This is a genomic window from Nocardiopsis coralli (genome assembly GCF_014892575.1).
Classification (GTDB): domain Bacteria; phylum Actinomycetota; class Actinomycetes; order Streptosporangiales; family Streptosporangiaceae; genus Nocardiopsis; species Nocardiopsis coralli.
In genome coordinates this window covers 57,224-109,927 of the sequence record NZ_JADBGI010000022.1, presented here as the reverse complement: position 1 = coordinate 109,927, position 52,704 = coordinate 57,224, and the positions used below count along the sequence as shown (strand labels likewise).

Annotated in this window: 45 protein-coding genes, 1 tRNA gene and 2 pseudogenes (1 of these 48 running past the window's edge); 27 read left to right on the top strand and 21 right to left on the bottom strand. The window is 70.0% G+C overall.

The features are described from left to right. Both IDM40_RS21780 and IDM40_RS21775 read right to left on the bottom strand, forming a co-directional pair. Positions 1-421 (bottom strand): annotated as a pseudogene (locus IDM40_RS21780) (DUF222 domain-containing protein); the annotation flags it as partial. Between the two features lie 984 nt (positions 422-1,405). Further along, positions 1,406-2,446, bottom strand: coding sequence for a glutathione S-transferase family protein (locus tag IDM40_RS21775; protein WP_193123887.1), 1,041 nt, complete (start codon positions 2,444-2,446; stop codon positions 1,406-1,408). Positions 2,447-2,860: 414 nt separating this feature from the next. Here IDM40_RS21775 and IDM40_RS21770 point away from each other — a divergent pair, with 414 nt between their 5' ends. Beyond that, positions 2,861-4,240: an FAD-dependent oxidoreductase gene (locus tag IDM40_RS21770; protein WP_193123886.1), complete on the top strand. Its 1,380-nt coding sequence runs from the start codon at positions 2,861-2,863 to the stop codon at positions 4,238-4,240. A 93-nt stretch (positions 4,241-4,333) separates the two neighbouring features. On the opposite strand, the gene IDM40_RS21765 is transcribed toward IDM40_RS21770, so the two are convergent. Further along, a complete protein-coding gene (locus IDM40_RS21765) occupies positions 4,334-4,522 on the bottom strand; it encodes a hypothetical protein (protein WP_193123885.1) in 189 nt (62 codons plus the stop codon). A 1,840-nt stretch (positions 4,523-6,362) separates the two neighbouring features. Between IDM40_RS21765 and IDM40_RS21755 the strand changes: the two genes are divergently transcribed. The 4 genes and pseudogenes from IDM40_RS21755 to IDM40_RS21740 all read left to right on the top strand — a co-directional run bounded on the left by IDM40_RS21755 (position 6,363) and on the right by IDM40_RS21740 (position 8,067). Beyond that, complete coding sequence (locus IDM40_RS21755) at positions 6,363-7,196, top strand: helix-turn-helix domain-containing protein (RefSeq protein ID WP_193123884.1); 834 nt, start codon at positions 6,363-6,365, stop codon at positions 7,194-7,196. Positions 7,197-7,205: 9 nt separating this feature from the next. Next, positions 7,206-7,397: a DUF397 domain-containing protein gene (locus tag IDM40_RS21750; RefSeq protein ID WP_193123883.1), complete on the top strand. Its 192-nt coding sequence runs from the start codon at positions 7,206-7,208 to the stop codon at positions 7,395-7,397. A gap of 106 nt (positions 7,398-7,503) precedes the next feature. Further along, positions 7,504-7,614, top strand: a pseudogene (locus IDM40_RS28880) (hypothetical protein); the annotation flags it as partial. A gap of 252 nt (positions 7,615-7,866) precedes the next feature. Next, complete coding sequence (locus tag IDM40_RS21740; RefSeq protein WP_193123882.1) at positions 7,867-8,067, top strand: DUF397 domain-containing protein; 201 nt, start codon at positions 7,867-7,869, stop codon at positions 8,065-8,067. A 66-nt stretch (positions 8,068-8,133) separates the two neighbouring features. Here the strand turns inward: IDM40_RS21740 and IDM40_RS28875 are convergent, their stop codons facing one another. After that, entirely contained in the window at positions 8,134-9,522 is a 1,389-nt protein-coding gene (locus IDM40_RS28875; RefSeq protein ID WP_216631131.1) for an HNH endonuclease, read from the bottom strand. A gap of 335 nt (positions 9,523-9,857) precedes the next feature. Between IDM40_RS28875 and IDM40_RS21730 the strand changes: the two genes are divergently transcribed. Further along, on the top strand, positions 9,858-11,381 hold the full coding sequence (locus IDM40_RS21730) for a serine/threonine-protein kinase (protein ID WP_193123881.1): 1,524 nt from the start codon (positions 9,858-9,860) through the stop codon (positions 11,379-11,381). A 54-nt stretch (positions 11,382-11,435) separates the two neighbouring features. Here IDM40_RS21730 and IDM40_RS21725 read toward each other — a convergent pair whose 3' ends face one another. Beyond that, positions 11,436-12,044: a CueP family metal-binding protein gene (locus tag IDM40_RS21725; RefSeq protein WP_193123880.1), complete on the bottom strand. Its 609-nt coding sequence runs from the start codon at positions 12,042-12,044 to the stop codon at positions 11,436-11,438. Positions 12,045-12,247: 203 nt separating this feature from the next. Here IDM40_RS21725 and IDM40_RS21720 point away from each other — a divergent pair, with 203 nt between their 5' ends. Further along, positions 12,248-13,336: an Rv2578c family radical SAM protein gene (locus IDM40_RS21720; RefSeq protein WP_193123879.1), complete on the top strand. Its 1,089-nt coding sequence runs from the start codon at positions 12,248-12,250 to the stop codon at positions 13,334-13,336. A gap of 55 nt (positions 13,337-13,391) precedes the next feature. On the opposite strand, the gene IDM40_RS21715 is transcribed toward IDM40_RS21720, so the two are convergent. Continuing rightward, a complete protein-coding gene (locus tag IDM40_RS21715; RefSeq protein WP_193123878.1) occupies positions 13,392-14,189 on the bottom strand; it encodes a class I SAM-dependent methyltransferase in 798 nt (265 codons plus the stop codon). A gap of 522 nt (positions 14,190-14,711) precedes the next feature. On the opposite strand from IDM40_RS21715, the gene IDM40_RS21710 reads away from it, so the two are divergent. From IDM40_RS21710 to IDM40_RS21700, 3 genes are read left to right on the top strand one after another with little or no spacing between them, the layout of a single operon-like run. Beyond that, positions 14,712-15,554, top strand: coding sequence for a nitrilase-related carbon-nitrogen hydrolase (locus tag IDM40_RS21710; RefSeq protein ID WP_193123877.1), 843 nt, complete (start codon positions 14,712-14,714; stop codon positions 15,552-15,554). 9 nt (positions 15,555-15,563) lie between these two features. Further along, entirely contained in the window at positions 15,564-16,970 is a 1,407-nt protein-coding gene (gene hydA / locus IDM40_RS21705) for a dihydropyrimidinase (protein WP_193123876.1), read from the top strand. Positions 16,971-16,982: 12 nt separating this feature from the next. Beyond that, positions 16,983-18,008, top strand: coding sequence for a TIGR03842 family LLM class F420-dependent oxidoreductase (locus IDM40_RS21700; RefSeq protein WP_193123875.1), 1,026 nt, complete (start codon positions 16,983-16,985; stop codon positions 18,006-18,008). Between the two features lie 112 nt (positions 18,009-18,120). On the opposite strand, the gene IDM40_RS21695 is transcribed toward IDM40_RS21700, so the two are convergent. Beyond that, positions 18,121-18,723, bottom strand: a complete 603-nt coding sequence (locus tag IDM40_RS21695; RefSeq protein ID WP_193123874.1) for a response regulator transcription factor — start codon at positions 18,721-18,723, stop codon at positions 18,121-18,123. Then, positions 18,720-19,853, bottom strand: coding sequence for a sensor histidine kinase (locus tag IDM40_RS21690; RefSeq protein ID WP_193123873.1), 1,134 nt, complete (start codon positions 19,851-19,853; stop codon positions 18,720-18,722). Before IDM40_RS21690 ends, IDM40_RS21695 begins: the two co-directional genes overlap by 4 nt. Positions 19,854-20,011: 158 nt before the next feature. On the opposite strand from IDM40_RS21690, the gene IDM40_RS21685 reads away from it, so the two are divergent. Continuing rightward, a complete protein-coding gene (locus IDM40_RS21685; protein ID WP_235997812.1) occupies positions 20,012-21,280 on the top strand; it encodes a DUF418 domain-containing protein in 1,269 nt (422 codons plus the stop codon). 42 nt (positions 21,281-21,322) lie between these two features. Here the strand turns inward: IDM40_RS21685 and IDM40_RS21680 are convergent, their stop codons facing one another. Further along, positions 21,323-22,477 (bottom strand): sensor histidine kinase, encoded by a 1,155-nt coding sequence (locus tag IDM40_RS21680; RefSeq protein ID WP_193123871.1) that lies wholly within the window; start codon positions 22,475-22,477, stop codon positions 21,323-21,325. A gap of 275 nt (positions 22,478-22,752) precedes the next feature. On the opposite strand from IDM40_RS21680, the gene IDM40_RS21675 reads away from it, so the two are divergent. The 4 genes from IDM40_RS21675 to rpsN are packed head-to-tail and all read left to right on the top strand — an operon-like array spanning position 22,753 to position 24,686. Continuing rightward, positions 22,753-23,856 (top strand): GTP-binding protein, encoded by a 1,104-nt coding sequence (locus IDM40_RS21675; RefSeq protein WP_193123870.1) that lies wholly within the window; start codon positions 22,753-22,755, stop codon positions 23,854-23,856. A gap of 2 nt (positions 23,857-23,858) precedes the next feature. After that, the gene (gene rpsR, locus IDM40_RS21670; protein WP_193123869.1) at positions 23,859-24,107 is read left to right on the top strand and encodes a 30S ribosomal protein S18; all 249 of its coding nucleotides are present in this window, start codon (positions 23,859-23,861) and stop codon (positions 24,105-24,107) included. 37 nt (positions 24,108-24,144) lie between these two features. Then, the gene (gene rpmB / locus IDM40_RS21665; RefSeq protein WP_193123868.1) at positions 24,145-24,381 is read left to right on the top strand and encodes a 50S ribosomal protein L28; all 237 of its coding nucleotides are present in this window, start codon (positions 24,145-24,147) and stop codon (positions 24,379-24,381) included. Then, complete coding sequence (gene rpsN, locus IDM40_RS21660) at positions 24,381-24,686, top strand: 30S ribosomal protein S14 (RefSeq protein ID WP_193123867.1); 306 nt, start codon at positions 24,381-24,383, stop codon at positions 24,684-24,686. The genes rpmB and rpsN overlap by 1 nt, the downstream gene beginning before the upstream one ends. Positions 24,687-24,792: 106 nt before the next feature. Here rpsN and IDM40_RS21655 read toward each other — a convergent pair whose 3' ends face one another. The 5 genes from IDM40_RS21655 to IDM40_RS21635 all read right to left on the bottom strand — a co-directional run bounded on the left by IDM40_RS21655 (position 24,793) and on the right by IDM40_RS21635 (position 33,059). Continuing rightward, positions 24,793-27,690, bottom strand: a complete 2,898-nt coding sequence (locus IDM40_RS21655) for a glycoside hydrolase family 2 TIM barrel-domain containing protein (protein ID WP_193123866.1) — start codon at positions 27,688-27,690, stop codon at positions 24,793-24,795. After that, entirely contained in the window at positions 27,687-29,840 is a 2,154-nt protein-coding gene (locus IDM40_RS21650; protein WP_193123865.1) for an alpha-galactosidase, read from the bottom strand. The genes IDM40_RS21655 and IDM40_RS21650 overlap by 4 nt, the downstream gene beginning before the upstream one ends. Next, positions 29,837-30,685 (bottom strand): carbohydrate ABC transporter permease, encoded by an 849-nt coding sequence (locus IDM40_RS21645; protein WP_193123901.1) that lies wholly within the window; start codon positions 30,683-30,685, stop codon positions 29,837-29,839. Before IDM40_RS21645 ends, IDM40_RS21650 begins: the two co-directional genes overlap by 4 nt. A 74-nt stretch (positions 30,686-30,759) precedes the next feature. Then, positions 30,760-31,644: a carbohydrate ABC transporter permease gene (locus tag IDM40_RS21640; RefSeq protein WP_193123900.1), complete on the bottom strand. Its 885-nt coding sequence runs from the start codon at positions 31,642-31,644 to the stop codon at positions 30,760-30,762. A 122-nt stretch (positions 31,645-31,766) separates the two neighbouring features. Continuing rightward, positions 31,767-33,059, bottom strand: a complete 1,293-nt coding sequence (locus tag IDM40_RS21635) for an ABC transporter substrate-binding protein (RefSeq protein WP_193123864.1) — start codon at positions 33,057-33,059, stop codon at positions 31,767-31,769. A 192-nt stretch (positions 33,060-33,251) separates the two neighbouring features. Between IDM40_RS21635 and IDM40_RS21630 the strand changes: the two genes are divergently transcribed. From IDM40_RS21630 to galK, 4 genes are read left to right on the top strand one after another with little or no spacing between them, the layout of a single operon-like run. Further along, positions 33,252-34,040, top strand: coding sequence for a DeoR/GlpR family DNA-binding transcription regulator (locus IDM40_RS21630; protein WP_193123863.1), 789 nt, complete (start codon positions 33,252-33,254; stop codon positions 34,038-34,040). Then, positions 34,037-35,071: a galactose-1-phosphate uridylyltransferase gene (galT, locus tag IDM40_RS21625; protein WP_193123862.1), complete on the top strand. Its 1,035-nt coding sequence runs from the start codon at positions 34,037-34,039 to the stop codon at positions 35,069-35,071. The genes IDM40_RS21630 and galT overlap by 4 nt, the downstream gene beginning before the upstream one ends. Next, positions 35,068-36,039 (top strand): UDP-glucose 4-epimerase GalE, encoded by a 972-nt coding sequence (gene galE / locus IDM40_RS21620; RefSeq protein WP_193123861.1) that lies wholly within the window; start codon positions 35,068-35,070, stop codon positions 36,037-36,039. The genes galT and galE overlap by 4 nt, the downstream gene beginning before the upstream one ends. Then, positions 36,036-37,178 carry a galactokinase gene (gene galK, locus IDM40_RS21615; RefSeq protein WP_193123860.1) on the top strand — a complete coding sequence of 381 codons (1,143 nt, stop codon included), beginning with the start codon at positions 36,036-36,038 and terminating at the stop codon, positions 37,176-37,178. Before galE ends, galK begins: the two co-directional genes overlap by 4 nt. 45 nt (positions 37,179-37,223) lie before the next feature. Here galK and IDM40_RS28870 read toward each other — a convergent pair whose 3' ends face one another. After that, positions 37,224-37,721, bottom strand: coding sequence for a CGNR zinc finger domain-containing protein (locus IDM40_RS28870; RefSeq protein WP_216631130.1), 498 nt, complete (start codon positions 37,719-37,721; stop codon positions 37,224-37,226). Positions 37,722-37,868: 147 nt separating this feature from the next. Between IDM40_RS28870 and IDM40_RS21605 the strand changes: the two genes are divergently transcribed. Together IDM40_RS21605 and IDM40_RS21600 are read left to right on the top strand one after the other, a co-directional pair. Next, a complete protein-coding gene (locus IDM40_RS21605; RefSeq protein ID WP_193123859.1) occupies positions 37,869-38,279 on the top strand; it encodes a DUF4260 family protein in 411 nt (136 codons plus the stop codon). Positions 38,280-38,375: 96 nt separating this feature from the next. After that, complete coding sequence (locus IDM40_RS21600) at positions 38,376-39,209, top strand: urea carboxylase-associated family protein (RefSeq protein WP_193123858.1); 834 nt, start codon at positions 38,376-38,378, stop codon at positions 39,207-39,209. 55 nt (positions 39,210-39,264) lie between these two features. Here the strand turns inward: IDM40_RS21600 and IDM40_RS21595 are convergent, their stop codons facing one another. From IDM40_RS21595 to IDM40_RS21580, 4 genes are all read right to left on the bottom strand, one after another. Then, positions 39,265-40,149, bottom strand: coding sequence for an SLATT domain-containing protein (locus IDM40_RS21595; protein ID WP_216631129.1), 885 nt, complete (start codon positions 40,147-40,149; stop codon positions 39,265-39,267). A gap of 13 nt (positions 40,150-40,162) precedes the next feature. Continuing rightward, positions 40,163-40,513 (bottom strand): cell division protein SepF, encoded by a 351-nt coding sequence (locus IDM40_RS28700; protein ID WP_193123857.1) that lies wholly within the window; start codon positions 40,511-40,513, stop codon positions 40,163-40,165. Positions 40,514-41,406: 893 nt separating this feature from the next. Further along, the gene (locus IDM40_RS21585; RefSeq protein ID WP_216631128.1) at positions 41,407-42,666 is read right to left on the bottom strand and encodes an MFS transporter; all 1,260 of its coding nucleotides are present in this window, start codon (positions 42,664-42,666) and stop codon (positions 41,407-41,409) included. Further along, the gene (locus IDM40_RS21580) at positions 42,666-43,124 is read right to left on the bottom strand and encodes a MarR family winged helix-turn-helix transcriptional regulator (RefSeq protein ID WP_193123856.1); all 459 of its coding nucleotides are present in this window, start codon (positions 43,122-43,124) and stop codon (positions 42,666-42,668) included. The genes IDM40_RS21585 and IDM40_RS21580 overlap by 1 nt, the downstream gene beginning before the upstream one ends. Before the next feature lie 248 nt (positions 43,125-43,372). On the opposite strand from IDM40_RS21580, the gene IDM40_RS21575 reads away from it, so the two are divergent. The 5 genes from IDM40_RS21575 to IDM40_RS21555 all read left to right on the top strand — a co-directional run bounded on the left by IDM40_RS21575 (position 43,373) and on the right by IDM40_RS21555 (position 49,894). Beyond that, positions 43,373-44,257 (top strand): carbohydrate ABC transporter permease, encoded by an 885-nt coding sequence (locus IDM40_RS21575; RefSeq protein ID WP_193123855.1) that lies wholly within the window; start codon positions 43,373-43,375, stop codon positions 44,255-44,257. Positions 44,258-44,260: 3 nt separating this feature from the next. Further along, the gene (locus IDM40_RS21570; RefSeq protein WP_193123854.1) at positions 44,261-45,088 is read left to right on the top strand and encodes a carbohydrate ABC transporter permease; all 828 of its coding nucleotides are present in this window, start codon (positions 44,261-44,263) and stop codon (positions 45,086-45,088) included. Between the two features lie 49 nt (positions 45,089-45,137). After that, positions 45,138-46,406 (top strand): ABC transporter substrate-binding protein, encoded by a 1,269-nt coding sequence (locus IDM40_RS21565; RefSeq protein ID WP_193123853.1) that lies wholly within the window; start codon positions 45,138-45,140, stop codon positions 46,404-46,406. A 72-nt stretch (positions 46,407-46,478) separates the two neighbouring features. Further along, positions 46,479-47,864, top strand: coding sequence for an ADP-ribosylglycohydrolase family protein (locus IDM40_RS21560; protein WP_193123852.1), 1,386 nt, complete (start codon positions 46,479-46,481; stop codon positions 47,862-47,864). Further along, complete coding sequence (locus IDM40_RS21555; protein WP_193123851.1) at positions 47,861-49,894, top strand: SUMF1/EgtB/PvdO family nonheme iron enzyme; 2,034 nt, start codon at positions 47,861-47,863, stop codon at positions 49,892-49,894. The genes IDM40_RS21560 and IDM40_RS21555 overlap by 4 nt, the downstream gene beginning before the upstream one ends. Before the next feature lie 121 nt (positions 49,895-50,015). Here the strand turns inward: IDM40_RS21555 and IDM40_RS21550 are convergent. Further along, positions 50,016-50,089: transfer RNA gene (locus IDM40_RS21550), tRNA-Pro, on the bottom strand. Positions 50,090-50,465: 376 nt separating this feature from the next. Here IDM40_RS21550 and IDM40_RS21545 point away from each other — a divergent pair. Next, positions 50,466-51,917, top strand: coding sequence for an amidohydrolase family protein (locus tag IDM40_RS21545; protein ID WP_193123850.1), 1,452 nt, complete (start codon positions 50,466-50,468; stop codon positions 51,915-51,917). A gap of 62 nt (positions 51,918-51,979) precedes the next feature. Here IDM40_RS21545 and IDM40_RS21540 read toward each other — a convergent pair whose 3' ends face one another. Next, positions 51,980-52,704: the 3' portion of an SDR family NAD(P)-dependent oxidoreductase gene (locus IDM40_RS21540; protein ID WP_193123849.1), read on the bottom strand. Its footprint extends 19 nt past the window's final position; only the last 725 of its 744 coding nucleotides appear in the window; its start codon lies beyond the right edge, outside the window; the stop codon is at positions 51,980-51,982.

The window sequence follows — 52,704 nt, the reverse complement described above, 5'->3', positions numbered from 1 at the left end:
CCCCGGCGGCCACCGCGGCGGCCTCGCCCACGGTCAGGGTGCCTGCGTCGATCGCCTGGCCGGTTTCGGGGATGGTGCCGTGGTGCAGGTTGCGGGCCAGATACATCAACCGCTCGGCCTCGTTGGGGCCGATCCCCCAGGCGTGGGTCACATACGCCTTGACGGTTTTCTCCCCGCCCTCGGCCAGCAATTCACCCGAGGCCTCCATCTGCGCCAACGGCGCGAGCATGGAAAAGGTGAGCTTATCGATCTGTTCACGCACCGCCTTCATGCGCTCCAGAACGGTTCCGGCCGCACCGAAAGGCACACCCCCGGACAGAGTCTGGATGAACACCGCCACCGCGGCCATCAGCGCGGACACGGCCGGGTCCGGGCCGGTGCCCGGGGCCGAGTGCGCGTGTCCGGTGGTGTCGTTCGCCATAATCCAACAATACGCCCCGGGACCAGAAAGCGGTAGTTACCCAAAGGAAACAGAACCCTTACCCATAACGGCCACGAGGCCACCACCCACGCGCATTTCCGGTCGCCCGCATTCTTCGCAAAAATGGTCCTGTGGATAACTCCGCGGGGTGCTTTTTCTCGGTTATTCTGGGGGGTTCGGGGATCTTGCTACTGGAGCAGGGTTCAGCGCTGAGGTCTGCTCTGGTAGCAAGATCCTCGGCGGGAGGATCCCGCACACCTGCCGCCCCTGGGACTCAATGCGCGGCCGGGAGTGCGCGGGGCGTCGGAGGATCCCGCACACCCGCCACCCCCGACACCCAATGCCCTGCCGGGGGTGCGCGGGGCTCGCCTGTGCCGTTGCCTTCGCAGGAGCGAGCAGCCGTGCACACGCCGCAAGCGTTGGTCGCAATGGGGTCACCACAGGGGGATGGACGTACCCACCGTTCTTTTGGGCTGCCAGGGGGCCTCGGGGGAGCGGGTGGTTCGTCGATGCGGGTCGGGACAGCCCGGCGAACAGGCCCGGAGCGCACACCCCGAGGCGCCGCGATCAACCACGCACAACGCCGACACATCCACTCCGCCCCCGGAAATCAGGGGTGGCGCCGACGCGGGTTGCGCGCAGGGCCGGCCGGGCTATCGTCCCCGACCCCGACGAACCACCACCCCCGAGGCAACACCACAGAACACCAGACCTCCTCACCGAGGGAAGCCCCACGCGCTACGCACCACCGCACCCACGCACCCACGCGCTCCAACACGCCCCGCCAAGGTTCTCCGAAACCGCTGGCATCACCTCAACGGCCTACACAAGAAACAGAAGATCCGAGCAGTCACACTCGGATGCAGCCGCACACCATCGCACAGAACATGAGGGGCCAGGCAGCGAGCTACCTGCCCCCACCACCGCCCCTCCACCCCACGAGCCGAACGATCCGACCAAGCCGACCGAGCCCAGATGACCGGCTCAGGGCCCCACCGGCCGGTACTCCCCCGGCTCCGGAACCCGCTCCCCCGCCGGCACAGGCCCCGGCGCAGTCCCTCCCCCGAACGGCGACCCGCCCAGCGCCTCGCGCCCGTGCGGGGTCAGCCACTGGCGCGGGTCAGGCCCCCGGGCCACGATCCGGGTCGGGTTGATGCCCTCGTGCACCCAGTAGTAGTGCACGCGGATGTGGTCGAACTGCGTCGTGTCCCCGAACCCGGGCGTCTGGAACAGGTCCCGCGCGTACGCCCACAGCGCCGGGTACTCGATGAGCTTGCGGATGTTGCACTTGAAGTGGCCGTGGTAGGCGGCGTCGAACCGCACCAGGGTCACGAACAGCCGGATGTCGGCCATCGTGATGTGGTCGCCGACCAGATACCGCCGGTCGGTGAGGCGTTCCTCCATCTCGTCCAAGCGGGCGAAGAGCCGGTCGACGGCGCGGTCGTAGCGTTCCTGGTCTGGGGCGAAGCCGGACCGGTAGACGCCGTTGTTGACGTCGCGGTACACGCCCGCTCCGATCTCCTCGATCTCGTCGCGCAGGGGTTCGGGGTACAGGTCCGGCGCGCCCTCCCGGGTGAGACCGCCCCATTCGGTGGCCATGTCCAGGGCGAAGCGGTCGTAGTCGTTGCTGACCAGGTGGCCGCTGGGCACGTCGACCAGCCCCGGAACGCTCACACCGCCGTCGTACTCGGGGTCGCGCGCCAGGTAGGCCTCGCGCAGCGCGTGGATGCCCAGCACCGGGTCGCGGTCGCCTGGGCTGCCGGTCTCCTCGGTGAAAACCCAGTGCGGGTCGCCGTCGATGATCTCCTGCTTGGGGTCGGTGACCGCGAGGGAGATGGTGTCCTCGAGACCCATGAGGCGGCGGGTGATGACCGTGCGGTGCGCCCAGGGGCAGGCGCGGTTGATGACGAGGCGGTAGCGGCCGGGTTCCGCGGTGCGGCCGTAGCGTCCGTCGGCGGTGACCCGGTCGTCGAACGCCGCGGGTTCGCGCTTGATCTCCTCGGTCGGAATCCGGTTGGCACGCACGGTCGTCCCCTTCCTTCACGCCTTCGCGGTCCCCCGCGTTCGGGGGCGGCTGTCGGTGGTTCGCTGCGGTGGATCGCTGGATCGCTCGTTCGCTGCCGGTGGTCCTGCCCCGCGCACCGGCGTTTGTCACCGGCGACGGGTGGTTCGGTGGACGGGCGTTCGGCGTCGGGGATGCCCCTGCCGTCCGGGGGTTTGCGTCCGGCCACGCTCCGGATGGTCCACATGGTCCGGAGACCCGAGAAGCCCCGGAGGCCCGGATAGGTGAAGGCGTCGCGGGAAGAACGGCAGTACCGGAGTATCGGAGTATCGGAGTACCGGCCCTGGCCCGGATCGAGGCGGGGCCTTCCGGACCGCACCGATCCCACCGGCGGCACCGGCTGCACCGGCGACGCCCTCGTCCGTGGAGGAACTGCGATGAGCACCGCGACGAACACCGACACCACCTGCGTGATCGTGGGCGGTGGCCCCGCCGGGATGATCGCCGGCCTCCTGCTCGCGCGGGCGGGGGTGGAGGTGACCGTGCTGGAGAAGCACGCCGACTTCCTCCGTGACTTCCGCGGGGACACCGTGCACCCGTCCACCCTGCGCCTGCTCGACGAGCTCGGCCTCGGGCCGCGCTTCGAGTCGTTGCCGCAGAGTCGGCTGGACCGGGTGTCGTTCCCCATCAACGACGGCACCGACAGCGGCTCGGACGACGGCACCGACGGGGGCACCGACGGCGATTCGGTGACCATCGCCGACTTCTCCTACCTGCGGGTCCCGCACCCCTACATCGCGATGGTGCCGCAGTGGGACCTGCTCGATCTGATCGCCGATGCCGCCCGCGAGGAACCCACGTTCACGCTGCGCATGAACACGCGCGCCATCGGGCTGCTGCACGAGGACGGGCGTGTGGTCGGGGTGGAGCACACGGGGCCCGATGGTCCCGGCCGGATCCGGGCCGACCTCACCTTGGCGTGCGACGGGCGCGGGTCCCTGTTGCGGAACCTGAGCGGGCTGCGGCGCAAGGAGTTCCCGGCCGAGATCGACGCGTGGTGGTTCCGGTTGCCCGGGACGGCCCCGCAGAACACCGCGCTGACGCCCCGGGCCGGCGCCGGGCGCTTCATGGTCGTCTTCCCGCGCGAGGGGTACCTGCAGATCGCCTACATCGGGCCCAAGGGGACCGACGCCGAGCTGCGCGAGCGCGGCATCGCTGCGTTCCGGGAGGACATCGCCGAACTCGCGCCGGAGTTCGCCGACCGCACTGAGTCCCTGCGTTCCATGGACGAGGTCAAGCACCTGGACGTGCGCGTGGACCGCCTGCGCCCGTGGCACACGGACGGTCTGCTGTGCATCGGGGACGCCGCGCACGCGATGTCGCCGGTCGGTGGGGTGGGCATCAACCTCGCCGTGCAGGACGCTGTTGCGGCTGCGACCCTGCTCGCTGCGCCTCTGCGGCGTGGATCGCCCTCACCCGAGCAGTTGGCCCGGGTCCGCCGCCGTCGGCTGCCCCCGACGGTGGTGGTGCAGGCGTTGCAGCGCTTGATCCACCGGAACGTGGTCACGCCGATCCTCGAGGGCCGGCGGGCGGGGCCGCCCAAGCCGATCATCGCGGCGCTGCGCCGGTTCCCGGGGCTCACGCGCTTCCCTGCGTATCTCATCGGGATCGGTCTGCGCCCCGAGCACGCGCCCGCGTTCGCGCGGAGGGCCCCGCAGAATCCGCAGGACCCGCGGGGCCCGCGGCCGGTCTCGGGCTCATCGGGCCCGTCGGGTTCCCCGGATGACCCGGGTTCCGCGGATCCCGCCCACCCCTGACCCGGCTGCTTCAGGCTCAGTGTCCGGAGGCCCGTTTCCGGCCTCCGGCGGCCCATGTCCGGTTTCCGGTTTCCAGATTCCGGGCCACGAGCCTTACTCTCGGCAGCCGTTGCCGCCGCCGTTCCCGCCGCCCTTCCCACTGCCGATCGAGCCACCGCCCATCTGCCGCGCGTTCTTCCGGTTCTCCTCGCGAATGCGGTCGACCTCGTCGGCGAACGCCTGTTCCTCGGAGGTCAGGGGGAGGTCGGCTGCGGGGTCGTCAGCGCTGTAGGTGCGGACCATGAGTGCTCCTCGTACTGCGTTCGTGGCGATGTGTGGCGATGTGCCCTCGTGGCGTTGGGGAGGTCCGGCTGTGGTGTGGTGGCGGCTGGGCGCTGAAGCGCTGTGGCGCGGCTGGGTGGACCCCGGTGTCTGGGGAGAGCAAGGGGTGCGCGTCCCGGCCGCGCCGGTCTTGGAGGTTGCATCCGGATCTGACACCTGGGTTCGGGCCCGGATACGGTTTCGGGCTCGACCCCGCATCCGGGTCGGGGTTCGCGCCAAGAAGTCAACGCGGAACCAAAGCAACCTCAAAGCGCTGGATGCAACCGACCGGGTCCACGACGTACTGGCGGCGTGCCTGCGGCGCACCTGTCGCGGTGGCGGACCCGAGCCGGACGTAAATCCGACCCGACTCCGACTGACTCGGACCCGGCTCGGACCTGAGCCCGGCCTGAGCCCGACCCTCGTGCGACCTTCGCTCGACCTGCGGCGTCAGGTCGCGATGGGTCCGCCGATCTGACGTCCGGGGTTGCGTAGCCTTCGTTCGAGGTCGTCGGGTGTGCGTTCCATGAGGGTCGGGGTGACGCCGTTGATGCGTGCGGTGGCCATCCACCAGTTGGGGGTGCGCCAGATACACCAGTGGTGGCCGTAGGTACGCCGGAGGTAGGCCAGGTCCGGATCAAGATGCGGGTCCGGAGCCAGAGCCAGATCCGGATCCGAGCCCGGCTCCAGACCCGATTCCGGGTCAGGGGGCAGAGCCCCATCGGGCGCAGCTTCCGAGGCCGGATCCGGCCTCGCTCCCGGGCCCAGCTTCGAGTTCGAGCTCGTGGGAGGGGTGGAGGCGTTCATTCACATCGCCTCCCCGGTGGGCGCACCACTGGCGGACGTGTCGTGGCTGGAAGCGTCGCCCGCAAGCGGTCCGCTAGCGGGCTGATCGCTCGCGAGTGGACCGCTTTCCGGAACGCTCCGCTCGAACGTGTCGCCTACGAGCAAGTTCTGAACGAACTGGTGCAGGGCGACTTTCGCGAGGCGGGCGAGGTCTTGGGGTTGGAAGGCGTAGCACCGTACGCGCTGTGCGCGCCTGGTGCGCACAGCGTTCTTGGCGCGCGAAGCGCGCACCGCACGTGGCGTAGGCATCGCAGGCGCCGCGGAGGCCATAGGCCTCGTAGGCGTTTCAGGCATCGCCGGTACCGGAGCCACCGCCTGTGCAGCACGTGCCGCGCGTACTGCATCCACCGACCGAGCCGAACTGGTCGAACGCGTGGAACCCACCGCATGGGTAGAGCGGGTGGAATCCGCCTGCGGCGTCGAGGAGGACTCGAAGGGATCGCAGGACCAACGCGCCCCGTCATCACCGTGAGGCGTGTAGACCCCGTAGGACTCGAAGGACTCGTAGTCCCCGTAAGGGCTGAAAGCCCTGTGGCCCGCGTAGACCCCACGGCCCGGCCGGTCCCCGATGGTCGGCCAGGTCGGCACGGCCGCCGCAGCCGACGTGGCCGACAAGGTCGGCGACGGAGACTCAGACGAGGGCGACCAGCTTGCCGACGTCAGCGAAGTCGGCCACGACGTGGTCGCCCCGCGCCGCGGGTGCCATCGGCTCCGTGGGTTCCGTGAGTGCCGTCGGTTCCGTCGGTCGCGCTCCATAGCGCACACCTCCAGGGAGGAAGCCGGAGAGAGGTCCGGCGAGATCAGGTGGGACCAGTCTCACCCTGAAGCTTCAGGTTTTCAAGCTTTCACAGAAAGTTGCTTCATGGAGGTCAGCTTCAGCAGTGACGTCTTCATGACAGGAACTTCATAGATGACTGATTCGCGTAGTGCTGCGCACGGCCATAGCATCCGAGGTGCGGAGATCCAGGGAGGCGAGATGCCTGACACGCGACGATCCATTCGACGCCGCCGGCTGTCGGCTGAGCTGAAGGACGCTCGGACCGAGGCCGGTTTGACGATCGAAGAAGTCGCGGATGCGACCGAGTGGTCGATGGGCAAGATCAGCAACATCGAGACCGGTGTGCGACTGAAGCCCACGGTCATGGAGATCCGTGGGCTCCTCGACGTGTACGGCGTCGAGGACGAGCGCCGCCGCGAAGCGATCCTGAACCTGACCCGGCAGGCCCGAGAGCTGGGCTGGTGGTCCAAGTACGGCGACGTTTTCACGGACGACTTCGTCGCGTTCGAGGGCGAAGCCAACAGGATTCGAACCTATGAGCTCGCCCGAGTGCCTGGGCTTTTGCAGACTCCGCGGTACGTCGAGAGCGTCATGCGGGCTGCCCTGCTCCAGAGTCCACCCGACATCGAACGCTCCATCGAAACCCGCCGCCAGCGGCAACAGATGCTCACCTCGCCCGATGGGCCGGAGCTGTGGGCCGTCATCGATGAGGCCGCTCTCCTACGCATCCAGCGCGAGGACGTACTCAAGGAACAGGTGGAGCACCTCATTGAGGTCGCCGAAGCGGACAACACCGTGACGCTTCAGGTTCTACCTTTCGCCTCCGGCATGCATGCTGGCCTGAACGGGCCGTTCGTGATCTTGGACTTCGCACCTGGAGTCAGGTCGGTGGTCTACCTGGAGACAGACACAGACGGTTTGTATCTCGAAGATGGCGAGGAGCTCGACCGCTACACGCGACTCTTCGACCATGTCCGTGCTTCGGCACGCTACCCTGAAGCGTCGCTTCAGATCCTGAAGAACCTGATCTAGGAACAGCCGATGAACCTTTTCCCGCCTGACAGCCTCGCCTTTCGTAAGTCGAGCTACAGCGAGCGCAACAACTGCGTCGAGGTCGCCGACCTCCCCGGTGGTTCGGCGGTTCGGGACTCGCAGAACCCGGCTGCCGGGCACCTGGAGGTTCCCGCCTCGGAGTGGCGCGCGCTGCTCGCCGGCGTGCGCTCCGCCAAGTAGCGCATAAGAAGAAGGGCGTCGAAGCAACCCCAGCTCCGGCGCCCTTCAGCTTTTCCCGGAAAGCCCTGGCCTCGAATGCGGGTCACGATCGTGGCCAGCTGTGGCTATGCCATCCCCTTCCAACAACGGGCAAGTGGTCGGCATAGTTGGACTGATCTTCCGCAAGTCCCTCTACAGCGGGCGAGGCGACAACTGCGGGGAGGTAGCCTGCGCTCCGGACCGCTCCGCCGTCCGTGACGCCCAGAACCGCGAGGAGCCACCTCTCGTTCAGCTCGTCGGAGTAGGGCGCGTTGCTCGACACCATCCGGGACTGGCGCATCGGCCAAGCCCCCGTCACGCCGACGGAGGTTTCCCTCCTACATCCATGAGTCATGCTCGCCCGCCCAGGATCGCCGCCGCAGAGGCAGGACAAGGCCATTGGCCAAAGCCGATCACCAACGAGACGTCTGCACCTGGGTATGTGGCAGGCATGAGCGAACTGACCTTCCGCAAGTCGAGCTACAGCGACCGCAGCGACTGCGTCGCCTTCGCTGACACACAAGGCAGCGCCGTCATCCGCGACTCCCAACACCCCGACCGCGAACACCTACCCTTCACCGCCACAGAGTGGATCGCCTTCCTCCGCACAGCGAATCCGTCGGACACAGGTAGCTCAGGCAGCGTCCTCTGATCGTCGCGGAGGACCTGCCACGCATTCCTTAGAACACAAATCCCCTGCAATTAAAACAGTAATGCCTTACCAGGAGATCATTTCCTGATGTTTCTTCCAGGCCTCGCAGATGAGCTCCTGGCGGAGATCATCCCGATTCTCACCCCTAGTTTTCAACGCATGACAATTCGGACACAGCGCGATCATGTTGACCGGAAGGTCTTTGCCCCCTTGGGCAAGCTCACGGACATGATCGACCTCAAGAACCGGCTCCCCGTTAACCGCAAGCTCATCGGAATGCCCGATGCAATTCGGACTCTCGCACCGCCCCCCACTTCGCTGCATGACAGCCTTACGAGCTGACGGCGACCTGAAGTAGTCCTGAATCTTCCTTGTCGTCGAGCTCGCCCTCCTGACCCTTTCAGCCTCTGCAGCGCGAGAGCTAAGGAACGCGTAACTCTTCGTCACCTCCTCGAGCCCCACCTCCAGCTCACCCTGACCCAGACTCTCTACATCTTCACCCTCCAGTTCTCGGGTTTCATCGTAGAATTTGGCCAAGTCATCATCCAAAGCATCACGAACAGGTGAGGGCCAGCTTTCGACATCAGGTGACGGAACGGGTGCAAGTACCCAGACATACTCCTTGCGCGGCTTGTCGTCATCTCCAATGCCCCACTGACGCCGACGCTGAACGATGACTGCCCAGGTCTCGAACCGGTACCCTCTATTCTGATCCCCTCGCCAAAAGCGCACGGGGGTTCGCTGCTCCTGACACTCTGCCATTTTCCGGTTTCCGGCAACGAGTTTCTGGTCGCCGTAAAGGCCGTCCCCGATGTAGGCGATCCACCCGGTACTCTGAATCACCTTGTCCGCATACGGACTTGAGGTCTTCGAGATCGCTGAAACATACCCATCATTGAAGCGAGTAATTCCGTGCTGATTGTTTCCTCCATACTCTGCAACAATACCTTTTCTCCTGAAGAACCAGTCTCCAGTTTTTGGTAGCATCGATGAGTAGAGCCGCCCCCGCGTGTAATCCTCAAGAGCCAGCTTCCCAAGGAACCCTTCCGACGCCCCAGGGAAGAACCTCGTGATTACTGCACTCACAACCGATGCAGACCACTGAGGTTCGGTGTCGAAGAAGTCCGAATAATCGGGCGCAAGCCGCACCACATCGACAAGATCGCCGGCCGCATCCGCGGGTATAGACGCTTCCCACACACCAGATTCCAAGAGCCGGTCGATTGTTTCATCTGCAGCCTTCTTGCCATCAGTAGAAATTTGAAAGGAATCCAAGATCGCAGACAGATCATCTGAGGCTTCAGATCGCGACGGAGCGACCTTGCCTTGCTTCACCTTCTGACCCACCGACCAAAGGAAGCCAACCGAAAATTGGAGGTCTCTTTTAGAGGGCCCAGACTTTCTTTCCTTGGCCAGGTTCAGCTGCTTCATCAAGGCCCGGGCTGTATTGCTCACTCAAAATCCTTCTCCAAGGGGGAGAGCCAGGAGGGGAACCCGGCTCATCAGCCACAAAGGCTACATGCTTTCCTAGACCCCTTTAAAGGCCTTTGCCTGAAGGATTTGATGCACAGATAATTCTGAACACACGTACGAATCATTCAACTACTCTGTGCTGCCCAACACGAGTCCGCAGCTACCGGAGGCCCGAGTCACACCCCCGGGGGCGGTACCGTCGAGATCGTGTGTTACCGGAACGAGACAGGACAGACCGGATACGCACGCGGGCGGCGCCCGCACACGACAGTGACCGCGACAGTGACCGTCCCGCGACCCGACCACCGGAGGCCCCAGTGAGCTCCCCCTCTCCCCTGCGTGAGACCGACCCGCGCCGCGTCGGCGGCTTCGTCCTGACGGGACGGATCGGAACCGGGGGCCAGGGCACCGTTTACCTGGCCGAGGGCCCGGACGGAGCTCCGGTGGCCGTCAAGACCCTGAACAGCGAGGTCGTGGACGACCCGGGGATGCGGCAGCGGTTCGTGCGCGAGGCGCAGGCCGCGCGGCAGGTCGCGTCGTTCTGCACGGCGGCAGTCCTGGCCGTGGACTTCGATGCGCGGCCGCCCTACATCGTCAGCGAGTACGTGGACGGTCCGACGCTCCAGGACCACGTGGCCGCACGCGGCCCGATGGGCGGCGGCGAGCTGGGCCGCCTCGCAGTGGCCACAGCTACGGCACTGGTGGCGATCCACGAGGCGGGGATCGTGCACCGCGACCTCAAGCCCGGGAACGTCCTGCTGGGCGGCGACGGTGCCCGGGTCATCGACTTCGGGATCGCGCAGAACACTCTGGGCTCCGCGACGATGACCAACTCACCGATCGGTACGCCGGCGTTCATGGCGCCGGAGCAGATCGCGCATGGGCGCGCGACGGCGGCCTCGGACGTCTTCTCCTGGGGCGCGGTCATCGCCTACGCAGCAACGGGCAGCTCCCCGTTCGAGGGCACGACGGTGCACAACGTGCTCCACAACGTCGTCAACGTCGAACCGGACCTGCAGAGGGTGCCGGAACCGCTGCGTTCGATGGTGGCCGGCGCGCTGGCCAAGGACCCGGCGCAGCGCCCGGGTCCGGTGGACGTGCTCATGACGCTCCTGGGCCGCCAGGGCGGCCCCTCCGACGCGGGCACCCTGGTGCAGGCCGCACACGCCGCACAGGCGACGATGGTCGACCCGAACGCGGCGCAGCAGCCGGGCGCGACCGCAGCGGCACCGAAGAAGCGCTCGGGTGCGCGCGGGTGGCTGATCGGCGCCGGGGCCGTGGTCGCGGGGGCCGCACTGTTCCTGGCGGGCCTGTCGCTGGGCGGCGGCCTGGACGGTCTGACCAACGACCCCGGGAACACTCAGGTCGGTAGCGACCAATCGGCCGCGGGCGACCCGGGCGAGGAAGGCCAGGGGCAGGCGGAACCGTCGGAAGAGCCCGATGAGCCCGCATCCGGGGACCGCGAGCTCGACCCTGCCGAAGGCGTTCCCCGCTTCTCCCAGGCCCACGAGGGCGACTGGGAGGGCGTCGCCGACAATGGCGCCCTCGTGGAGCTGCAGACCCAGGAGGGCGACCAGACGGGCCAGCTCGACATCGACCACGAGGACTGCGACACCGACCTCAACCTGAGCGGGTCGACCGACCGCGGGTACAACGGGGTGGTCTCGTTCGAATCGACGGATTCGGATGCGGACCAGTGCCTGCTCACGCAGCCGGGAACCGTGGACGAGCAGGTCGCGGTGATCGTCGACGGCGACACGATGGCGATCGACTTCTTCGAGCAGGGCGACGCCGGCGGCGAGCCGGTGACCACGCTCAGCCTGGCCCGCACCGACGACTGATCGGGACGATCCGAACGTGGCCCGGCCGCCCGTAAGGTGACCGCGCGGCCGGTGTTACCCCAGTTCCAGTGTGGTCAGGCAGGTGGGGTCGTCCTCGCCCGTGGAGACCTGCGTGCTGCCGCTGTACTCGTCGTGCTCGACCGTGACGGTGGCGTCGATGCCGCTGGGCAGCCAGTACCCGGCGAACCCGTTGTCGAAGGTCTGCACGGTCTCCTCCACCAGGACGCTGTCGTCCGCGTCGTCGGTGATCGTCACGTCGATCTCCTCGTCGCGCAGCTCCCCCAGGCACGTGGTGAGGCTGTGGAAGAAGCACTCGTGCGTGTGATCCACGTAGGGCGCCATCGACAGGTAGAAGCGGTCATCGGGCAGGTCGAGCTCGGCCTCCTGGCCGCCTTCCGGTCCCCCTGAGGCGTCGGAGAGCACGAGGGAGCCGGGCTGCACCGAGGCCATGAGGTCGGTGGGCCGTTCCTCCACCGGCATGGCGTCGAGGCGGTCGACGATCTCCTCGGGGTCGAGGCCGTCGAGCCCGTGCTCGGCGAGCAGGTCCTCCGCCGAGGCGGCCCCCTGGTCGGTGGGCACGTTGCCCTCGGGTTCGGGGACGCTGCAGGCGCTGAGGGCGAGGGCGGCGGCTGTGGCGACGGCGGCCGGTGCCGTGAACTTCATGGGGATGTCCTGTTCCGTGCGTGGCGTCGTCGACGGTCGGGGCGTCGACCGCGGCCAGGTTATACCGGGTGTGGGTATCTCCCTCAGCGCCCCCGGGAAAGTGGGACCACCACCGAGGACCCACCCCGCTCCGCGCACCCGCCCCGATCCTCTGCCCACAGGCCGCCCTGGACACCTGATCGAAAACATGTTCGAATATGGCCATGCGCTGGGAGAACCTCCGTGAGGACACCGACGGGACCGGTCAGCAGACCCTGTTCGAGGCCCCACCCCCGCCCGAGCGCGGCACCGGCCGCGCGGGGCTGAGGGCTCCGGGCCCCGGACCCGTGGAGTCCGGCGACGACGGCGCCCCGGTGGCGGTGGAGATCCGGGCGCGCTCGATCCTCAACAAGGTGCCGGGCGAGGACCCCATGTTCCGGTGGACCCTCAACCCGTACCGCGGGTGCGCCCACGCGTGTGTGTACTGCTTCGCCCGGCGCACGCACGAGTACCTCGACCTCGACAGCGGCCGCGACTTCGACACCCGCATCATGGTCAAGGTCAACGCCGGGGAACTGCTGCGCGCCGAGCTGGCGAGCCCGGGCTGGGCGGGCGAGCCGGTGGCCATGGGCACCAACACCGACCCCTACCAGCGGGCGGAGGGCCACTACCGGCTCATGCCGCAGATCATCGGGGCGCTGAAGGACGCCGCCAACCCGTTCTCACTGCTCACCAAGGGCCGCCTCGTCCTGCGCGACCTCGACCTCATCGAGGAGGCCTCCCGCGTGACCGACGTGGGTCTGGCGGTCTCGGTCGGGTCGGTGGACGAGGCGGTGTGGCGGAAGGTGGAACCGGGAACGCCGAGCCCGCGCGCACGCCTGGACGTGGTGCGCCGGTTCGCCGAGCGGGGGCTGAGCTGTTCGGTGCTGATGGCGCCGATCCTGCCCGGGCTCACCGATTCCGCGGAGCAGATCGAGGAGACCGTCGCGGCGATCGCCGAGGCCGGGGCGGCGCGCCTCACCCCGATCGTGCTGCACCTGCGCCCGGGCGCCCGCGAGTGGTACCGGTCGTGGCTGCAGCGCGAGTACCCGCACCTGGTACCGCTCTACCGGGAGCTCTACGGGCGCGGGTCCTACGCGCCCAAGGCCTACAGCGACGCCGTGGTGGCCGCGGTGCACGAGGCCGCCGCGCGCCACGGGCTGAACGGGCCGGCCGCGCACCGGCCCCGCAGAAACGGCCCCCGCGCCTCGACCGACCGACAGGCCCCGGACGCACCGCAGCGCCCGGTCCAGCAGCTCTCCCTCGGCTTCTGACGCGGCCGCGCGCCGCTCCCCTCGCCCGCCCCGCCCTTCCCCGTGTGTCCCGGCGTCAGTCGCCGAGACCGTGCCGGGGCACGGTGATGCGCATCTTGGACTGCCCGTGCGGCAGCTCCTCCCAGTCCTCCATGAACTCCGCGTGCAGGCCGTGCTTCTGCGCCAGGGCGACGAGCGTCTCGGTGCGGTAGTAGAAGTCCTCGCGCAGCACGTGGTGCTCGTTGCCCTCGGTGCGGTCGAAGGTGAAGTCGAAGAACCCGCCCGGCGCCAGGATCCGCTCCACGTGGCCCAGCGCCTCGTCGATGACCTCGATCGGCGAGTGCGAGAAGACGCTGTGGGCGTGCACGACGTCGAAGTGGTTGCGCGGCAGGAAGTCGAAGGTCAGGTCGTGCGTGAGCGTCAGGTGGGGGAGCTTGTCCTGCAGCCCGCGCTCGGCCAGCACCTTCTTCGCGGAGATGAGGATGTCCGGCGAGATGTCGATGCCGTAGTAGTCGCCGGAATCGAGGTAGTCGATGAACCGCCACCCGGCGCGCAGGTTGCCGCAGCCGATGTCGAGCATGCGCTGGCCGGGCTTGAGGCCGTGCTCCTCGACGAGGTAGTCGAACTGCATCTGCCCCAGGGCCAGCCAGCGCTTCTCGTTGTGGCTGCCGACAGCCTTGCGGGGGTCACGCGCCGCGTCGGAGGCCATCACGGCGCGGTAGTAGGCGACGTGGTCGCGGTGGGTGAGCCGCAGTTTGAGGTCGCGGGCGGAACGGCGCAGGAACGGGCCGATCCGTTCCGGGTGTCGGATCGCGTAGCGGACACGGTGCCCCAGAGAGGAACGATCCGCGGTGAGTGAGGTTCGCTTCGGCATCGGTGCTTCGTTGCCTTCTCGGTCGGTCGCCCAGGCGCCGTGACGCTCCGGGTAGCGGGAACACGTCACGTCCGCGGGCCGGGTGCGCGGGGGGCCGCACCGTCGCGGACGGGGACCCAGGGTCTCACGCGCACGCGCTCGTGTGGGTCGGGGACGCGGACTGTTTCCCGCGCCGACACCGGCCGTGCCTGGCGCCGAGACGCCGGCGTGATCGCGGCCCGAACAGAACCCCCCGTGGTTCAGGGCCCGGAATCCCCGTGTGTGGAGATCCATGAAACCACTTTCCCATTCGGTGTCAAAACCTGTCGGTTCCCCCGAACCCGAGCACCGGTAAACAGGACACCGGGTACCAAGCAGGCCTATTCACGTGGACCGGAAACGCCGCCGCAACAACCCCGCTCGGATGTCGGGCATTGACCCTCCGTCCCCCGTTCCCTACAGTTCGGCGGCACGCGCACCGCCTACTCACCCAGCGTTCTGAGCCGCCTCACCGGGCGGCGCTCTTCGAGGAACGAGGCAAGCATGCCGCACAACGTCCGTGCAGCACTCGTCCAGACCGAATGGACCGGCGACACCGAATCCGTGCTCGCGGCCCACGAAAAATATGCGCGGGACGCAGCCGCCCAGGGAGCCCAGGTCATCGGCTTCCAGGAAGTGTTCAACGCCCCGTATTTCTGCCAGGTCCAGGACCCGGAACACCACAAGTGGGCCGAACCGGTCCCCGACGGCCCCACCATCACCCGCTTTTCCGCCTTGGCCCGTGAACTGGGCCTGGTCATGGTGCTTCCGGTCTTCGAGGTCGAGGGCCCCGGTTTCTACTACAACACCGCCGCGGTGATCGACGCCGACGGAACCTACCTCGGCAAGTACCGCAAGCACCACATTCCGCAGGTCAAGGGGTTCTGGGAGAAGTTCTACTTCCGTCCCGGGAACCTGGGATGGCCGGTCTTCGACACCGCGGTCGGGCGCATCGGCGTCTACATCTGCTACGACCGCCACTTCCCGGAGGGCTGGCGGGCCCTGGGGTTGGCCGGCGCGCAGCTGGTCTACAACCCCTCCGCGACCCACCGCGGGCTCTCCTCGTACCTGTGGAAGCTCGAACAGCCCGCCGCCGCGGTCGCCAACGCCTACTACATCGCGGCGATCAACCGTGTGGGTGTGGAGGAGTACGGCGACAACGACTTCTACGGCACCAGCTACTTCGTGGACCCGCGGGGCCAGTTCGTGGGCGACGTCGCCTCCGACACCTCCCCCGAACTGGTGGTGCGCGACCTCGACCTCGGCATGGTCGACGAGGTGAGGCAGCAGTGGGCCTTCTACCGCGACCGCCGCCCCGACGCCTACGGCCCCCTCGTCGAAGGTTAGGAGATCCCCATGACACGCACCCTCATCACCGGCGGGCTGGTCGTGACCGCGGCCGAGGAGACCGAGGCCGACGTCCTGATCGAGGACGAGAAGGTCGTCGCCCTCGCCCTGCGCGGCAGCGACGAGGCCCAGGCCTGGGCGCGCAGCGGCGCGAGAACCATCGACGCGACCGGCCACTACGTCGTCCCGGGCGGGGTGGACCCCCACACGCACATGGAGATGCCGTTCGGCGGCACCTACGCCTCCGACACCTTCGAGACCGGGACCCGCGCCGCCGCCTGGGGCGGGACCACCACCATCGTCGACTTCGCCATCCAGCGCCCGGGTGAATCGGTCCGGGCCGGGGTGGAGACGTGGATGGGCAAGGCCGACGGCAACTGCGCCGTCGACTACTCCTTCCACTCGATCCTGTCCGACGTCAACGAGTCCTCCCTGAAGGAGATGGACACGCTCGTCGACGAGGGCATCACCTCCTTCAAGCTGTTCATGGCCTACCCGGGTGTCTTCTACAGCGACGACGGGCAGATCCTGCGGGCCATGCAGCGCGGCGCCTCCAACGGTGCGCTGACGATGATGCACGCCGAGAACGGGATCGCCATCGACGTGCTGGTCGAGCAGGCGCTGGCCGAGGGGCGCACCGATCCGCGGTACCACGGCGAGGTCCGCAAGGCGCTGTTGGAGTCGGAGGCCACCCACCGGGCCATCCAGCTCGCCCGGGTGGCGGGTTCCCCGTTGTACGTGGTGCACGTGTCGGCGCAGGAGGCCGTGGAGGAGCTCGCGCGCGCCCGCGGCAAGGGCCTGAACGTGTTCGGCGAGACCTGCCCGCAGTACCTCTTCCTGGACGTGGACAACCTGGCCGAGCCGGACTTCGGCGGCGCCAAGTACGTGTGCTCGACCCCGCTGCGCCCCAAGGAGCACCAGGAACACCTGTGGCGGGCGCTGCGCACCAACGACCTGTCCGTGGTCTCCACCGACCACTGCCCGTTCTGTTTCACGGGGCAGAAGGACCTCGGCAAGGGCGACTTCTCCAAGATCCCCAACGGCATGCCGGGGGTGGAGAACCGCATGGACCTGCTGCACCAGGCGGTGGTGGAGGGGCGCATCAACCGGAGGCGGTGGATCGAGATCGCCTGCGCGACCCCCTCGCGCATGTTCGGCCTCTACCCGAAGAAGGGCACGATCGCCCCGGGCGCCGACGCCGACCTGGTGGTCTACGACCCGTCGGCACGGCACACGATCTCCGCCGAGACCCACCACATGAACGTGGACTACTCGGCCTACGAGGGCATCGGGGTGACCGGCAAGGCGCGCACGGTGCTCTCGCGCGGCCGTGTGGTGATCGACGACGACACCTATCTGGGCGCGGCCGGGCACGGCCGGTTCGTGCCCAGGTCCACCTGTCAGTACCTGGTCTGAGGAGGCCCCCACGTGGACATCGGACTCGTCCTGCAGACCGACCCTCCCGCCGACACCCTGGTGGAGCGCATGGTGGCCGCCGAGCGACACGGGTTCACCCACGGGTGGACCTTCGACTCGGTGGTGCTGTGGCAGGAACCCTTCGTCATCTACAGCCGCATCCTCGAACGCACCCGGCGCCTGCGTGTGGGGCCGATGGTGACCAACCCCAGTACCCGCAGTTGGGAGGTCACGGCGTCGCTGTTCGCCACCCTCAACGACATGTTCGGCAACCGGACGGTGTGCGGCATCGGCCGGGGCGACTCGGCGATGCGGGTGGCGGGGCGCAAGCCGGCCACGCTCGCCCGGTTGGGTGCGGCGATGGCGGCGATCAAGGACCTCGCCGAGGGCCGGGAGGCCGACGTCGAGGGCGCGAGCATGCACCTGCCGTGGGTGCGTGGCGGGCAACTGCCGGTGTGGATGGGCGCCTACGGGCCCAAGGCCCTGGACCTGGTGGGGCGGCGGGCCGACGGGTTCATCCTGCAGCTGGCCGACCCTTACCTGACCGAGTGGATGGTCCGGGCGGTGCGGGCGGCGGCGGTCTCGGAGGGTCGTGACCCCGACGAGGTGACGATCTGTGTGGCCGCACCGGCCTACGTCACCGACGGTTCCCAGCGGGCCCGGGACCACGCGCGCGAGCAGTGCCGCTGGTTCGGCGGGATGGTCGGCAACCACGTCGCCGACCTGGTGGAGCGTTACGGCGACACCTCGGACGCGGTGCCCCAGGAACTGACCGACTACATCCGGGCCCGGCAGGGTTACGACTACAGCCACCACGGGCGGGTGGACAACCCGGACACCGAGTTCGTTCCGGACTCGATCGTGGACCGGTTCTGCCTGATAGGTACACCCGAGGAGCACGTGGCGAAGCTGGAGCGGCTGCGCGCGGCCGGGGTGGACCAGTTCGCGGTGTACGCGATGCACGACGACGTCGACGGGGTCATCGAGTCCTACGGCCGGGACGTGATCCCCGCCGTGGCGGGCGGTGACCCGGCCTGACGGCGTGATCGGGGCCGGCGGGGTGGCCCGCCGCCCCTTCAGCGGGGATCTTGCTACCGGAGCCGGTATCAGCGTCGAATGTGGCGCTGGTAGCAAGATCCCCGATCGGGGTTCAGAGCCAGTCGTGCTCGCGGGCGTGGCGGGCGGCCTCGTGCCGGTTGCGGCTCTGGGTCTTGCCCATGGCGTTGGACAGGTAGTTGCGCACGGTGCCCTCGGCCAGGTGCAGGCGCGCGGCGATCTCGGCGACCGAGTACCCGTGCCCGGTCTCGCGCAGCACGTCGAGCTCGCGGTCGGTGAGCGGGCAGTCGTCGATGATGGCCAGTGCGGACACGTCCGGATCGATCCACCGCCGCCCCTCGTGCAGGGTCGCGATGACCGAGGCGATGTGGGAGGGGTCGGCGGACTTGCTGACGAACCCCTGCACGCCGAGTTCGAGGGCACGGCGCAGAACCCCGGGCCGGGCGTGGCGGGTGAGCATGAGCACGACCTGGTAGGGCCGCTCGCGGCGCAACCGGGCCAGCGCGGCCAGGCCGTCGGTGCCGGGCATCTCCAGGTCGATGACGAGCACGTCGGGGCGGTGTTCGAGTGCGGCGCGCACGGCCCCGTCGCCCTCCTCGGCCTCGGCGAGCACCGTGATGTCGCCCTCCAGGGGCAGCAGTGAGGCCAGTGCGGTGCGCAGCAGGGCCTCGTCGTCGGCCAGGACCACGGTGGTCATCGCTCGTCCTTCCGTGTGTCGGGGGCGGTGTCGGGGTGGGGCAGTGAAGCAGCGGTGCGGAACCGGGTTCCGTCCTGTTCCACCGCCAGTTCTCCCCCGTGGGCGGCCAGCCGGTCGCGCAGGCCCGCCAGGCCGCTGAGGTGGGGCGGCCCCTCGCCGCGGGCGCCGTCGTTGGCCACGGTCAGGGCGCCGCCGTCGAGGGTGACCCAGACCTGGGCGGCGTCGCTGTGGCGCAGGATGTTGGTGGTGGTCTCGCGCAGGACCTGGCCGAGCAGCGCGTCGGTTCCGGGGGCCGGCTCGGCCCCGCGTTCGACGTGCACCGCGATGCCCGCGGCCTCGAGCAGGTTCTTGGCGTTCTCCAACTCCGCGGCCAGGTTGAGGCTGCGCTGTGCGTGGGCGAGCTCCTTGGTCTCGGTGATGGTGTCGCCGACCAGCGTGTGCACCTCGTCGAGTTCGTGTTCGACGCGTGCCAGGTCGCTGTGCAGGAGCTTGCGGGCCAGGGCGACCTTGAGCTTGACCACGTGCAGGGTGTGGCCCTGGATGTCGTGCAGGTCGCCGGCGAAGCGCACCCGCTCGCGCATGACGGCCACTTCGGCCTCGTGCCTGCGGGCCCGGTCGAGCTCGGTGATCAGCTCCTGTACCCCCTGGGCCAGGATCGCCATGGCGATCCCCGCGACCGCCACACACACCGTCGCGAACACGTAGAGGGCGGACGTGGGCAGGCTCTCCGCCGAGAGGACCGGTTTCAGCACGAGAACCGCCACGACAACGGCAGCGAGTCCCGCGCAGAGCGCCCGTCGTCTTTCGGCGGATTCGGAAACGACCAAGGTGGCCACGACTGCGAACCCGAACGCGGCGGCAGTGGTCTCGAAGGCGAGGGCACCCGCGGCCCACACGGCCGCGGTCAGAACCAGCCCCGGAAGGGCCACGGTCGTGAACCGGCCCCTACCCCAGAAACTGACGACCAGCAGCGTCGCGGCCAGCCCGGCCCCCATGAGAACGGTATCGGGCCAACCCTGGGCCTGGGACACGATCAGCAGCACCCCGATGGCGGTGACCGATGCGGAGACGATCTCCAGACTGAGTCTGCGCAGCCGTCCCTGCGCCTCGTCGGTCAGCTCGGACGCCATACACACTCTTCCCCTGTTGTTCGCACCGTCCCAGTCTCCTCGGCGGCACCCGGCCCCACCAGTGACACCACGTCACGGATGGGAGCACGCACGTGTCACAGGGATCAGGTGACGCGGCCGCACTGCCGGGCGGGGCCGGTGCGGGCGAGGCTTGCCGCATGATCTCCGAACCGGCCCTGCAGGCCCCGGTGCGTTCGACACCGGTCACCGAACGCGTACTCGCCCCCGACCTCGCCCGCGGCATGATGCTGCTGCTCATCGCACTGGCGCACGTTCCGTGGTTCATCTACGACGTGCCCGTGGGCATGATGCTGCACCCGGACGGGGGTTCGGTCGCCGACCGGGTCGCCCAGGCCCTGACCCTGATCGTGGTGGACGCGCGCACCCACACGATGTTCGCCTTCCTGTTCGCCTACGGCATCGGGCAGATGTACGCCCGGCAGGTGGAGCGCGGAACCTCCCCGGAGCAGGTGCGCCGGTACCTGCGGCGCCGCCACCTGTGGATGCTGGCGTTCGGCGCCGTGCACGGGGTGCTGCTGTGGCAGGGCGACATCCTGGGCGCCTACGGGCTCATGGCGCTGCTACTGGTGCCGCTGTTCTTCGGCCGCCGTGACCGCACGCTGCGGATCTGGACGGGGGTTCTGCTGGGCGTGGGTGCGCTGTCGGTCGCGGCCTCGGCGCTCGTGGCCCGTCTCGTGCCGGCCGACCCCGCCGCTTCGGCCCCCGGCGCCGAGACGCTGCAGCGGTTGAGCATCGCCGAGCCGGACTACCTGCTCTCGGCGCTGTTCCGCCTTCCGGCCTGGTTCCTCACCACGACGCAGGGTGTGCTGACGCTGGCCCTGCCCACGGCCTTCCTGATCGGTCTGCTGGCCGCGCGGCACCGGGTGTTGGAGGAGCCTTCCCGCCACCTGCCTCTGCTGCGCCGGGTCGCGGTGTGGGGCATCGCGGCCGGGTGGGCGGCCGGGGCGGGCCTGGCCCTGCAGCACCTGGGGGTGTTCGGCCCCGAGACCGTGGCACTGGTCAACGGGCTGCACTTCTACACGGGCATCTTCGCGGGGGTCGGTTACGCCGCTCTGTTCGGCCTGATCGCCCACCGGATCTCGGTGCGCGGACGCCGGGACACGTTCCCGGTGCGGGCGGTGGTGGCCCTGGGACGGCGGTCGCTGAGCGGCTACCTGGCGCAGTCGCTGGTCCTCCCGCCGCTGCTGGCCGCGTGGGGGCTGGGTCTGGGGACGTCCCTGTCGAGCTGGTCGGCGGTGCTGGTGGCGGTGGCGACGTGGTCGGCGACCGTGGCCGCAGCGTCGGCGATGGACCGGGCCGGGGTGCGCGGTCCGGCCGAGACGCTGCTGCGCCGGCTGACCTACGGCCGGGCCGCGCGGGGCTCCGACGCGACGCCCAATACGGCCGCGAAGGGGACCGGGCGCTGAGGCCCGCCGGTGGTCCCCGTCGCCGGCCGGGGCCACGACCGGTCAGCGGTGGTCGGCCCGGGCCGTGGGTACGGTGCCGCTGTCGGGGGCGGGCACGGTCGCGACGGTACGGAACCAGGAACCGTCCTGCTCCACCGCCAGCTCTCCCCCGTGGCCGACCAGGCGCTCACGCAGCACACCGAGCCCGCTGAGCGCGGGCAGGCGCCCGTCGCCCCCCGCACCGTCGTTGACCACCGACACTCCGTCCCAGGTGAGTGTGATCCTGACCTGTTCGGCCCCGGTGTGGCTCAGGATGTTGGTGGTGGCCTCCCGCAGGACCTCGCCGAGCAGTGCGCTCGCGCTGGTGTCGACCCCGTCCGCGCGGCCGACCTGCACGTGGATACCGGCGGACTCCAGGCGGTTCTTGGCGTTCTCCAGCTCAGCGGCGAGGTGGAGGCGCCGCTGGGCGTGCACGAGCCCCTTGGTCTCGATGCTGTTCGCCCCGATCAGGGTGCGCACCCCGTCCAGTTCTCGCCGCACCCGGTCCAGGTCGCTGTGCAGGTGTTCCTCGGCCAGGTCGACCTTGCCTTCGACCGCGTTCAGGGTCCGGTCCTGGGCCTGGTGCAGGTCGCCGCTGTACCGCACCTGCTCGCGCAGGAGGGCCAGCTCCGAATCGCGGCGCCGCCCCCGGTCCAGACGCCCGACGAGATCCTTGACCGCGCGGGCCAGGACCGCCACGGTCACTCCGGCGAACGCCACACCCAGGGACAGGCAGACGAACAGGGCGATGTCCCCGAACGTCTGCCCCTCCGACCCGGGCACGACCGGTTTCACGGCGAGCACCGTGAGGGCGACGGCGGCGGCCCCGGTGAGCAGGACCCCGCGCCCGCGTGGCAGCTCGAAGGCGATGAGCGTGGCCGCGACCGCGAACCCGTAGGCGCTCGTGGGCGCATCGAACCCGAGCGCGCCGAGCACCCACACGGCCGCGGTGAAGCCCAGGGCGGGGATCGCGGCGCGGGAGAAGCGGCCCGCGTTCCACTCGAGGAGGAGCAGCAGGGTCACGGCCAGGCTGGAGAACAGCAGGAGGGTCTCCCCCCAGTGCGCGGCGTCGACCGCGATCAACACCGCCCCGGCGACCCCGAAGGCGCTCCAGACGATGTTCATGTCGAGCCCCTGTCCCTCCTCGGCCTGTGCCTCCTCGGTCGGTTCGGACGTCATACGCACCTCTCCTTCGTTCGTGGCACGGCCCACAGTCTCCTCCTTCGGGCTCCCGCCCCTCGGTGCAGGACCGTCATGGCTTTCCGGATCTCCATGGCCTGCGATCCGGGCAGAGCCGCCCCGGTTCGCCCGTGACGGCACCGATCGTGTGGGCGCACCCGAGGGGTCCTCCCCGCCCCGGCCCGGTGTTCCGAGCACCGCCCCGGCGTGGTTAGACTTGGGAACGGTTTTCATTTTCATTCTGGAGGGGTCTCCCCTCGGGAAGGAGCGCCCCCATGCGCATCGCCCTCGTCACCGGCCTGCACGGGCTCGCACGGCACGAAGCCGTGCAGTCCCTGCTGTCGTCGCAGCCGCGGTCCCTCGCCGTCCACCACGACCTCGCCCACATCGGCCAGGGCACCGTCCACCGCCTCACCCAGGACGCCGCCGGCCACCAGGAGACCGAACCCGTCCACCTCGACCACGCCTGCGCCTCCTGCACCCTGCGCGAGGACCTGATCCCCTTCCTCCTGCGCACCGCCGCCACCGGCGACCACGACCTGTGCGTGGTCGAGGCCTGGAACAGCGTCGAACCCCAGCTCATCGCCGAGTCGATCGCCGCGCAGGACGAACTCCGCCTCACCGCCGTGGTCACCGCCGTGGACGCCGCCCGCCTCACCGCCGACCTCGGCACCCACGACGAACTCGCCGACCGCGGCCTCGACATCGCCCAGGACGACCACCGCACCGTCACCGAGGTCCTCACCCGCCAGCTCGAGTACCCCGGCCGCATCGCCCTGCGCGGCGAACCCACCCCCCACGCCCGCGCCCTGCTCACCCAGCTCAACCCCGCCGCCGACACCGCGCCCACGGACGCCGCCGCCGACGGATGGTTCGATGCCGAGTTCGACACCGAAGCCGCGCACGCACGCCTCAACCCCGCCTGGGCCCGCTACACCGGCCACACCGACGAGCACGGGGTCAGCACGGTGGTCTGGGACCGCGACCGGCCCCTGCACCCCGAACGCCTCGCCGAGGCCCTGGAGGAGCTGGCCGCCCGCACCCTGCGCGGCCGCGGGCGTTTCTGGCTCGCCAGCAAGCCCGACAACGTCATGCTCTGGGAGTCCCACCAGGACCTGCTCATGGTCGAGAACGGCGGCCCCTGGCTGGACGCGCTCCCCGAGGCCGCCATGGACCTGGTCTCCCCCGGACGCCGCGACGCCGCCCACCGCGACTGGAACCCCGTGCACGGAGACCGCCGCCAGCACCTGTCCTTCACCGGGGTGGGCATGGACGCCCTCGCCCTGGTGGAGCTCCTCGACTCCTGCCTGCTCACCGACGACGAGACCGGCCAGGACGAGTTCCACAACGACCCCTTCGCCACGTTCACGGAGCGCTGACCATGCCCGCCGACCGCCGCCGCACCAAGCCCGCCCGCAAGCGCGCCTTCGCCAACCCGCTGGGCGAGGCCGACCACGTCGACTACAAGGACACCGCGCTGCTCAGGAAGTTCATCTCGGAGAAGGGCAAGATCCGCAGCCGCCGCGTCACCCGCGTCACCGCCCGCCAACAGCGCCTCATCGCCGCCGCGGTCAAGAACGCCCGCGAGATGGCGCTCCTGCCCTACCCGTCGTCCACCAAGCAGAACTGACCGCGCCCGCACCACCCGCCCCACAGGAAGGAGCCCCGTGTCCCGCCACTGCCAGGTCACCGGCAAGAAACCCGCGTTCGGCAACCGGATCTCCCACTCCAACCGCCGCACCCGCCGCCGGTTCGACCCCAACATCCAGACCAAGCGCTACTGGCTGCCCACCGAGGGCCGCCACGTCAAGCTCCGCGTGAGCACCAAAGGCATGAAGACCATCGACGCCCGCGGCATCGAGCGGGTCGTCGCCGAGATCCGCGCCCGAGGGGAGAAGGTCTGATGGCCAAGAAGAGCAAGATCGCCCGCAACGAACAGCGCAAACGCACCGTCGCCCACTACGCGCAGCGCCGGGCCGAGCTCAAGCGCACCATCAAGAGCCCCGACACCCCGCCGGAGGAGCGCGCCGCGGCCGTCGCCGAGCTCAACCGCCAGCCCCGCGACGCCAGCGCCACCCGCGTGCGCAACCGCGACGCCGTCGACGGGCGCCCGCGCGCGCACCTGCGCAAGTTCGGCCTCTCCCGGATCCGGTTCCGCGAGATGGCCCACCGCGGAGAGCTGCCCGGGGTCACCAAGTCCAGTTGGTGAGCCCAGGGCGGGCCGGCCGTCAGCGATCCGGCCGGCCGGCGGGGCCCCGGGGTGATCACCTCACTCCCCCGGGGACCCCGCCACACATCAGCCAGGCAGGAACGGGTCAGCCCGGCAGGCGCGAGAACCCCACCCGCAAACGGTGGGTGCCCGGCGTGAGCTGGTGTTCGGGCAGAACGCCCGGACCACAGGAGGCCGACCCGCTGCCGTGGTGGTCGGCGTCCAACCGCAGGTGCAGCCGGTCCTCCGCGGCCAGCTCGTGCGGGTGGCGGGCGGCGTCCAGTGCATGGTCGTCCCACCGGCGGGCGGTGAACGCGAACCCTTCCCCGGCCCCGCCGCCGTCCCGGATCCGCAGCCCGGCCCCGTCGGCCCCGCGCAGCTCCAGCCACCGGGTCCCGAGCCGGACCCCGTTCTCCTGCGGCCGCAGGTAAGGGGTCTGCAGGCCCGCCACGGTGTCGGTGAAGCGCCCGACCCGCACCCCCTGGTCCATATCGCGGAACGCCTCACCGGGGCCGCGCCCGAACCACTCCACCGTGTCCAGGAAACCGGGCAGCGCCAGGTCCAGCCCCACACGAGGCAGCGGGCACGGCCACTCCCCCACCGCACGGGCCTCCAGGTCCAGCCACAACGTGGAACCGGCGGCGCTCCAGCGGTAGGAGACCTCCAGCCCCAGGTCGCGCGCGGCCGGGGCCAGGCGCGTGCGCAGCTGCAGGGCCTCGTGGCCGGCCTCGACCGAACGGCGGCGCTCGACCATCCGGTCCAGACCCACCGCCCGCCAGAACGGGGCCAGCGGGAACCCGTGGGTGCCCTCGTCGTTGTCGGTGGGCGCACGCCACACCCCCAACCGGACGCCTTCGGCCCCGAGCCCGGCGACCTCGAGCAGCCGGCCGGTGCGGGCGTCGAAGACCCCGGGGCCCAGACGCACATGCCTGCCCTCGGTGACCGGGTGGTGCGCCGCCGGTTCCGGCCCCGGTTCGGCCTCGGTCAGGAGCCCCTGCCCCCACGCGACCTCGTGGCCTTCCTCGGCCCAGGGCAGGTCGCGGGCCGCACGCACCGAGACCGTCATCCACACCTGGCCGACCGCGGCCCCGCGCACCTGCGGCAGCTCCGTCTCGGAGCGCTCCCCCGGCGCGAGCACCGGGACCGGGAGGGTGCCGCGTTCCAGCACCACGCCCTCCTCGGCCGCCTCCCAGTGCACCGCCAGGTCGGAGGTGTCGGCGAAGGTGCGCAGGTTCTCCGCCCGCACCACCCCCGCCCCGGCATCGACCTCGACCCGCACCGGGGCGAACGTCGCGGCCAGCGCCGTCAGTCCCGGGCTCGGGGCACGGTCGGGCAGCACCAACCCGTCGGCGACAAAGCTCCCGTCGTGCAGCACCTCCCCGAAATCGCCCCCGTAGGCGAACCACTCGGTGCCGTCGTCCTCCCGGCGCCGGATCCCGTGGTCGAACCACTCCCACACGAACCCGCCGGCCAGACGCGGGTACCGCTCGAACAACCGCTGGTACTCGGCCAGCCCGCCGGGCCCCGCGCCCATCGCGTGCGCGTACTCGCACAGCACGAACGGCAGTCCGCGCCGGTGGGCGTCGGCCGACGGGTCCTCGGTCGCCGGTTCCCCGCACCGGCCGATCTCCTCGACCTCGGCGTGGGGTGCGTACATGCGCGAGTACACGTCCACGTAGGAGCTGTCGGGGTCGCCCTCGTAGTGCACAGGCCGGGTGGGGTCGTGCTCGTGCACCCAGTCGGCCATCGCCCGCAGGTTCTCCCCGCGCCCGGCCTCGTTGCCCAGCGACCACATGATGACCGACGGGTGGTTGCGGTCGCGCGCCACCGTGCGCCGGATCCGGTCCAGGTAGGCCTCGCGCCACCGCGGGTCGTCGGAGGGGTTGTCCCTCCATTCCACAGCCTCGAACCCGTGGGTCTCCAGGTCGCACTCGTCGACCACCCACAGCCCGAGCTCGTCGCACAGGTCCAGGAAGGAGGGGTGGGGCGGGTAGTGGCTGGTGCGCACGGCGTCGACGTTGTGCTGCTTCATCGCCAGCACGTCCGCGCGCATGGTCTCCGGCGGTACCGCACGCCCGTGATCGGGGTGCCACTCGTGCCGGTTGACGCCCCGCAGCAGCAGGGGGCGGCCGTTGGCCATGAGGCGCCCGTTCTCGACGGCGACGCTGCGGAACCCGATGCGCAGCCGCACCCGCTCGCCCGCGGAGGCCGCCTCGGCCGCGTACAGGCGGGGCGACTCGGCGCTCCAGGGCTCGACCGGGCCGACCTCGTGCACGGTCCCGGTCGCGGCGCCGTGCAACCCCAGCTCCGGAAGGTCGATGCGGACCGGCGCCGACCCGGGGGTGTCCACGCGCAGCGTTCCGGTGCCGGTGGTGTGGTCGTAGCCGGCGACCACGGTGAGGTCCTCGATGCCCTCGGCGGGGCGGTGCTGCAGGGTGACGCCGCGGAAGAGACCCGACAGCCACCACATGTCCTGGTCCTCCAGGTAACTGGCGGCCGACCACTGGTGCACCCGCGCCGCCAGCACGTTGCGCCCCGGCCGCAGCAGGTGGCCGGCGTCGAACTCCGCGACCAGGCGGCTGCCGGTGGAGAAGCCCAGCTCGGTGCCGTTGAGCCACACCCGCAGGAAGGAGTCCGCCCCGTCGAAGCGCAGCACCGCACCGCCCTCCGGCCAGTCGGGGGGCAGGTCGAAGGTGCGCCGGTACTCCCCGGTCGGGTTCTCGTCGGGCACGAACGGCGGATCGACGGGGAACGGGTAGTGCACGTTGGTGTAGGCGGGCGCCCCGTACCCGTGCAGTTGCCAGTGGGAGGGCACCGGAAACTCGTCCCACCCTGAGTCGTCGAGGCCTGGATCTGCGAACCCGTCGTGGTCGGCCGGCACCTCGGGCAGGTACCGGAACCGCCACGTGCCGTCCAGGTCCAGGGCGGGGGCGTCGGAGTCCAGGCGGGCGCGCGGGGGCCGGGCGCCGGCGGACGGGGCGAAGCCTTCGAGGTCGCTGGTCATCGGGCCTCCTCCAGGTCCAGCAGCATGGTCTGTGCGGGGTTGAGCCCCGGAAGCTGCAGCCCCGCGCGGGACAGCACCGCGCCCGAGACCACGGGCGCCTCGCCCTCCACCCAGGCCGGGAGCGTGCGCTGCACCGAGGAGGGCCAACCGGTCTCGCGGCGCCAGGTCACCCGGTACCGGCGGTCCTCCGGAAGCCCGGGCAGTCGCACGCGTCCAGGCACGGCGCGCGCCGAGGACCCCAGGCGGGCGTACCGGAACAGGGCGCGGGACCCGTCGGCGGCGACGATCCCGTCGAGCTGCTCGGCGGGGTCGGAGGGGTCGGCGTGCACGACGTCGCCGGTGTGCAGCAGGGGGCGCAGCTCCTTGTACAGGCGGATCCATGTGGCCAGCGCGGCGAGTTCCTCCTCGTCGCAGGAGGTGACGTCCCATTCGATGCCGGTGTGCGCGAACAGGCTGGTCAGCAGCCGGGTGGGCAGCGCGGTGACCCGTCCGGTGGTGTGCGACTCGGGCGCTCCGACGTGGCTGCCGATCAGCTCGGGCGGCAGGAGCAGTTCGGTCCAGCGCTGCAGGGGAAGGCGTTCCAGTGCGTCGTTGTTGTCGGAGGCCCACACCCGGTCGGTGCGTTCGAGGATGCCCAGGTCGACGCGGCCGCCGCCGGAGGAGCACGATTCGATCTCCAGGTCCGGGTGGCGTTCGCGCAGCCGGTCGAGCAGCGCGTACACGGCCAGGGTCTGGCGGTGCACCCCCGCGCCGCCGGTGGGCACGTGCACGGCCTCGAGGAGGTCGCGGTTGTGGTCCCACTTGAGGTAGTGGGGCCGGTACTCGGTGACCAGCGCGTCCAGGTGCGTGAACACGTGCTCGAACGCCTCGGGGCGGCCCAGGTCCAGCACCTGTTGGTGGCGGCTGGGCGGGGCGTGGCGGCCGTCGGGGGCCAGGAGCCAGTCGGGGTGGGCGCGGGCGAGGTCGGAGTCGGGGTTGACCATCTCCGGTTCCACCCACAGCCCGACCTCCATGTCCAGGGACCGCACGTGGTCGAAGAGCGGGTGCAGGCCGTCGGGCCAGACCTCGTCGTCGACGGTCCAGTCGCCCAGGCCCGCGGTGTCGTCGCGGCGGCCGCGGAACCAGCCGTCGTCGAGCACGAAGCGTTCCACGCCGATGCGGGCGGCGGTGTCGGCGAGCTCGGTGAGGCGGTCCAGGTCGTGGTCGAAGTAGACCGCCTCCCAGGTGTTGAGCACGACCGGGCGGGGTTCGTGCGGGTGCTGGGGGCGGGCGCGCAGCCATCGGTGGAACCGCGCGGACATGCCGTCCATCCCCCGGTCGGACCAGGACATGAACACCCACGGGGTGGTGTGGTGCTCGCCCCGGGCCAGGCGGATCTCCCCGGGGTGCACGAGGGCGCCGCCGGCGAGCACGGCGTCGGCCTGCCCTGCGCCCTCGGGCAGGCGTTCGGCCAGGTGGAGGTGGTCTCCGCTCCAGGCGGTGTGCACGCCCCACACCTCGCCGTCGCGGAACCCGAACCCGGGGGTGCCGGCGGTGAGCACGAGCGGGGCGTCGTGGCCGGTGCGGCCGCGGCGGGAAGCGCGCATGCGGGTGCCCATCGACAGGGGCGAGCGCTGCGGGGCGCGTTCGCGTACCCACCGGCCGGTGAGGTCGAGCACCTCCTCGGCCTCCTTGGGCAGGGGCAGGGTCGCGGTGAGGGTGTCGAGGGTCCAGGGGTCGGGGTCGAGGTTGGTGACGGTGTGGCGCAGGCGGACCAGCCCTTGGGCCTCCATGCGGAGTTCGGTGCGCAGGCGCAGGCCGCCGCCCTCGGCGGTGACGGTGACCTGCCCGCCCACACCCGGGGCGGCGCCGTCGAGGGGGTGCACGTCGGCCTCGACCGCCGACCAGTCGGGGTAAGTGACGCGCCCTTCGTGGTGTCCGGCCAGGCCGGGGTGGCCGCGCCAGCCCTCGCCCTGGGTGGGGAGCAGGGAGAGGTAGGCGGGCACGTCGACCCCGTTGTGCACGGCGGGGGGTGCGGCGGCTGCTGCCAGGCCTTCGGCGTCGGGCAGGTCGGCGCCCCAGTGCAGCACGTGCGGGAGACCGTGGTCGGGCACGCGCAGGATCAGTGCGGTTCCGGCGGCCCGGAGGGTGATGGTGCGCTGGTCGGTCATTCTTTGCTGGCTCCCAGGGTGAGTCCGGCGACGAAGTGGCGTTGCAGCAGGAAGAAGATGACGAGGGTGGGCAGGGCGACCAGGACCGACCCGGCCGAGAGCAGGTTGTGGTCGACGAAGAAGGAGCCCTGGAGGTTCTGCAGGGCGGTGGTGATGGGGAGTTTGTCGCCGCTGGACAGCAGCGCCAGAGCCCAGAAGAAGTCGTTGTACACCCAGGTCACGAGCAGTGTGGCCAGGGCCGCCAGGCTCGGCCGGCACAGCGGCAGCACCACCCTCCAGTACTGCTGGAAGACGGTCGCGCCGTCCACACGTGCGGCCTCCAGTAGCGACGCCGGGAGCGCCTTCATGAAGTTGCTCAGCACGAAGGTGCAGAACCCGATCTGGAAGGCGACGTGGATGAGCACGATGCCCAGGTGGCTGTCGTAGAGCGAGCCCGAGGAACTGACCCAGTACGGCAGCGGGATCGAGGTGTAGAGCCGGAACAGCGGCACCAGGAGCGCCTGGGGCGGCAGCAGGTTGGCGGCCAGGAAGACCGCGAGCATCACCAGGTTGAACCGGCGCGAGTGGTGGGAGAGCACGAACGCCGCGCACGAGGACAGGAACAGGGTGAGCAGAACCGCGGGCACGGTGATGATCAGCGAGTTCAGGAAGTACTGCGGCATCTCGCCCTGGGTCCAGGCCTGGGCGTAGTTGTCCAGGGTGAACCCGCCCGGCGACAGGTAGCCGTGCGCGGCGGTGTGTTCGTAGTCGCGGAAGGAGTTGACCACGGCCCACAGGATCGGGAAGAACCAGGCCAGGGCGGTGGCGATGAGGAAGATGTGCAGCACGGCGCGTGCGGGCCGGATGCGCCGCCGCGGGGTGTCGGTGCGCTCGGCGCCCGCCTGGGTTCCGGGCCCGGTCGGTGTGGTCGTCGTGGTGTTCACCGGCGGGCCCCTCTCAGCATGGTGGCGACGTAGACGACGATGAAGACCACCGAGATCAGCAGCATGACCACCGCCAGGGCCGAACCGAACCCCACGCGGCTCGCCTCGCCGATGACGTTCTGGGTGACCAGGGCGGAGATGAGTTCGAGCCCGTTGCGGCCGCGGTTGATGACCCACACGATGTCGAAAGCGCGCAGGGCGTCGATGACGGTGACCACGACGACCACCAGGTTGATGGGCAGCAGCGCCGGGAAGACGACGCTGGTGAAGGTGCGCACGGGCCCGGCCCCGTCGATGGCGGCGGCCTCGCGGAGGGTGGGGTCGACCGCCTTCAGCCCGGCCAGGTACAGGAGCATGATGTAGCCGGTGTGGCGCCATCCGGCCGCGACGAGCACCGCGTACAGGTTCAGGTCGGGGTTGCCGAACCAGTCCACGGGCGGGGCGTCGGCAGCGAAGGCCAGGAAGGCGTTGAGCAGACCCTGGTCGCGGGAGTAGATGAGCTGCCAGATGAACCCGATCAGGGCCAGGGACAGCACCACCGGCATGTAGAAGATGCTCTGGTAGAGCGCTCCCCCGCGCAGTTGGCGGTCCAGCAGCACGGCCAGGAACATGCCCAGCACGGTGGGCACGGTGAAGAGCACGACCAGCCAGATGAGGTTGTTGCTCAGCGCCGGCCCGAAGGGCGGGTAGATGGTGAAAGCGTCCACGTAGTTCTGGACGCCGATCCATTCGATGGTCTCCAGGCCGCCGATGCCGTCCCAGCGGGTGAAGGACAGCACGACGGTGGCCAGTGCGGGCAGCCAGACCAGGCCGAGTACGAGGGCGGCGGGCACACCGAGCATGAGCGCGACGGTGATGCGGTCGCCGCGGCCGTTGCGCAGGGCGCCGCCGGTGCGCGGGCGCGGTGCGGTGCGCCGGTTGCGGTCCGAGGTCGCGGTGGGCGATGACGGTGGTGGGGACGGGGTCGGTGGTGACGTGCCGTGCGGGGCCACGGCGGCCTCCTTCAGCCGAAGACGGATCGTTTCTGGCGTTCCAGGTCCGAGGTGAGCTCCCTGATGTCGTCGGGTTGCCGCAGGAAGCGCTGGAAGGCGGGGATGGCCACGACCGCGGCGAAGTCGGGTCGGGTGTCGCGGTCCAGGAACTGGGTGATGGTCTCGGCGCCGTCGATGAGTTCCAGGGCCTTGCGTTCCAGGTCGCTGAAGCTCGCGGTGTCGGTGTCGACGTGGGCGGGCAGCGCCTGGGGGTCGCGGTCGGCGTAGAGCTCCTGCGCTTCCAGGCCGCCGATGTGGGTCAGGAGGGCTTCGGCGCCCTCGGGGTTGCGGGGGTCGGCGCTGAGCATGAACCCGTCGGTGGGGGCTTCGACGGCCCCGGTGCCGACGGAGGTGTCGTACTCGGGGAAGACGAAGAAGTCGAGGTCGTCCGCTTCCTCCTCGGGCAGGGCCTGGGAGACGAAGAGGCCGGCCAGGAGCATGCCGCACTCCTTGCGCAGCAGCGCGGTCTGGGCCTCGTCGAAGCTGCGGCCGAGCGGGTCGGGCTGGTGGTGGGGCAGGAGTTCGGCCCAGGCGGAGAAGACCTCGCGCACCTCGGGTCCGTCCCAGGGGGCGTCGCCGTTGGCGAGGTCGGTGTGGAACTCGGGCCCGTTGATGCGCAGGTTCAGGTAGTCGAAGGTGCCCATGGCGGGCCAGCCTTCGCGGGTGCCGTAGCCGATGGGGTCGAGGCCGTCGTCGCGCATGCGTTCGCACAGGTCGAGGAGTTCGGCGCGGGTGGCGGGCGGCTCGTAGCCGTGCTCGGCGAACAGGCTCGGGCGGTAGTAGAAGGCCCAGGGATAGGAGTAGTAGGGCACGAGGTACTGCTTGCCGTCGTCGCCGGTGCACAGTTCCTTGTGGGCCTGGCTGAAGGAGCCGGCGAGGGGGCCGTCCCACAGGTGGGAGAGGTCGCTGATGAGGCCGCGTTCGGCGAAGAAGCGCAGCCGGTAGCCGCCGAACCAGGCGATGACGTCGTCCGGGGTGCCTTGGAGGTAGTTGTTGATCGACTCCTGGTAGGAGTTCGGTTCGAAGTTGTCGACCTCGACGGTGTAGTCGGTGGCGGCGTGGAAGACGTCGAGGAGGTCGTTCATCCCGGCCAGTTCCATCTCCTGCACCCGGTTGAAGGCCATGGTGACGCGGCGGGGGTCGTTGCGGGGGTCGGCCCCGCATCCCCCGAGGGCGGGCAGGGCGCCGAGGGTGCCGGCCCCGGCCAGGGCACGCAGGAGTGTGCGTCTGCGCAGGGCGGGCGGGTCCCGGTCGCTGTGGTGCATGGAGCCTCCTCCGAGCCGTATGTGAGCGGGGCCACAAACACACACATCGTCGACAGACCGGGCGGCGGTGTCAACAGGTAACAACGAATCCACACAGATTCCCCCAGCGATGCCGCCCGTTGACAGCACGATCTCGGCAGGGCCAGACTGGATTCCAACACAATCCAACAGGAATCGACGGACGGGGGCGGGATGCTGGCCGCACAACGCCAGGGGCGGATCCTCGAACGGCTCCGGCGCGACGGGAGCGTGCGCGTCACCGAACTGGTCGAGGAGCTCGCGGTCTCCGACATGACCGTGCGGCGCGACCTCGACGCCCTCGCCGGCCGCGGTGACCTGCGCAAGGTGCACGGCGGCGCCGTCGCACCCGAGGGGGCGCGCACCGAGGAGCCCGGGTTCGCCGCCAAGTCCACGCGCCAGGCCGCGCAGAAGCACGCGATCGCCCGGGCCGTGGCCGAGCTGGTCGAGCCGCACAGCGCGGTGGGACTGTCGGCCGGCACCACGACCGCGCTGGTCGCCGAGTACCTGTTGGAGACGCCGGGGCTGACCGTGGTCACCAACTCTCTGCACGTGGCCGAGGTCTTCCACCGTTCGGAACGCTCCGACCGGGCGGTGGCGCTGACCGGCGGGTTCCGCACACCCTCCGATGCGCTGGTGGGTCCGCTCGCCCTGGCGTCGGTGCGCGGCATCAACCTGGACACCCTGGTCCTGGGCGTGCACGGCATGGCCGAGCGGGCCGGGTTCACCACGCCCAACCTCATGGAGTCCGACACCGACCGTGCCCTGGTGGAGGCGGCCGAGAACCTCGTGGTCGCGGCCGATTCCAGCAAGTGGGGCACGGTCGGACTCAGCACCATCGCCCCCCTGGACCTGTGCGGCGTGCTCGTCACCGACGACGGGATCGCGCCGGAGGCCCGCCACACCCTGGAGGACCACGTGGGCCGCCTCGTGGTCGCCGACGTCCCCCCGGAGTCCGCATGAGGAAGACGACCGCACGCCTGGCCGACGGCCGGCAGATCATCTACTACGACGAGCCCGGTTCCGCCCGGCGTACCCTGCACGAGGACCCGCGCGAGCTGCCCGAACGCGCGCCCGGTTCGGAGCTGCGCACGGACCCGCTGACACGCGAGCAGGTGGTGGTCGCCGCGCACCGCCAGGGCCGCACGCACCTGCCGCCGAGCGACCAGTGCCCGCTGTGTCCCTCGACCGGGGGCCGTCACACCGAGATCCCCTCGCCCGACTACGACGTGGTCGCCTTCGAGAACCGGTTCCCGTCGCTGAGCGGTGACGAGGGCCGGTGCGAGGTGCTGTGCTTCAGTTCCGACCACGACACGTCCCTGGCCCGGTTGGGCGCGGGCCGGGTGCGCACGCTCGTGGACGCCTGGGCCGACCGGAGCGCCGCGTTGGCCGAGCGGCCCGGGATCGAGCAGGTGTACTGCTTCGAGAACCGGGGCCCGGAGATCGGTGTGACGCTGCACCACCCGCACGGGCAGATCTACGCGCTGCCGTTCGTGACCCCGCGGACCTCGACGGTGCTGGCGTCGGCGCGTGCGCACCGGGAGGAGACGGGCGGGGACCTGTTCGAGGACGTGCTGTCGGCCGAGCGCAAGGGGCCTCGGGTGGTGGTGGAGAACGAGCACTGGACGGCGTTCGTGCCCGAGGCGGCGCGCTGGCCGGTGGAGGTGCACGTGTACCCGCACCGGCCGGTTCCGGACCTTCCGTCGCTCGATGGTGCCGAGCGCGACGCGTTCGCGGAGCTGTACACCGATCTGTTGGGCCGGTTGGACGGGCTGTTCGGTGCCCCGTTGCCCTACGTCTCGGCCTGGCACCAGGCACCGGTGCGCGATGCGGAGGCGCGGGCGCTGTCGCGGTTGCGGTTGGAGGTCTTCTCGGTGCGCCGGGCGGAGAACAAGCTGAAGTACCTGGCCGGGACGGAGTCGGGGATGGGTGTGTTCATCAACGACGTCGCACCGGAGTCCACGGCGCGCCGCCTGAGGGAGGTGGCCCCGTGAAGCTGTTGGTCACCGGTGGTGCCGGATACGTCGGCAGTGTGGTCACGGCGTTGCTGCTCGAGGCCGGGCACGAGGTCACGGTGCTCGACGTGCTCTCGGCCGGGCACAGCGACGCGGTTCCGGACGGGGCGTCCTTCGTCGAGGGCGACGTGCACGGTGTGGGGCGGGTGCTTGACCCTTCGTTCGACGCCGTGCTGCATTTCGCCGGCAGGTCCCTGGTGGGTGAGTCGGTGCAGGACCCGGGCCCGTACTGGCACACGAACGTGGGCGGGACGCTGGCCCTGGTGGAGGCGATGCGCGAGCACGGGGTGGGGCGGCTGGTGTTCTCCTCGACCGCCGCGGTGTACGGGGATCCGCCCTCGCAGGCGCCGCTGCGCGAGAGCGATCCGGCCGCTCCGACCAACCCCTACGGTGCGGGCAAGCTGGCCGTGGACCACCTGCTCGCCGGGTGGGCGCGCGCCCACGGGCTGGGGGCGGTGAGCCTGCGGTACTTCAACGTGGCCGGGGCGCACGGGGGGTTCGGGGAGCGGCACGACCCGGAGACGCATCTGATCCCGAACCTGTTGAAGGTGGCGTCCGGGGAGGTGGAGCACGCGTCGGTGCACGGCACGGACTATCCGACGCCCGACGGCACGGCGGTGCGCGACTACCTGCACGTGCGGGACCTGGCCGACGCGCACGTGCGGGCGCTGGAGCGCTGTGTTCCGGGCCGGCACCGGGTCCTGAACCTGGGCAGCGGCGGCGGGTACTCGGTGCGGGAGGTGCTGGCGGCGGTGCGTAGGATCACGGGGCATCCGGTTCCTGTGGTCGACGGTCCGCGGCGCCCGGGTGACCCCGCGGTACTGGTGGCCGCCAACGACCGGGCGCGTGAGGAGCTGGGGTGGCGGCCCTCGCGGGGGTTGGACACGATCGTGGCCGACGCGTGGGGGTTCGTGCGCGGTCGGCAGGAAGAGGGGACGGCACCGTGACCGATCCGGCACAGCAGTTCCGGGAGGCGTTCGGCCGCTCCCCCGACGGGGTCTGGGCCGCGCCGGGGCGCATCAACCTCATCGGCGAGCACACCGACTACAACGACGGGTTCGCCCTGCCGATCGCGCTGCCGCAGCGTCTGACCGCGGCGGCCGGGCGGCGCGACGACGGGCTCGTGCGGGTGCGGTCGCTGCAGTTCCCCGGGGTGCACGAGTTCTCCCTGGAGGGGTTGGCGCCGGGTTCGGTGCCCGACGGTGCCTTGTACCAGGCGGGGGCGGTGTGGGCCCTGTTGAAGGAGGGGCACCAGGTCGGCGGCATGGACCTGCTGGTGAACAGCACGATCCCGACGGGCAGCGGGCTGTCGACATCGGCGGCGCTGTGCTGTGCGACGGTGCTGGCGGCCGCCGGGCTCCAGGGTTTCGAACCTTCCCCGGCGGAGGTGGCGCGGTTGGCCCAGCGTGCGGAGAACGACTTCGTGGGGATGCCGTGCGGGATCATGGACCAGTCGGCGGTGATGCTGGCCGAGCGCGGCCGGGCGCTGTTCCTGGACTGCCGTTCCCTGGAGACCAGCGGCGAGCCCTTCGACCTGGCCGCGTGGGGGCTGTCCCTGCTGGTGGTGGACACGCGGGCGCCGCGCCGGCTGGTGGAGGGCGCCTACGCCGAGCGCCGCGCCTCGTGTGAGGAGGCCGCCCGCCTGCTGGGGGTGGCGGCGTTGCGCGACGTCGGGGCGGACACGCTCGGTGCGGCGTTGGAGCGGCTGCCGGACGAGCGCACGCGCGCGCGGGTGCGGCACGTGGTCTCCGAGAACGACCGGGTGTTGCAGACGGTGGAGCTGTTGCGCGCGGGGCGTGCGCGCGAGGTGGGGCCGTTGCTGACGGCCTCGCACAGGTCTTTGCGCGACGACTACGAGGTCAGTGTCGCGGAGGTGGACACCGCGGTGGAGGCGGTGTTGTCGGCGGGTGCCCTGGGTGCGCGGATCACCGGCGGTGGTTTCGGGGGCTGTGTGATCGCGCTCGTGGACGCCGAGCGGGTGGACGCGTGCGGGGAGGCGGTGCGCGTGGCCTTCGCCGAGCGCGGGTTCGGGTCGCCGGAGGTGTTCACGGCCCTGCCGTCGCAGGGCGCGCGGCGCCTGCTCTGAGGCGGGCCGCGGTCCGCCGCGGCGCGGGCCTGTCCGCCGTGGCGGTCACGAGGCCCGGGCGCGCCGGGCATGGGCGCGCGCCTTCATCCGGTTCCCGCAGGTGGCCATGGAGCACCACTTGGCCTTGCCCGGGCGGCTGTGGTCGATGAGGTAGAGGTTGCACTCGGTGTTGGCGCACGCGCGCAGGCGCCCGGGCAGCTCTTCCATGGCTCGCGACCACGCCAGGACCGCCCGTACCGCGAGTTCTTCGTCGGCCGGGACGTCGAGCTGCCACCGGACGCCGGTGTCCGTGGTCTCCGGTACCAGTACGGCCCCGTCGACGGCCCGTGTCAGGGGTTCGACAGCGTCGTCCTCCCCGCGAATCACCCCGTGGAGGGCGGCTCGGGCGTTGCGGAGGTGTGCGAGTTCGTCGGGTGTGCCGGTGCCCCCGAACCGTGCGGCGATCTCGTTGCCGGTGGAGCCGCCGAGCTGTTCGGTGGGCGTGCCGTCGATGACGGGGGCGCTGTTCAGCACGGCCATCAGCAGGCCTTCGTCCTCGATCACCGTCGTCCTCCGCGGTCGTGGTCCGGTCCCGTTGTCGGCCCGGGTGCCCCATGCTAGCGTTCAGCTAACCAATTATAGATCTTTTATGGGTTAGGGCACCGACGGGTGCGCCCCCTTCCGGACCGGGGCCGAGAGCGAGGAGCCGCCATGGCCGCAGAGGGACCGCACCGCCGCGCGATCGGCTGGCAGCGGGCGGAGAGCGTGCTGGTGGCGGTCGGCATCGTCATGGCGGTGATCGTGTGGGGCCAACCGTGGTGGCTGCTGTTGGCCGTGTTCCTCGTCTTCGACCTCTCCGCGCTGGGTTACCTGGCCGGTCAGCGGGTGGGGGCGCTCTGTTACAACCTCGTGCACAACTACGCAGCGCCAGCGGTCCTGGTCGTGGGCTGGGCGGGCCTGCAGCTCGGTGGTGTGGAGACCGTCTGGCCTCTGCTGCTCGCCGCCTGCTGGGGGTTCCACGTCGCGGTCGACCGTGCCCTGGGGTACGGGCTCAAGCTGGGGCCGTTCACCCACACCCACCTCGGAACCATCGGCAGTACCGCCCGCGACGCGAGCACCTGAGGCAGGGAGCGCAGCACCGGCCCGCGGGGTTGCGACCCGCGGCGGCGGGTAGACGGGGGACGGTCCGTACTCCCCCGTCCGGGAACGAGGAACATCGTGGGTTCACCCGAGGCCGCCTACCGGTCCGGCGAGGGAAGCCCTCTCGCCGTCGACACCGCCTTCTACGACCGCCTGGCCGAAACAACGGAGGGCCGCGAGCTCGTGGAGGGTTTTGTCCTGCCGATCCGTTCCGGCCGGGCCTGGGAGGTCCCCGCCGGACACCTGTGCCGGATCTCCACCCCGGAGGGCGCTCAGGTCGGCGACCTCAACATCTGGAACCGGCACGACCCGCGCGAACGCCTGTGGGCCTCGCGGACCCGGCAGCTGCAGAGCGCGCACGTGAGCCGGCACGACCGGCTGTGGTCGACGCTGCCGTTCCTGCGGCCCCTGGTGACGGTCACCGGCGACAGCCTGGAGTGGTACGGCGAGGACGAGGACGGCGGCCGGGTGCACGACCTGCTCGGGACCCGGTGCGATCCGTACGTGAACCGGATGCTGACGGGTGAGGACTTCGACCGGCACTGCCACTCGAACCTGACCCGCGCGGTGCTGCCGTACGGGCTGACCGAGTTCGACGTGCACGACGTGCTCAACGTCTTCCAGTGCACCGGCCTGAACGGCGCGGACCAGTACTTCATGAAGGCCTCCCCCGCCCGGCCCGGGGACTTCTTCGAGTTCTTCGCCGAGCAGGACCTGTTGTGCGCCCTGTCGACCTGCCCCGGCGGCGACCTCTCCGTCCCGTTGTGGGGGCCGGACGCCCGGGACCCGATCGACGTGTGCCGCCCGCTCGGCGTGGAGGTCCTGCGGCCGGATCCGGCGCTGACCGCGGGGTGGAGGCCCCCGGAGACCGCGCGGTACGCGGGCATGCACGGCCTCACCGGCCCCGGGTGAGGCCGATGCACAAGAATTGACCCAGCAGCCCCGGACACCCTCCCCAGGCCTCGTTCTACTCGCTCCCGCGTGCCTCCGGAGGCTGCTCAAGGTTTTGTTGACGTTTCTTCTGCTCAGATTTCAACCGGTGGACTTCGGCAACAAACTCTTCAAGACGCTTCTCCTCTCCCTCAATATGCTTATACCTTCCAACGCCAATTTCCACAGCCTCCCACTCACTCTCGATCGCATCAGCCGTCTGCTGAAGATAGAAACTTCGCTCCTTATATTTGTAGTACCCCATAAATCCACTGGAAACTCCGACTACAAATGTAACACCCAGAACAACCCAACGAAATTCTTCAACTTGCCCGGCAAGCCCCGCAACTCCCGTGGCAGCCAGGGAGCCCACGATCACCACGCCTTGAAGCGTGTTATTTACACGACGATATGAGCGGCTTTCCGAACGCAATTGGTCAATATCAGAATATGCATCTTCCTTATATGCAACCCTTCGCACCTTTGGGGGAATGTCTTTGTTGGCCACCGCCAATTTTCGCTCATCTTTGAGTTGAGAGATCCTCAACTCCAAGTCCCCTTCCGACGGACGTCGACTGTCCCCCCAAACGACCCGGTCAAACAACTCAACCAGCATATTTTCATTAGAGGCCGAAATGCCACCATCTCGGGGAATTCCACCTGGAGTCCTTTTCAGATAGAAAGCAGCCAGAGCAAAAGAGAAAGCCACCGGGATCGCGGGAATATACACAGCGTCTCTGACTTCGCCCGAAATCGAAGGGACCCAGTGGATCACATAGAGAAAAAGGCCAAAAATTGGCCCCATGGCAAGCGAGATATTAGACCAGATCCTCCTCCTTTTGGCAAGGCCCAGGCTAAGCTCAGCCTGCCTGATTTTATGATTCAAATGGAGTATGTCGTTCGCTTCGCCGACCTGATTCACTTAACACCTTCTTTCAATTTTTTTGGACCGGAGGAGAAATCATTACAACTTGGTCTGTGACGCGGTAGAACCAACCCCTTGAGGCGACTGCCATTCCGCTGCAAAAATCGATCAAACGAGCGGCGTCACAGGGGGTCATCTTACCCACATCGATCGACACAACTTTTGCCTCGCGAAACCGCATGGATATTTCTCCCACTGCCGATTGATACCCCCGGGGCGAGTAGCGCAGCACCTTCCCGAGTCGGATATCCGGCTCATGCCCGTATACCGCACTATAAGAGTTCATTTTTTCAGCTGAACTCAGGGAGATTTCAACCCGCGACAGACCTTCTAATTCTGGAGTGGAGGGTGGAGCACTCACCCCCCTCCCTCTGTCTCGCCCTTGAGTTGCGTATAATGAGAATAGCGCAACCACAAAAGAGAGAAGCATGGCCAGAATCAAGAACCAAGGGGACATAGACCCGCTCTCCAAGGAAACGACATGTACCCTTGCATCGTAGCGGATCCAGGCACTTGATGAAGCAAATCAGAAATAATCACCAACGATTCGTCCCGCAACTGACCATGGCTCAGCCTCTACTGGCCTGACATCCATGCACCTGACCAGGAAAAATTCCTTCATAAAGCGGACGGCCTTGCAAGCGAAGGGATATGCATCTGCCAGCTACTCCAAGGTCCTTAGCCGTGCGCCGCGACGGCCGAAGCGCCACGCGTTCTGGATACGTCGTCGCACTTCGTTGCCCCATCAGTGCCTCCGGTTCACCCAGACCAAACAACCTGGGAAGTTTTCGGCAGTCGCACGGGAACGCCAGCAGGAATCACGGGGCTCATCTTTGCGCGCAGAAACATGACCAAAATTGCGTTCACCTCTCGTCGGCAAACGAGGAGATAACCGACCGCCTTTAATGCCACAGGGAAATTTCATACCACCCCTGCCAGGTGGCAACTTCGCTGCCCGAACCGACACGTGCGAGCAGGCATTCGACGCCACCGGGAGGCCTTGCTCATTCCTCGCATTTCAGCAGACCCTACGGCCAAATAGGGGCGGAGAGGAGTCGGACCGATGCGCGTTTGGGAAGCGTTAGGAGAGTCCGGTACCTGACCCTACCTACCCGGCGATAATAAACAATCCGCCACATCATCCGGATCGGTTCCCTAGAGCGCTCCCATCGGAGAAGCACGTAGGGGCCCACCGTGCGGTGGGCCCCTACGGGTGCTGCCGGGGCGGCGGATCCGGACCCCGCCGCCCCGCGGTCAGTCGGCGTTGCCGATGAGCGCCTCGGCCTCTTCCAGCGCATCCTCCTGGTGCGCCCCGTCGACCACGCAGAGCCGGTGGTACAGCAGGGCGAAGAGGGCCAGCGCCACCACCAGGGCACCGGCCCCGTACAGGTACGGCGCCGACGCTCCGAACGCGGCGCCTGCGGCCGAGGCCACGGGCGGGGCGACGGCGCCGCCGAGGAAGCGCAGGCCCGAGTAGGCCGAGGAGGCGACGGGGCGCGGCAGGTCGGTCGCGGCCATGGACGACTCGGTCAGCACGGTGTTCATGACGCCGAGGATCAGACCGGCCGCGATGATGAGCACCACGAGGGCGGGCGCCGACTCCACGAAGAGAGCGGCCAGCACCAGCACGGCCAACAGGCTCGCCAGACCGGCGGCGATGACGGTGGTGCGCCTGAACCGCGCGGTCAGGGCCGGGGCGGCCAGCACCGAGGTGAGGGCCAGGCCGAGCCCCCAGCCGAAGAAGGTCAGTCCGATACCCATCGCGTTGAAGCCCAGCGGGTAGGGCGACCAGGCCAGCACGACGAAGAACGCCATGTTGTAGAAGAGCGCGACGAGGGCGAAGGACAGCAGCGGCAACCGTGCCAGCCCCGTGAAGGCGGCGAAGAGCGGCGTGCGTGTCTTCACCACGGCGTGCTTCTGCAGCAGGAGCAGGATCGCCACGAACGCGCCGGCCATGAGGACGGCGGTGCCGATGAACGGCGCGCGCCAGGACAGCGTGCCGAGCAGCCCGCCCGCGAGTGGGCCGAGCGCCATGCCGACACCGATCGAGGCCTCGTAGAGGATGATCGCGCCGTCGGCGTCGCGTGACTCGCTGATGATCGTGGACAACGCCGTGGAGATGAACAGGGCGTTGCCCAGCCCCCACAGCGCACGGAAGGCGATGATCCACGGCACGCTCGGGGCCAGGCCCGAGGCCAGCGAGAAGGCCACCACCACCGCAAGGCTGAGCAGCAGGGTGTTGCGCGCACCCAGGCGCCCGGAGACCCAGCTGCTGAAGAACATCGCGATGGCGGTGATGAACAGGTAGGAGGTGAACAGCAGCGACGTCTCGGTGGGCGTGGCCTGCAGTTCCTCGGAGATGGCCGGCAGGATCGGGTCCACCAGGCCGATGCCCATGAAGGAGACCGTCGCGGCGAAGGCGACGGCCCAGACGGTCCTGGGCTGGTTCCACCAGCGCCCGCCCGAGCTCTCCTTCTGCAGGGCGGATAACTCCTCGTCGGTCTCGATACTCATCAACGATCTCTCTCGTGGGGCGCCGAAGCCCCCGGTATACGGCTTTCCAGGATGCGGACGGTCTCCTGGAGGGTGCGGCGCTCGGACTCGCTGAGCGGTTCGACGTCCGTGAGCAGCCGGTCGACGATCTCCTCGGCGCGGGTGCGGATCTGTTCGCGGCCGGCGTCGGTGATGGTCACGAGCGTGACCCGCGAATCGTCGGGATCGTGCGAACGGGTCGCGAAGCCCTGGTCGACGAGGAGGTTGATCGTCTTGGTCATCCCCGGCTGGCTCATGTGCGCGGCGGCCGCGAGGTCGCCGACCCTCTGGGACCCGTGGTCGGTCAACAGTCCGAGGACGCGGTAGTACGACGGCGAGTGGCCGCCGGGGGTACGCGTGGAGGCGAGGCGATTGAGCACATACACGCGCTCGAGCAGTGCTGTCAGGACCTCGCCGGAGGACGGTGTTGGTTCAACCACGCCGAGACAATATCACCGGGTTATATAACTCGGCAAAGCTTCACCGCCGTGACGTACACGACCAGGTCCGGCGTCCGCGCCGTGCCGCTCCCCCGGGACGGACGCGCACGCGGGCGTCGCCGCGGCCGGAGGCGTTGACAGGGTGACGCACGCCACGCTAATTTCCCCGGGGACGTTTCCGGCATCCCCTGCCGAGGACCTCGGGGGAAACGTTCCGACCCCCTGTCCGTGCACGGACGAGAGCCTCGATGTCCTCATCCCGGCGCCGTGAGGCGGCCGCCCTCGTCATACCGTCCCTGCTGCCGATCCTGGTGCTCAGCGTCGCGCCGCTGGCCGTGGGTGTCTCGCTGGCGTTCACCGACGCCCGCCTGGTGCGTGCGCCGGACTTCGAACCGGTCGGCCTCGACAACTTCGTGCGTCTGCTGGACAACGCCCTCTTCTGGGGGTCGTTCCGCATCGGCCTGGTCTGGGCGGTGTCGGTGACGGTGCTCCAGCTCGCCGCCGCCATGGGGCTCGCGCTCCTGCTGGACTCCGGCCTTCGGTTCCAGGGGCTCACGCGCGTCCTGGCCCTGGTCCCGTGGGCCATGCCGCCGGTCGTCGTGGCGATCATGTGGCAGATGATCTACTCGCCCAACGCCGGCCCCCTCAACGCGGCCCTGGGCGCGCTCGGCCTGCCGGACGACACCAACTGGCTCGGGGACTTCTCCACCGCGCTGCCCGCGGTGATCGCCGTGGGTGTGTGGGTGGGCATGCCGCACACCACGGTGACTCTGCTCGCCGGCCTGCAGCAGATACCGGGCGAGCTGCACGAGGCGGCGTCCATGGACGGGGCCGGCGCGTGGCGCAGGTTCACCGGCGTGACCCTGCCGGGGCTGCGCCCCATCATCACGTCGATCACGTCGCTGAACTTCATCTGGAACTTCAACTCGTTCTCGCTGGTCTACGTGCTGACGGAGGGCGGGCCCGGCGGCCGGACCATGCTGCCGATGCTCTTCACCTACCTGGAGGCGTTCAACAACCGCAACGTCGGCCACGCCGCAGCGATGGGTGTGGTGCTCGTCGTGGTGGTCGTGCTCCTGCTGACGGTCTACCTGTGGTCCCAACTGCGCGACGACGGCGAGAGGGTGGGGTGAACCGTGCGCCACCTCGTCCGCCCGGCCCAGTACGCGGCCCTGGCCTGCTACATCGTCTTCCTCGGCTTCCCCCTGCTGTGGCTGCTCTCGGCGTCGGTGAAGTCGTCGGTCGAGCTCAACTCGCTCACCGTGAGCCTGTTGCCCTCCGAGTGGAGCTGGGACAACTACACCCGGGCCCTGGCCCGTCAGGGGTTGCTCAGGTCCATGTGGAACAGCGCGGTCGTGGCGCTGTCCACCACCGCGCTGGTGATCCTCACGGCCCTTCCCGCCTCCTACGTGCTCGCCCGGATCAAGGGCGCGGTCCGCGTCGCCGGGGTGGGGTGGATCCTCATCAGCCAGGTGTTCCCGGTCATCCTCGTCATCCTGCCGCTGTTCCTGGTGCTGAGGACCCTCGGCCTCACCGACAGCCTGTTGGGCCTGGTCCTGGTGCACACCACCTACACGCTGCCGTTCGCGCTGTGGATGCTGCAGGGGTACGTGTCCGCGGTCCCGGTCGCCCTGGAGGAGGCGGCCGAGGTGGACGGAGCGGGCCGCCCGGCCGTCCTGCGCCTGATCGTCCTCCCGCTCCTGGCCCCGGGCGTGGCCGCCACGGCCATGTTCGCCTTCGTCTCGTCCTGGAACGAGTTCTTCTTCGCCCTGGTGCTGCTCCAGTCACCGGAGAACTACACCCTGCCCATCACGCTGAAGATGTTCATCGGTGGAGAGGGCAAGGTCGCGCTCGGGCCGCTGGCCGCGGGGTCGGTCCTGGCCGCGATCCCGAGCATCGTCTTCTTCTCGCTCATGCAGCGGAAGCTCGCGAGCGGTCTGATGGCCGGCGCGGTCAAGGGATGACCGGTATGCCGACCATCTCCGCCACTACCCCCCGTCGGAAGGATTGCCCTTGAAGACCCGCACTGCGCCCGCCGCGGCCCTCTCGGCCGCGGTGCTGGCCCTGCCCGCCTGCGGCGACGCCGGGGAGAGCGGCGGCCCGGTCACCCTCGAGTTCCAGTCGCTCTCGGACCAGCCGGCGGCCATCGAGGCCACCGAGTCCATCGTCGCGTCCTGGAACGAGGCCAACCCCGACGTGCAGGTCGAGATCGTGCCCGCCGGTTGGGAGGGGATCCACGACAAGCTCATCACGCAGTTCAACGGCGGCGCGGCCCCGGACATCATCCATTACGAGGCGGCCGAGCTCGTCCCCTTCGCACGCGACGGCTACCTCGCCGACCTGTCGGAGCACATGTCGGAGGACGCGCGCGCCGACATCCCCGACGGTGTGCAGGACGCGGTGACGGTCGACGGCGAGGTCATCGCCTACCCGACCGAGCTGCAGTCCTACGTGGTCTTCGCCAACCGGGGCATGCTCGAGGACGCCGGGGTCGAGGTCCCCGACGGTGACACCATGACCTGGCAGGAGCTGCGGGAGGCCGCCGCGGACACGACCACGGGCGACCAGCACGGCCTCGGGTGGGGGCTGTCGAGCCCCACCGCGGCGTTCATGTCCATGGCCCCGGCCTTCGGCGGTGACTTCTTCGAGGGCACCGGCGCCGACGCGGACCTGGCCGTCGGCGAGGGCGAGATGGCCCTGCCCGAACTGGTCGGCACCATGGCCCACGAGGACGGGTCGATCCTCCCGGTCACCCTCACCCAGGACGGGGCGGAGACGCTGGCCCCCTTCTACTCGGAGGAGATCGCCATGACCGTCCAGGGCTCGTTCCAGGCGGCCAACATCGCCGCCGACGCGCCCGACGACCTCGACTGGGTGGTCCTGCCGCCGCTGGAGGGACCCGCCGGCCCCGCGCAGACGGCGAACCCGCAGACGCTCTCGGTCGACGTCGACTCCGAGCACGTGGAGGAGTCCGCCGAGTTCCTCGAGTACTTCACCTCCACCGAGAACCTCGCGGAGCTGAACGAGGCGGACTCCCTCATCCCCGCGACGGAGTCCGCGCGCGAGGCCATGGGCGCCTCCCTCGGCGGCGACGAGACCTGGGAAACCCTCCTGGAGTCCGGCGAGCACCTGGAGTCCTCGCCGTTCCTGTTCGTCGACGGGTACGCGCAGTGGAAGGAGACCGTCGCGACCCCCGCCTACCAGCGCTTCCTCGCCCAGGAGATCGACGCCGACGAGCTCAGGGACGAGCTGGAGTCCGGGTGGGAGCAGACCACCGAATAGAAGCGTGGGCGCCGCACCGACAGTCCGGCGCGGCAGTCCGGCGCGACCGCGAAGGAGAGGAGTGGGGCCTGTATGAGGCTCACCTGGGCCCGGCCCGAGGACCTGATCGCACACGAACTCGTGCAGTCCGAGGCCGAGGGACGGGACGTCGGCAGGTTCCGCGACCTCTGGGTGGCCGCCGGCGGGGACCCCGTCCCACCCGTGAGCGGGGCGGGCCCGGCCCCGGCCTCCGCCCGGCTGCGGGCGCTGGCCCGCGACCTGCTCGACCAGCTCGACGCCCTGCCCCGGCCCGACGACCACTGCAGCCCCGACGGCTGGGCCCGGATCCAGGCGGTGCTGCCGACCGCTTCCCCACCGGCGCCCGCCTCCCGGGCGGCGGTGCCCGACGGCCTGGGGCGGCGCCTCCACGGCGCCTGGACCGGGCGCGCGGCGGGGTGCCTGCTCGGCAAGCCCGTGGAGAAGATCCCCCGTGAGGGCATCGAGGAGATCCTGCGCTCCACCGGCCGCTGGCCCCTGGACCGCTGGTTCACCGCCGTCGGTCTGCCCGCCGACGTGGCCGCCCGGTGGCCCTGGAACCGGCGCAGCGCGAGCACCTCGCTCGAGGAGAACATCGACGGCATGCCCGAGGACGACGACCTCAACTACCCGATGCTCTCCCTCACCCTCCTCGAGCGGCACGGGCGCGGATTCACCACCGACGACGTCGCCGCGCTCTGGCTCGACCTCCTGCCGGCCGGCCGCACGTTCACGGCCGAGCGGGCGGCCTACCGCAACATCCTCGACGCCCGCCCCGTCCCCGAGACCGCCACCCGGCACAACCCGTTCCGCGAGTGGATCGGTGCGCTCATCCGCGCCGACGTGTACGGGTGGACGAACCCGGGCGACGTACACGCGGCAGCCTGCCTGGCCTGGACCGACGCGCGCCTGAGCCACACCCGCGACGGTGTGTACGGGGCGATGTGGGCGGCCGCGCTGGCGTCGGCGGCGATGGTCGCCGAGACGGCCGAGGAGGTGCTCGACGCCGCGCAGGCCGTCGTCCCCGTCGGGGGCCGGCTCGAGGACGCGATCCACCTCGGGAGGGACGCGGCCCGCGAGGGCGACGTCCGGGCGGGGCTCGACAGGCTGCACGCGGCCTACGGCGACCTGCACTGGGTCCACGTGCTCAACAACGCCGCCACCATCGCCCACGCCCTCGCACGGGGCGCGGGCGAGTTCGGCCCGAGCGTGTCGATCGCGGTCACGGCCGGGTGGGACACCGACTCCGCCGCGGCCACCGTCGGCGGGGTGGTGGGCGCGCTCCGCGGTACCGAGGGCATCGGCGCACCGTGGACCGCGCCCATCGACGGACGCATCGCCACCTCGCTGCCCGGCGGTGAGCGGCGCATCGACGACCTGGCCGCGCGCACCCTAGCCCTCACCGGCCCCGCACCGGCCACGACCGACCCGAGGACCCCATGAACTCCCCGTTCGACCCGCTCGTCCCGCGCCCCATCGACCGTCCCACCGAGGTGCCGCTGGAGGAGGGCCCGTCCTCGGAGCGGCTCGCCGAGCTGGACGACGCCAAGATCCTGGCGGGCCCCGAACGGCCCGCCGACCGTCCCGCGTGGCGCGCACGCCTGCACGCCTGGCGCGAGGACGCCCGCGCGCGGCACCGCTACGACGGTTCGGCGTACAGGCACCCGGGGGCGGCGTGGGCGGCGCGCTGCCGGACGGTGGCCCAGGTGTGGCTGTGGGACGAGCTCCTCTACTCGTTCGAGGAGCACCGCTTCACCCCCGAACGGTTCCTGGCCGATGCACGTGAGCGGTTCGGCGGGCTGGACGCCGTGGTGCTCTGGCACGCCTATCCGGTGATCGGCCTCGACGACCGCAACCAGTGGGACCTCTACCGGAACGTGCCGGGCCTGGCCGGGCCCGACGGCCTGGTCGCGGCGCTGCACGCGGCCGGGGTGGGCGTGTTCGTCGACTACAACCCCTGGGACGTGGGCACACGCCGAGGGGAGGACGACGGCACCGAACTCGCGGCGCTCGTGGCCGACCTCGGGGCCGACGGCGTCTTCCTGGACACCCTGAAGAAGGCCGACCCGGGGCTGGTGGAGCGCCTGAACGCCGCCCGCCCGGGGATCGTGCTCGAGGGTGAGTCCAAGCTGCCGGTCGAGCAGATCGAGGACCACGCGCTGTCCTGGGCCCAGTTCTTCGCCGACTCCCCCGTCCCGGGTGTGCTGCGCGCGCACTGGTACGAGCGGCGCCACATGCAGCACCACGTGCGCCGGTGGCACCGCGATCACACCGAGGAGCTCCAGTCGGCGTGGCTCAACGGCGTGGGTGTCATGGTCTGGGAGGTCGTCTTCGGGGTCTGGGTGGGCTGGTCCCGCCGCGATGCCGCGACCCTCAGCCGCATGTCGGCCGTGCAAAGGGCCGCGGACGAGCTGCTGTCGGAGGGGGAATGGACCCCGCTCGCTGAGCTGTCGGCCGGGGCCGAGCGGGCGGGCGTGTACGCCTCGCGGTGGGAGCTGGACGGGCTCACGCTGTGGACCCTCGTCAACCGGGGCGAGCACGACCACACCGGCCCCGTGATCCCGGAGGGGGCGGGCCCGGGCGGGGCGCTGTTCGACCTCACCGGCGGCGGACGCCTGTCCGGGGCCGGACACACGAGGGTGCCCGGCCGGGGCGTGGCCGCTCTCCTGCACGTGGCCGAGGGTGTGCCCGAACCGGCGTGGCTCCCGGGGCTGCTGGAGGAGCTCGCGCGGCTCCCGCACGAGCCCGACGCGCGTTTCCCGCACCGCCTGGCCCGCCGGGTGGAGCCTTCACCTGCCGGGCCGCGCGGTTCCCACGTCCCGGATCCGGACGCCGTCGTCGTGCCGGCCGGGCCCTACGTGCTGACCGTGCGATACCGGGCCCGGGAGACCGGCATGTACCAGGGGGCGCCCTACGTCGACGAGTGGAAGCCGCTGCCGCCGCGCCTGCACGACCCGCGCACCCTCCAAAGGGACGGGGAACTCACCTGCCCGGTGGCGGTCTCCGCGCACGAGGTGACCAACGCCGAATTCGCCGCGTTCCTGGACGAGACCGGGTACGCCCCGGCGCCGGCACACCGGTTCCTCGCGCACTGGAGCGACGGCCGACCCGCACCGGAGACACGGGGCGAGCCCGTCACCTTCGTCGACCTCGGCGACGCCCGCGCCTACTGCGCCTGGCGGGGCGGGCGCCTGCCCACGGAGGACGAGTGGCAGCTCGCGGGGGAACAGGGCGGGCTGCGCCGGGGCGAACCCGCAGTGTGGAACTGGACCGAGAGCGAGCACAGCGACGGCCGGACCCGTTTCGCCATGCTCAAGGGCGGCAGCGACCACGTGGCCGAGGGTGCGCAGTGGTACGTCGAGGGCGGGCGCCGCTCCCCCGAGTACTCCGTCAAGCTCCTGCTCCTCGGGCTGGGCCAGGCGCGGGGCGCGACCGTCGGTTTCCGCTGCGCGTGGGACCTGCCGCACGGGTAGCCCGAGGGTCGGGGCGTGCGCGAGTAGAGGGCGGCGCGGGTTCACCCCACCTCTACCCCACCGGGGTAGCAGAAAAGGGCCCACCGGATGGTGGACCCTTCGATGACCTGCTGTTCTTCTGTCGGGACGGCGGGATTTGAACCCACGACCCCTTGACCCCCAGTCAAGTGCGCTACCAAACTGCGCCACGTCCCGTGATGGCCGCGCTGGCACCGTTTCCGGCGCCGCCGACGGGTTGACTCTATCGCATCCGCAGCGGTGATCGGACATCGGGAGCGCGGGCCGGGCGGGCCCGGATGCGGGGTGTGCCCGGGGTTCCCGCGGTGGAGCGGGCGAGGATCACCACACAGGTCGCGGCCGCGGTCGGGAACTCCCCCGCGGGCGCACCATGCGTGTGCGCCGGGATCGCCCTCCACAGGGGGCTCGTGTGCACCAAGGGCATCGGAATCCCCGTGGCCACCGTGGTTGACAGTGGCCCGCCGGGCAACAGAGGTTGAAAAACAGCGCATATGTTCAACAAATGGACGAACTGTCCGACGCTGTACACAACCACCCGAGGAGTTCCCCCAGGATGAGCGAGAACAGCCGGTTCGAGCGCGGACGCCCCGTCGTCCTGCGCGGTGGCACGGTGCTGCCCATGGACGACGCCCGCACCGTCCTCCCCCAGACCGACGTCCTCGTCGTCGACGACCGTGTCGTGGCGATCGGCCGCGACCTGGACGTTCCCGACGGTGCCGCCGTCATCGACGCGACCGACGGCATCGTCATGCCGGGCATGATCGACACCCACCGCCACATGTGGCAGACCGCGATGCGCGGGTACGGGGCCGACTGGACCCTCACCCAGTACTTCGTCTGGTACTACATGGAGGGCGGCAAGCTCTTCCGCCCCGAGGACATCCACGCCGGCAACGCCCTCGCCGCCGTCGAGGCCCTCGAGGCCGGCGTCACCACCGTCGTGGACTGGTCGCACGGTCTGCAGACGGTCGACCACGCCGACGCGGCCGCCGACGCCCTCGAGTCGGTACCGGGCCGGCACGTGCTGGCCTACGGAAACATCCAGGCCCAGCCGGGCGAGTGGGCGACCGACCCGGCCTTCCGCGACTTCGTGCGCCGCCGTTTCGACGGCGACCGGGACATGCTCGACATCCAGATCGCCTTCGACGTCACCGGCGACCCGGAGTTCCCCGAGAAGCCCGCCTTCGAAGCCGCCCGCGAGCTCGGCCTGCCGGTGACCACCCACGCGGGTGTGTGGGGCGCGACCGGCGACGACTCGATCCGGCTCATGCACGAGCACGGGTTCATGACACCCGAGACCGTCTACGTGCACGCGGCGTCGCTGTCGACCGACTCCTACCACCGCATCGCCGCGACCGGCGGCAGCGCCTCGGTCTCCACCGAGAGCGAGCAGAGCGCCGGCCAGGGGTACCCGCCCACGTGGAAGCTGCGCGAGCACGGCATCCCGGTGTCGCTGTCGATGGACACGAGTGCCTGGTGGAGCGGTGACCTGTTCTCCGCGATGCGCTCCACCCTGGGCGCCGACCGCTCCCGCGAGCACCTGGAGGCGCAGTCGCGCGGCGAGACCGTCACGCACGCGTCGCTGCGCGCGGACCAGGTCGTGGAGTGGGCGACCCGCGGCGGCGCCGCCGCGCTCGGCCGCGGCGACGACCTCGGCCGGATCAGCCCCGGCGCCAAGGCCGACCTGGTACTCATCAAGAACGACCACTCCCCGGTCTCGTTCCCGATGCTGAACCCGTACGGCCACGTGGTCTTCCAGGCCCAGCGCGGCGACGTGCACACGGTCATGGTGGACGGGCGTGTGGTCAAGCACGAGCACCGCCTGGTCGACACCGACCTGGCCACGATCCGCCGGAACGTGGAGTCGACCATCGACCACCTGCGCGACAAGCTCGGCGACGAGGAGTGGGCCAAGGGCATGAACCCCGACATCCCCGAGACGAAGATCCTCGACAACCCGTACTCCTACACGGACTACAAGAGCGCGTCGACGCACGGCGGCTGAGCCACCGGACTTCGTGAGGGGGCCCCGGGCTCGTTCCGAGGGCGCCCCTCCTTCTGCCGTGCTCAGTACATCTTGATCCTGCCGCCGTCGGCCATGAGGGTCTGGCCGGTCATGTACTTGGAGTCGTCCGAGAGCAGGAACGCCACGATCGGCGCGACGTCGGTCTCCGGGTCACCGAAGCGGCCGAGCGGCACGCCCTTGAGCGACTCCTGGTATAGCTCCGGGTACGCCTTGCTCCACGCCTCGACGCCCTCGGTCTTGGCCATCGGGGACACCACGTTCACACGGATGCCGTCGCCGGCCCACTCGTTGGCGACCACGCGCGAGAGACCGCGGATGGCCTCCTTCGCGGCTGCATAGGCCGCCTGTGTCGGTTGTCCGGAGATCCCTGCCCCCGAGCCGAAGTTCACGATCGATCCGCCGGACCCGGACAGGTGCGGGTGGGCCGCGAGCATGAAGTTGCGCGTCGCGATGAAACCGGTCGAGAACGACAGGTCCCACATCTCCTGCGTGAGTTCGAGAAAAGGCGCCTGCCGCGAGGCGTGCGCGTTGTTGACCAGGCCCGTCAGTGCGCCGAAGCGCTCGACCGCCGTGCGGACCGCGAGCTCTGCGCTCTCCTGAAGTCCGACGTCTGCCTGGATGAACGCCACGTCGCTGCCGTGTTCGGCCTCGAGCTCCGCCCCGGCCTCCGCATCGACGTCGACCGCGACGACCTTGGCTCCACGCCGGGCGAGGACACGTGATACCGCACCACCGATCCCGGCGGCACCTCCCGTGACGATGACGA

Bases quoted from the DNA above. Each gene is read 5' to 3' on its own strand.
- IDM40_RS21575 (WP_193123855.1), top strand. From the start codon at position 43,373: ATGTCCTCATCCCGGCGCCGTGAGGCGGCCGCCCTCGTCATACCGTCC.
- IDM40_RS21740 (WP_193123882.1), top strand. From the start codon at position 7,867: ATGAGCGAACTGACCTTCCGCAAGTCGAGCTACAGCGACCGCAGCGAC.
- IDM40_RS21685 (WP_235997812.1), top strand. From the start codon at position 20,012: ATGATCTCCGAACCGGCCCTGCAGGCCCCGGTGCGTTCGACACCGGTC.
- IDM40_RS21650 (WP_193123865.1), bottom strand. From the start codon at position 29,840: ATGACCGACCAGCGCACCATCACCCTCCGGGCCGCCGGAACCGCACTG.
- IDM40_RS21555 (WP_193123851.1), top strand. From the start codon at position 47,861: ATGAACTCCCCGTTCGACCCGCTCGTCCCGCGCCCCATCGACCGTCCC.
- IDM40_RS21750 (WP_193123883.1), top strand. From the start codon at position 7,206: ATGAACCTTTTCCCGCCTGACAGCCTCGCCTTTCGTAAGTCGAGCTAC.
- IDM40_RS21635 (WP_193123864.1), bottom strand. From the start codon at position 33,059: ATGCACCACAGCGACCGGGACCCGCCCGCCCTGCGCAGACGCACACTC.
- IDM40_RS21560 (WP_193123852.1), top strand. From the start codon at position 46,479: ATGAGGCTCACCTGGGCCCGGCCCGAGGACCTGATCGCACACGAACTC.
- rpsN (WP_193123867.1), top strand. From the start codon at position 24,381: ATGGCCAAGAAGAGCAAGATCGCCCGCAACGAACAGCGCAAACGCACC.
- galT (WP_193123862.1), top strand. From the start codon at position 34,037: ATGAGGAAGACGACCGCACGCCTGGCCGACGGCCGGCAGATCATCTAC.
- IDM40_RS21765 (WP_193123885.1), bottom strand. From the start codon at position 4,522: ATGGTCCGCACCTACAGCGCTGACGACCCCGCAGCCGACCTCCCCCTG.
- IDM40_RS21585 (WP_216631128.1), bottom strand. From the start codon at position 42,666: ATGAGTATCGAGACCGACGAGGAGTTATCCGCCCTGCAGAAGGAGAGC.
- IDM40_RS21710 (WP_193123877.1), top strand. From the start codon at position 14,712: ATGCCGCACAACGTCCGTGCAGCACTCGTCCAGACCGAATGGACCGGC.
- IDM40_RS21695 (WP_193123874.1), bottom strand. From the start codon at position 18,723: ATGACCACCGTGGTCCTGGCCGACGACGAGGCCCTGCTGCGCACCGCA.
- IDM40_RS21715 (WP_193123878.1), bottom strand. From the start codon at position 14,189: ATGCCGAAGCGAACCTCACTCACCGCGGATCGTTCCTCTCTGGGGCAC.
- IDM40_RS21725 (WP_193123880.1), bottom strand. From the start codon at position 12,044: ATGAAGTTCACGGCACCGGCCGCCGTCGCCACAGCCGCCGCCCTCGCC.
- rpsR (WP_193123869.1), top strand. From the start codon at position 23,859: ATGCCCGCCGACCGCCGCCGCACCAAGCCCGCCCGCAAGCGCGCCTTC.
- IDM40_RS21720 (WP_193123879.1), top strand. From the start codon at position 12,248: ATGCGCTGGGAGAACCTCCGTGAGGACACCGACGGGACCGGTCAGCAG.
- IDM40_RS21630 (WP_193123863.1), top strand. From the start codon at position 33,252: ATGCTGGCCGCACAACGCCAGGGGCGGATCCTCGAACGGCTCCGGCGC.
- IDM40_RS21655 (WP_193123866.1), bottom strand. From the start codon at position 27,690: ATGACCAGCGACCTCGAAGGCTTCGCCCCGTCCGCCGGCGCCCGGCCC.
- IDM40_RS21675 (WP_193123870.1), top strand. From the start codon at position 22,753: ATGCGCATCGCCCTCGTCACCGGCCTGCACGGGCTCGCACGGCACGAA.
- IDM40_RS21680 (WP_193123871.1), bottom strand. From the start codon at position 22,477: ATGACGTCCGAACCGACCGAGGAGGCACAGGCCGAGGAGGGACAGGGG.
- IDM40_RS21755 (WP_193123884.1), top strand. From the start codon at position 6,363: ATGCCTGACACGCGACGATCCATTCGACGCCGCCGGCTGTCGGCTGAG.
- IDM40_RS21605 (WP_193123859.1), top strand. From the start codon at position 37,869: ATGGCCGCAGAGGGACCGCACCGCCGCGCGATCGGCTGGCAGCGGGCG.
- hydA (WP_193123876.1), top strand. From the start codon at position 15,564: ATGACACGCACCCTCATCACCGGCGGGCTGGTCGTGACCGCGGCCGAG.
- IDM40_RS21770 (WP_193123886.1), top strand. From the start codon at position 2,861: ATGAGCACCGCGACGAACACCGACACCACCTGCGTGATCGTGGGCGGT.
- IDM40_RS21545 (WP_193123850.1), top strand. From the start codon at position 50,466: ATGAGCGAGAACAGCCGGTTCGAGCGCGGACGCCCCGTCGTCCTGCGC.
- IDM40_RS21690 (WP_193123873.1), bottom strand. From the start codon at position 19,853: ATGGCGTCCGAGCTGACCGACGAGGCGCAGGGACGGCTGCGCAGACTC.